This is a genomic window from Catellatospora vulcania (genome assembly GCF_009720385.1).
GTDB lineage: Bacteria > Actinomycetota > Actinomycetes > Mycobacteriales > Micromonosporaceae > Catellatospora > Catellatospora vulcania.
This window is the reverse complement of record NZ_WARX01000001.1, coordinates 575,009-631,530: the sequence shown is the minus strand read 5'-3', so window position 1 is coordinate 631,530 and position 56,522 is coordinate 575,009. Positions and strand designations below refer to the sequence as shown.

At 72.2% G+C, this 56,522-nt stretch carries 51 protein-coding genes (2 of these 51 running past the window's edge); 28 read left to right on the top strand and 23 right to left on the bottom strand.

Annotated features, from left to right (window positions below; all coding sequences use genetic code 11):
- Positions 1–816, bottom strand: the 5' portion of a protein-coding gene (locus F6W97_RS22065; protein WP_155372318.1) for an 8-amino-7-oxononanoate synthase. Its footprint begins 321 nt before the window's first position; only the first 816 of its 1,137 coding nucleotides appear in the window; its start codon is at positions 814–816; its stop codon lies beyond the left edge, outside the window.
- A gap of 73 nt (positions 817–889) precedes the next feature.
- Here F6W97_RS22065 and bioB point away from each other — a divergent pair, with 73 nt between their 5' ends.
- Together bioB and bsaP are read left to right on the top strand one after the other, a co-directional pair.
- The gene (bioB, locus tag F6W97_RS22060) at positions 890–1,897 is read left to right on the top strand and encodes a biotin synthase BioB (RefSeq protein WP_155372317.1); all 1,008 of its coding nucleotides are present in this window, start codon (positions 890–892) and stop codon (positions 1,895–1,897) included.
- Positions 1,894–2,094: a biotin synthase auxiliary protein BsaP gene (bsaP, locus tag F6W97_RS22055; RefSeq protein WP_330164981.1), complete on the top strand. Its 201-nt coding sequence runs from the start codon at positions 1,894–1,896 to the stop codon at positions 2,092–2,094. Before bioB ends, bsaP begins: the two co-directional genes overlap by 4 nt.
- Positions 2,095–2,211: 117 nt before the next feature.
- On the opposite strand, the gene F6W97_RS22050 is transcribed toward bsaP, so the two are convergent.
- The 9 genes from F6W97_RS22050 to F6W97_RS22005 all read right to left on the bottom strand — a co-directional run bounded on the left by F6W97_RS22050 (position 2,212) and on the right by F6W97_RS22005 (position 13,477).
- On the bottom strand, positions 2,212–3,153 hold the full coding sequence (locus tag F6W97_RS22050) for a polysaccharide deacetylase family protein (protein ID WP_230686869.1): 942 nt from the start codon (positions 3,151–3,153) through the stop codon (positions 2,212–2,214).
- A 168-nt stretch (positions 3,154–3,321) separates the two neighbouring features.
- The gene (locus F6W97_RS22045; RefSeq protein WP_230686868.1) at positions 3,322–4,734 is read right to left on the bottom strand and encodes a nitric oxide synthase oxygenase; all 1,413 of its coding nucleotides are present in this window, start codon (positions 4,732–4,734) and stop codon (positions 3,322–3,324) included.
- A gap of 132 nt (positions 4,735–4,866) precedes the next feature.
- On the bottom strand, positions 4,867–5,817 hold the full coding sequence (locus F6W97_RS22040) for a GNAT family N-acetyltransferase (RefSeq protein WP_330164980.1): 951 nt from the start codon (positions 5,815–5,817) through the stop codon (positions 4,867–4,869).
- A gap of 251 nt (positions 5,818–6,068) precedes the next feature.
- A complete protein-coding gene (locus F6W97_RS22035; RefSeq protein WP_155372313.1) occupies positions 6,069–6,860 on the bottom strand; it encodes an ACT domain-containing protein in 792 nt (263 codons plus the stop codon).
- 566 nt (positions 6,861–7,426) lie between these two features.
- Positions 7,427–8,449, bottom strand: a complete 1,023-nt coding sequence (locus tag F6W97_RS22030) for a LacI family DNA-binding transcriptional regulator (protein ID WP_120318735.1) — start codon at positions 8,447–8,449, stop codon at positions 7,427–7,429.
- A gap of 63 nt (positions 8,450–8,512) precedes the next feature.
- A complete protein-coding gene (locus F6W97_RS22025) occupies positions 8,513–9,931 on the bottom strand; it encodes a GH1 family beta-glucosidase (RefSeq protein WP_155372312.1) in 1,419 nt (472 codons plus the stop codon).
- The gene (locus F6W97_RS22020; RefSeq protein WP_155372311.1) at positions 9,928–10,842 is read right to left on the bottom strand and encodes a carbohydrate ABC transporter permease; all 915 of its coding nucleotides are present in this window, start codon (positions 10,840–10,842) and stop codon (positions 9,928–9,930) included. Before F6W97_RS22020 ends, F6W97_RS22025 begins: the two co-directional genes overlap by 4 nt.
- Positions 10,839–11,870: a carbohydrate ABC transporter permease gene (locus F6W97_RS22015; protein WP_155373042.1), complete on the bottom strand. Its 1,032-nt coding sequence runs from the start codon at positions 11,868–11,870 to the stop codon at positions 10,839–10,841. The genes F6W97_RS22020 and F6W97_RS22015 overlap by 4 nt, the downstream gene beginning before the upstream one ends.
- A 302-nt stretch (positions 11,871–12,172) precedes the next feature.
- Positions 12,173–13,477, bottom strand: coding sequence for an ABC transporter substrate-binding protein (locus tag F6W97_RS22005; RefSeq protein ID WP_155372310.1), 1,305 nt, complete (start codon positions 13,475–13,477; stop codon positions 12,173–12,175).
- Between the two features lie 283 nt (positions 13,478–13,760).
- On the opposite strand from F6W97_RS22005, the gene F6W97_RS22000 reads away from it, so the two are divergent.
- From F6W97_RS22000 to F6W97_RS21955, 10 genes are all read left to right on the top strand, one after another.
- Complete coding sequence (locus F6W97_RS22000) at positions 13,761–14,831, top strand: potassium channel family protein (protein ID WP_155372309.1); 1,071 nt, start codon at positions 13,761–13,763, stop codon at positions 14,829–14,831.
- A 211-nt stretch (positions 14,832–15,042) separates the two neighbouring features.
- Entirely contained in the window at positions 15,043–15,738 is a 696-nt protein-coding gene (locus F6W97_RS21995; protein WP_230686974.1) for a pyrimidine reductase family protein, read from the top strand.
- A gap of 185 nt (positions 15,739–15,923) precedes the next feature.
- Positions 15,924–16,418 (top strand): SigE family RNA polymerase sigma factor, encoded by a 495-nt coding sequence (locus F6W97_RS21990; protein WP_155372308.1) that lies wholly within the window; start codon positions 15,924–15,926, stop codon positions 16,416–16,418.
- Positions 16,415–17,491, top strand: coding sequence for a hypothetical protein (locus tag F6W97_RS21985; RefSeq protein ID WP_155372307.1), 1,077 nt, complete (start codon positions 16,415–16,417; stop codon positions 17,489–17,491). The genes F6W97_RS21990 and F6W97_RS21985 overlap by 4 nt, the downstream gene beginning before the upstream one ends.
- 289 nt (positions 17,492–17,780) lie before the next feature.
- The gene (locus F6W97_RS21980; RefSeq protein ID WP_407924597.1) at positions 17,781–19,532 is read left to right on the top strand and encodes an ATP-binding protein; all 1,752 of its coding nucleotides are present in this window, start codon (positions 17,781–17,783) and stop codon (positions 19,530–19,532) included.
- 15 nt (positions 19,533–19,547) lie between these two features.
- The gene (locus F6W97_RS21975) at positions 19,548–20,711 is read left to right on the top strand and encodes an exonuclease SbcCD subunit D (protein ID WP_155372305.1); all 1,164 of its coding nucleotides are present in this window, start codon (positions 19,548–19,550) and stop codon (positions 20,709–20,711) included.
- A 73-nt stretch (positions 20,712–20,784) separates the two neighbouring features.
- Positions 20,785–23,262 carry an AAA family ATPase gene (locus F6W97_RS21970; RefSeq protein ID WP_155372304.1) on the top strand — a complete coding sequence of 826 codons (2,478 nt, stop codon included), beginning with the start codon at positions 20,785–20,787 and terminating at the stop codon, positions 23,260–23,262.
- A 23-nt stretch (positions 23,263–23,285) separates the two neighbouring features.
- Positions 23,286–24,245: a DNA double-strand break repair nuclease NurA gene (locus F6W97_RS21965; RefSeq protein WP_155372303.1), complete on the top strand. Its 960-nt coding sequence runs from the start codon at positions 23,286–23,288 to the stop codon at positions 24,243–24,245.
- Positions 24,246–24,345: 100 nt separating this feature from the next.
- The gene (locus tag F6W97_RS21960; protein WP_155372302.1) at positions 24,346–25,287 is read left to right on the top strand and encodes a lytic polysaccharide monooxygenase auxiliary activity family 9 protein; all 942 of its coding nucleotides are present in this window, start codon (positions 24,346–24,348) and stop codon (positions 25,285–25,287) included.
- A 19-nt stretch (positions 25,288–25,306) separates the two neighbouring features.
- On the top strand, positions 25,307–26,206 hold the full coding sequence (locus tag F6W97_RS21955; protein WP_155372301.1) for a DNA-3-methyladenine glycosylase family protein: 900 nt from the start codon (positions 25,307–25,309) through the stop codon (positions 26,204–26,206).
- A 216-nt stretch (positions 26,207–26,422) separates the two neighbouring features.
- Here F6W97_RS21955 and F6W97_RS21950 read toward each other — a convergent pair whose 3' ends face one another.
- Positions 26,423–28,159 carry an MOSC and FAD-binding oxidoreductase domain-containing protein gene (locus F6W97_RS21950; RefSeq protein WP_155372300.1) on the bottom strand — a complete coding sequence of 579 codons (1,737 nt, stop codon included), beginning with the start codon at positions 28,157–28,159 and terminating at the stop codon, positions 26,423–26,425.
- A 130-nt stretch (positions 28,160–28,289) separates the two neighbouring features.
- Here F6W97_RS21950 and F6W97_RS21945 point away from each other — a divergent pair, with 130 nt between their 5' ends.
- The 3 genes from F6W97_RS21945 to F6W97_RS21935 all read left to right on the top strand — a co-directional run bounded on the left by F6W97_RS21945 (position 28,290) and on the right by F6W97_RS21935 (position 30,389).
- Positions 28,290–28,916 carry a CG0192-related protein gene (locus F6W97_RS21945; protein ID WP_155372299.1) on the top strand — a complete coding sequence of 209 codons (627 nt, stop codon included), beginning with the start codon at positions 28,290–28,292 and terminating at the stop codon, positions 28,914–28,916.
- Positions 28,917–28,984: 68 nt separating this feature from the next.
- Positions 28,985–29,578, top strand: a complete 594-nt coding sequence (locus F6W97_RS21940) for a hypothetical protein (protein ID WP_155372298.1) — start codon at positions 28,985–28,987, stop codon at positions 29,576–29,578.
- 136 nt (positions 29,579–29,714) lie between these two features.
- Entirely contained in the window at positions 29,715–30,389 is a 675-nt protein-coding gene (locus F6W97_RS21935) for a hypothetical protein (RefSeq protein ID WP_155372297.1), read from the top strand.
- Positions 30,390–30,493: 104 nt separating this feature from the next.
- Here F6W97_RS21935 and F6W97_RS21930 read toward each other — a convergent pair whose 3' ends face one another.
- On the bottom strand, positions 30,494–32,125 hold the full coding sequence (locus tag F6W97_RS21930) for a pectate lyase family protein (RefSeq protein ID WP_155372296.1): 1,632 nt from the start codon (positions 32,123–32,125) through the stop codon (positions 30,494–30,496).
- An 11-nt stretch (positions 32,126–32,136) separates the two neighbouring features.
- Positions 32,137–33,807, bottom strand: coding sequence for a pectate lyase family protein (locus tag F6W97_RS21925; RefSeq protein WP_155372295.1), 1,671 nt, complete (start codon positions 33,805–33,807; stop codon positions 32,137–32,139).
- Between the two features lie 262 nt (positions 33,808–34,069).
- Here F6W97_RS21925 and F6W97_RS21920 point away from each other — a divergent pair, with 262 nt between their 5' ends.
- From F6W97_RS21920 to F6W97_RS21905, 4 genes are all read left to right on the top strand, one after another.
- Positions 34,070–34,798 (top strand): SDR family oxidoreductase, encoded by a 729-nt coding sequence (locus F6W97_RS21920; protein WP_155372294.1) that lies wholly within the window; start codon positions 34,070–34,072, stop codon positions 34,796–34,798.
- 179 nt (positions 34,799–34,977) lie between these two features.
- A complete protein-coding gene (locus F6W97_RS21915) occupies positions 34,978–35,406 on the top strand; it encodes a hypothetical protein (RefSeq protein WP_155372293.1) in 429 nt (142 codons plus the stop codon).
- Between the two features lie 184 nt (positions 35,407–35,590).
- Positions 35,591–36,655, top strand: a complete 1,065-nt coding sequence (locus F6W97_RS21910; RefSeq protein ID WP_155372292.1) for an ATP-dependent DNA ligase — start codon at positions 35,591–35,593, stop codon at positions 36,653–36,655.
- A gap of 38 nt (positions 36,656–36,693) precedes the next feature.
- On the top strand, positions 36,694–38,229 hold the full coding sequence (locus F6W97_RS21905; RefSeq protein ID WP_155372291.1) for an alpha/beta hydrolase: 1,536 nt from the start codon (positions 36,694–36,696) through the stop codon (positions 38,227–38,229).
- 61 nt (positions 38,230–38,290) lie between these two features.
- On the opposite strand, the gene ligD is transcribed toward F6W97_RS21905, so the two are convergent.
- On the bottom strand, positions 38,291–39,316 hold the full coding sequence (gene ligD / locus F6W97_RS21900; RefSeq protein WP_155372290.1) for a non-homologous end-joining DNA ligase: 1,026 nt from the start codon (positions 39,314–39,316) through the stop codon (positions 38,291–38,293).
- A gap of 29 nt (positions 39,317–39,345) precedes the next feature.
- Between ligD and msrB the strand changes: the two genes are divergently transcribed.
- From msrB to F6W97_RS21885, 3 genes are all read left to right on the top strand, one after another.
- Positions 39,346–39,768 carry a peptide-methionine (R)-S-oxide reductase MsrB gene (msrB, locus tag F6W97_RS21895; protein ID WP_155372289.1) on the top strand — a complete coding sequence of 141 codons (423 nt, stop codon included), beginning with the start codon at positions 39,346–39,348 and terminating at the stop codon, positions 39,766–39,768.
- Positions 39,769–40,250: 482 nt separating this feature from the next.
- On the top strand, positions 40,251–41,684 hold the full coding sequence (locus tag F6W97_RS40850) for a SigE family RNA polymerase sigma factor (protein ID WP_230686867.1): 1,434 nt from the start codon (positions 40,251–40,253) through the stop codon (positions 41,682–41,684).
- Between the two features lie 84 nt (positions 41,685–41,768).
- Positions 41,769–42,248, top strand: a complete 480-nt coding sequence (locus tag F6W97_RS21885; RefSeq protein WP_155372288.1) for a DUF4231 domain-containing protein — start codon at positions 41,769–41,771, stop codon at positions 42,246–42,248.
- Here F6W97_RS21885 and F6W97_RS21880 read toward each other — a convergent pair.
- Together F6W97_RS21880 and F6W97_RS21875 are read right to left on the bottom strand one after the other, a co-directional pair.
- On the bottom strand, positions 42,241–42,594 hold the full coding sequence (locus F6W97_RS21880) for a hypothetical protein (RefSeq protein ID WP_155372287.1): 354 nt from the start codon (positions 42,592–42,594) through the stop codon (positions 42,241–42,243). The genes F6W97_RS21885 and F6W97_RS21880 overlap by 8 nt on opposite strands.
- 48 nt (positions 42,595–42,642) lie before the next feature.
- A complete protein-coding gene (locus tag F6W97_RS21875) occupies positions 42,643–44,007 on the bottom strand; it encodes a bifunctional transcriptional activator/DNA repair enzyme AdaA (RefSeq protein ID WP_155372286.1) in 1,365 nt (454 codons plus the stop codon).
- Positions 44,008–44,128: 121 nt separating this feature from the next.
- Between F6W97_RS21875 and F6W97_RS21870 the strand changes: the two genes are divergently transcribed.
- Positions 44,129–44,926, top strand: coding sequence for an isocitrate lyase/PEP mutase family protein (locus F6W97_RS21870; protein WP_155372285.1), 798 nt, complete (start codon positions 44,129–44,131; stop codon positions 44,924–44,926).
- A gap of 1 nt (position 44,927) precedes the next feature.
- Here the strand turns inward: F6W97_RS21870 and F6W97_RS21865 are convergent, their stop codons facing one another.
- Both F6W97_RS21865 and F6W97_RS21860 read right to left on the bottom strand, forming a co-directional pair.
- Positions 44,928–46,151: an ArsB/NhaD family transporter gene (locus F6W97_RS21865; RefSeq protein ID WP_155372284.1), complete on the bottom strand. Its 1,224-nt coding sequence runs from the start codon at positions 46,149–46,151 to the stop codon at positions 44,928–44,930.
- A gap of 1 nt (position 46,152) precedes the next feature.
- Positions 46,153–46,518, bottom strand: coding sequence for an ArsC/Spx/MgsR family protein (locus F6W97_RS21860; protein WP_230686973.1), 366 nt, complete (start codon positions 46,516–46,518; stop codon positions 46,153–46,155).
- A gap of 111 nt (positions 46,519–46,629) precedes the next feature.
- On the opposite strand from F6W97_RS21860, the gene F6W97_RS21855 reads away from it, so the two are divergent.
- The 4 genes from F6W97_RS21855 to F6W97_RS21840 all read left to right on the top strand — a co-directional run bounded on the left by F6W97_RS21855 (position 46,630) and on the right by F6W97_RS21840 (position 51,147).
- A complete protein-coding gene (locus tag F6W97_RS21855; protein ID WP_155372282.1) occupies positions 46,630–48,108 on the top strand; it encodes a SigE family RNA polymerase sigma factor in 1,479 nt (492 codons plus the stop codon).
- 112 nt (positions 48,109–48,220) lie between these two features.
- Positions 48,221–49,663, top strand: coding sequence for a SigE family RNA polymerase sigma factor (locus tag F6W97_RS40845; RefSeq protein WP_230686866.1), 1,443 nt, complete (start codon positions 48,221–48,223; stop codon positions 49,661–49,663).
- A 71-nt stretch (positions 49,664–49,734) separates the two neighbouring features.
- Complete coding sequence (locus tag F6W97_RS21845) at positions 49,735–50,163, top strand: hypothetical protein (protein WP_155372281.1); 429 nt, start codon at positions 49,735–49,737, stop codon at positions 50,161–50,163.
- 210 nt (positions 50,164–50,373) lie between these two features.
- The gene (locus tag F6W97_RS21840) at positions 50,374–51,147 is read left to right on the top strand and encodes a class I SAM-dependent methyltransferase (RefSeq protein WP_196279261.1); all 774 of its coding nucleotides are present in this window, start codon (positions 50,374–50,376) and stop codon (positions 51,145–51,147) included.
- 12 nt (positions 51,148–51,159) lie between these two features.
- Here F6W97_RS21840 and F6W97_RS21835 read toward each other — a convergent pair whose 3' ends face one another.
- The 5 genes from F6W97_RS21835 to F6W97_RS21815 all read right to left on the bottom strand — a co-directional run bounded on the left by F6W97_RS21835 (position 51,160) and on the right by F6W97_RS21815 (position 54,585).
- Positions 51,160–51,423 (bottom strand): hypothetical protein, encoded by a 264-nt coding sequence (locus F6W97_RS21835; RefSeq protein WP_155372279.1) that lies wholly within the window; start codon positions 51,421–51,423, stop codon positions 51,160–51,162.
- Positions 51,424–51,683: 260 nt separating this feature from the next.
- Positions 51,684–53,060, bottom strand: a complete 1,377-nt coding sequence (locus tag F6W97_RS21830) for a DEAD/DEAH box helicase (protein ID WP_230686865.1) — start codon at positions 53,058–53,060, stop codon at positions 51,684–51,686.
- A 212-nt stretch (positions 53,061–53,272) separates the two neighbouring features.
- Positions 53,273–53,476, bottom strand: a complete 204-nt coding sequence (locus tag F6W97_RS21825) for a cold-shock protein (RefSeq protein ID WP_120318694.1) — start codon at positions 53,474–53,476, stop codon at positions 53,273–53,275.
- 214 nt (positions 53,477–53,690) lie between these two features.
- The gene (locus F6W97_RS21820) at positions 53,691–53,963 is read right to left on the bottom strand and encodes a hypothetical protein (RefSeq protein WP_155372277.1); all 273 of its coding nucleotides are present in this window, start codon (positions 53,961–53,963) and stop codon (positions 53,691–53,693) included.
- A 49-nt stretch (positions 53,964–54,012) separates the two neighbouring features.
- Complete coding sequence (locus F6W97_RS21815) at positions 54,013–54,585, bottom strand: dihydrofolate reductase family protein (RefSeq protein ID WP_155372276.1); 573 nt, start codon at positions 54,583–54,585, stop codon at positions 54,013–54,015.
- Between the two features lie 138 nt (positions 54,586–54,723).
- On the opposite strand from F6W97_RS21815, the gene F6W97_RS21810 reads away from it, so the two are divergent.
- Positions 54,724–56,522: the 5' portion of an FtsX-like permease family protein gene (locus F6W97_RS21810; protein WP_196279260.1), read on the top strand. It continues 958 nt past the right edge of the window; 1,799 of the gene's 2,757 nt are visible here — the first part of the coding sequence; its start codon is at positions 54,724–54,726; the stop codon falls past the right edge of the window.

The following is a 56,522-nucleotide window of genomic DNA, read 5'->3' as shown; positions in this document are numbered from 1 at the left end:
GGCCACCCCGGCGGCGATCGCGGGCGGCAGCGCCGTGTCGAAGATGAAGGTGCGGCCGGTGTCGACCAGGTGCCGGATCAGCGCGGCGGGCCCGGCTACCACCCCGCCCGCGCCGCCCAGCGACTTGGACAGGGTCGCCGTGACGATCACGTCGGGCTCGCCGGCGATCCCGGCCGCGACCACTCCGCCGGACCCGGACGGGCCGACCACGCCGAGCCCGTGCGCGTCGTCGACCAGCAGCAGCGCACCGTGCGCGCGGGCCGCCGCGTGCAGCTCGGCCAGCGGGGCGAGGTCGCCGTCGACGGAGAACACCGACTCGGTCAGCACCACCACGGGCCGCCCGGGATGCGCCGCGAGCAGCCGGGCCGCGTCGGCGACGTCACCGTGGGCGTACGTCACGGTCTGCGCCCCGGCCAGCCGGCACCCGTCGATCAGCGAGGCGTGGTTGTGGGCATCGGAGACCAGCAGCGTGTTCGGCCCGCACAGGGCCCGGATCGCGCCCAGGTTGGCCAGGTAGCCGCTGGAGTAGACCAGCGCCTGCTCGGCGCCCAGCCAGGAGGCGAGCGCGGTCTCCAGCGCGGTGTGCACGTCGGTGCTGCCGCGCACCAGGCGCGAGCCGGTCGCGCCGAGGCCGTACTCGTCCAGGGCGGCTGCCGCGGCGGCCCGCACCCGCGGGTGGCGGGACAGCCCGAGGTAGTCGTTGCCGGCGAGGTCGACGAGCGCGTCGCCACCGGCGCGCGGACGCAGTTCCCGGCGCAACCCGGCGCGTTCGCGCAGGTCGGCCTTACGCCGTAGCGTCGTCAGCCAGTCACCCATGTGCCAACCCATCCATGTCTGGAGTTACTCGGCCTTTGGCCGACCCGAACAGGCCGCGTTGTAGGGTACGCCCATGTCGACCAGCTCAGTATCGGTACTCGACCGCGCCCGCACCCGTGTCCTCGCCGAGGGACAAGGCCTCGACGAGGCCGACATCCTCGAAGTGCTCCGGCTGCCCGACGAGGACATCCCCGCCGCGCTCCAGTTGGCCCACGAGGTCCGCATGCGCTGGTGCGGCCCCGAGGTCGAGGTCGAGGGCATCGTCTCGCTGAAGACCGGCGGCTGCCCCGAGGACTGCCACTTCTGCTCGCAGTCGGGGCTGTTCTCCTCGCCCGTGCGCTCCGTGTGGCTGGACATCCCGTCGCTGGTGAAGGCCGCCCAGCAGACCGCGGCCACCGGCGCGAGCGAGTTCTGCATCGTCGCCGCGGTGCGCGGCCCGGACGCCAAGCTCATGCAGCAGATGCGCGACGGCGTGAAGGCGATCAAGGAGGCCGTCGACATCAACGTCGCGGCGAGCCTGGGCATGCTGAGCCAGGAGCAGGTCGACGACCTGGTGGACATGGGCGTGCACCGCTACAACCACAACCTGGAGACCTGCCGGTCGTACTTCCCGAACGTGGTCACCACGCACTCGTGGGAGGAGCGCTGGGGCACCCTGAAGATGGTGCGCGACTCCGGCATGGAGGTCTGCTGCGGCGGCATCATCGGCCTCGGCGAGACCCTGGAGCAGCGTGCCGAGTTCGCGGCGCAGCTCGCCGAGCTGGAGCCGGACGAGGTGCCGCTGAACTTCCTCAACCCCCGGCCGGGCACCCCGCTGGGCGACCAGCCGTTGATGGACCCCAAGGACGCGCTGCGGGCCATCGCCGCGTTCCGGCTCGCGCTGCCGCGCACCATCCTGCGGTACGCGGGCGGCCGCGAGCTGACCCTGGGCGACCTGGGCACCCGCGAGGGCCTGCTCGGCGGCATCAACGCGGTGATCGTCGGCAACTACCTGACCACCCTGGGGCGTCCCGCGACCTCGGACCTTGAGCTGCTGGCCGAGCTCAAGATGCCGGTCAAGGCGCTGTCCGCGACGCTGTGAGGCCGGCCGTGGAGACGACGTACTGCGACCGCTGCGGCGAGCCCGCCGGAGCGGGATCCCATGACGGCTGCCACGCAGCCCGCGAGCTGGAGCCGCCGCGCTACTGCGCACACTGCCGCCGCCGCATGAAGGTCCAGGTCGTACCCGCAGGCTGGACGGCAAGCTGCGTGGAACACGGCACCCTGAGCGACCACTGAACACCGGACGCTCTGGCCGCAACTCTTAAAGAGTCGCGGCCAGAGCGGCTTCCGGATGGCGCGGCTCTTTAAGAGTTGCGCCAGGCTGGCCGGCGGCCGGCGCCGGCGGTTGGCGGGTCAGGGCAGTGGGGTGGCCGGGGCTGGGGATGGTGGGGCGTCGGGTAGGGCGATGAGGGTGTAGCGGGCCTTCAGCCAGGGCAGCAGCGTGCGGTACGCCATGATGGTGTCGGGTTTGCCGTTGTCGTGCGACAGGATGATCGAGCCGGGGCGCACGTCCCGCTCCACCGCCGCGATGACGTGGTTCACCATCGCCGTGCCCTTGCCGTACTTGGCGCTCTCCCAGTCCCTCGGGTCCACGTGCCAGTAGATCGACTTCATGCCCAGCTCGCCGGCGATCCTCACCAGCTTGGTGGTGAAGTTGCCGCCCGGGGCGCGGAAGTAGGCGACCCGCGCGCCGGGGGCGGCCCGCAGGATCATCTTGTTGGTGTTCTCCAGGTCCTTGCGGATGTACGCGTCATCCCGCTTGGCCAGGTCGAACAGGTGCTGCCAGGAGTGGTTGCACAGGGTGTGACCCTCGGCCGCGATCCGGGCGATCATCGCCGGGTTGTCCCTGGCCCGGAACCCGACGACGCAGAAGGTGGCCTTCACGCCGCACTGCTTCAGGGCGTCGAGGATCTTGGGCGTGTTGATCGGGTCAGGTCCGTCGTCGAAGGTCAGCGCGACCGCGGCTGTGCCGGTCGCCACCACCGAACCGCCAGGCCCGGTGCCACTCGCGGCGGGCCTGGTCTGCGCGATCTTGCCGGTGCAGCTGATCGGCTTGGCCGACGTCGCCGGCGGCCTCGGCTTGGCCGGGCTGGGCGTCGGCTGGACCGGCGTGACCGTCGGCGCCGCTGAGCTGCTCGGCGCAGCGAAGCTCGGCGTCGGGGCCACCGTCGGCGTCACCGCGGGGGCGGGTGTCGGCGTGGGGGTGGGGCCACCGGCCGCGGTTTCCGAGGGGGAGGCGCAGGCCGCGAGCGCGATCATTACGAGCACAGCGGTAACCGCGATGCGTCGTTGCATGCGAACTCCTGGGGGGACGGGGGTTCAGCGTCCACCGACCATAGTCCAATCCACGCCGAGATCGCAGCCTCCACCAAGATCGATATCTGGGCACCCTGCGGATCCTGTGCACTTCGTGCCGCCGGAATCACACGAAGTGCACGAGATCCGACTGGGGTGCGGGGCTCCTCAGCCGAGCAGGCGGCGCAGTCCGCGCTTGCGGACCGGCACCGGCTCGGCGGTGATCGGCGCGGACGCCGGCCCGGCCGGGATCGGCACGGTCGCCTCCGGATCGGCGGCGTACCCCGGATGCGGGTCGACGTCCGGGCCGAAGTCCTGGTCAGCGGGCAGCGGCTCCGGCTCCAGGCCCGGCATGGGCCCGGTCTGACCGGTGATCGGGCAGACCGCGGTCGCCGGGCCCGCGGGGGTGCGCCGCTCCGGCGAGGTGCGCTGGGCCGGCACCGACACCTGCGCCGTCGCGGTCAGCGACAGCTGCTGCGCGGACCGGTCGAGGTAGAAGTTCGGCCGCTGGTCGGCCTCGGTGTAGTAGCGGTGGAACACCGGGGTGAGCCCGCCCGAGATCGGCGGCACGATCCAGGTCCAGTCCGCCGGGGTGTCGCGGCCCGCCCGGCGCTCGCGCTCGACGTGGGTCAGAAACAGGCGCGACTCGCTGTGGTGGTCGGTGACGCGGACCCCGGCGCGCTCGAAGGACCACAGCACGGCCCGGTTCAGCTCCAGCAGCGCCCGGTCCCGCCATAGCGTGGACTCGCTGCTGGTGTCCAGGCCCATCCGGGCCGCGACCACCGGGATCTGGTTGTACCGGTGCGCGTCGGCGAGGTTGCGGGCGCCGATCTCGGTGCCCATGTACCAGCCGGAGAACGGCGCGAGGGGGTAGTCCACCCCGCCGATCGACAGCCGCATGTTGGCGATCGCGGGCACCGCGTGCCAGCGCAGGCCCAGCTCGGCGAACCAGCCGTACTCCGGGTGGGCCAGCGGCACCTCCAGCACCGCCGACTCGGGCAGGTCGTACAGGTGGGGCTCGCCGTCGCCGGTCTGCAGCACCAGCGGCAGCAGGTCGAACGCGCTGCCCTTGCCGGTCCAGCCGAGCCGGCTGACCGCCGAGGTGAACTGCTCGTACTGCGGGTCGCCGGTCATGCCGTCGCCGTTGCGGTAGCCGGCATACCGGATGAGCTGGTCGTTCCACAGGCGGGTGACGGGACGGCCGGGCACCGCCTGCCCGAAGATCGAGATGACGGCCCGCAGCTTGCCCCGGTTGGGCCCCTCGCCGGTGGCCATGTGCAGGTGGCTGACGACGTCGTCGAAGATCTTGTCGGGCGTACGGTGCTGCCGCCGGTCGAGCACCGTCAGGCTGCGCCAGTACACCCGGCCGATGCACCGGCTGGCGTTGCGCCACGCCATCCGGGCGCCGTGGACCAGCTCGGCGTGGGTGTGCGTGTACGTCCCCAGCGCGGCGATCTGTTCGCGCACCACGGCCAGCCGGGGCTCGACCGGGCCGAGCTTGGGCAGCTCGGCGTAGCAGGCACGCAGGAACTCCTCGGCCTCGGCGAAGTCGACCGGACGGTCCGGGTCCCAGTCGGTCAACGGTGCGTCACGGTATCCCGCGGGAGGTGTGTGAGGGGCGGTCATGAGTGAAATAGTTGACCGGCCGTCAACATAGCCATCGCACAATGTGTGCGACCGCCTACCAACGGTCGTTCCGGGTCACTCCCCTGGTCACACCGGTGCGCGCAGCTCCGACACGGCGATGGTGGCGCTGATGAGGGTGCCGTCGCGGTCCGTCCGGGCCGGGTGCGGCAGCCGCTTCATGGTCCGCAGCATCGCGTCGTTGTCGCAGTGCGTGTGAAGCGTGACCGACCGGAAGCCGGACGGGCCCGCCAGCGTCAGCAGCCGCCGCAGCAGCGCCGTGCCGATGCCCCGCCGCTGCCAGCCGTCCTCGACCAGCAGCGCGACCTCGGCGGTCTCGCCCTCGCCGATCAGGTTGGCCACGGCCACGACGCGGCTGCCCGCGGTGCCCGGCACCGTCGTCTCGGCGACCAGCGTGCACCCGCGGGCCGGGGTCAGCAGGCGGGCCAGGCGCCCACGGCTCGGGCCACGGGTGCCGGCGAGGTAGCGCATGAACAGGCTCCGGTCGCCGCAGCGCCCATGCATGTCGTCGACGGCCGACACGTCCGCCGAACCGGCCGGGCGGAAGGCGACCTCGGTGCCGTCGGGCAGCAGCGCGACCGCGCTGGCCAGCCGCTTGGTCAGCGCCGCACGGGCGACCTCGACCAGTGCCTGCGCACGGGCGAACTCGGCCGGGGTGAAGGCCGGGGCCAGCCTGGTCACGACCAGCACGCCGGAGTCGGTGAACGGGTCGGCCAGCCGCATCGTGGTGTCGGCGTGACCGGTCACCGTCGCGCCGCCCTGCTCGCGCCGGACCAGGCTGCCGCCGAGCAGGCCGGACAGCGCGCCGTGCAGACCGTCGGGGTCGGCGGCGAGCCGCGCGGCCAGGCCGAGCGCCTGCGTCGGCGGGTCGATCAGCCCGTACGCGTCGGTGCGGCTGACCCAGGCGTCGCGGCCGCGGCCGCGTTCGATGGCGGCGACCAGCTCGTCCTCCGACAGCGCGTCGGGCGCGTCCACCAGGAAGTCGTCGACGGCGCCGGCCTCGGTGGTGTGCACCTGCACCGCGAGTATGTTGACCGATCGCAGGGCGAGGCTCGCCGTCAGCACCGCCAGGAACCCAGGACGATCGTCAACGGTCGCCCTCACTCGCCACAACGCCATGACCTGCTCCGTTTCCTGCCGGCGACGTTCCTCCATGATGAGGGCCGCCACCGACAGGATTCAGCGTGCGCTTGCCGTGTTTCGCCTCGGTTACGCGACCTTGTCAAGATCTCACTATGCCCGAGGTCACACGGTGGACGAGTTTAAGCAGGTCAAACGGCTGATGCGGGCTCCTCCGAGGTGCGCTGCGCCTCCCGTGGGGCGGGCGCCTTCACCGCGTCCAGCCGGTCGCCGACGATCGCCGCGGCGGCTCGGACCAGCTGCGCCACCCGGTCGACCTCGGTCGCGTGGAACGCCGCCACCGGCAGCTCCGCGTCGGCCGACCGCGCCACCACGAGCACCAGACCCGCCCGGCCGAACGGCGCGAGCGCATACCGGGTGCCGTCGGCTCCGGTGATCGCTCGGGCCCGCAGCGGCGTGACCTCGGGCAGCTGGAGCTGCTCCGGCGCGCGCCAGCTCGCGTACACCACCGGGGGCGCCGGACGCTTGCGCACCGCGCCCAGCACGGCCATATCGTCGGCGCCGTGGCGCACGTCGATGCCCACGGACCCGCGGGCCGCCCAGTCGGCCGGCACCCGCAGCGCCATCGCCCAGTCCGCCGCCAGCAGTGCCGGCACCGTGTCCACCAGGGTGGCCAGGCCCTCGTTCGGGTTGGACGCGACCTGCGTGAGCAGCTCGGCGTCGAACGCCCCGGCGACCGGCGCGCCGATCGCCCGCCAGATCCCGTCGACCCGCACACCCGGCATCGCGCCGAGACCGGCACGCAGGCGCTCCACGCCGGCCCCGCCGGGCCACACCACGGTGAAGTCGTCGATAGCCCTGCCACCGAGCCGCTCCAGCACGACCACCTGAACGATGTCCGCGCCGGCGACGCCCAGAGTCCGGGCCACCTGCCCCAGCGAGCCGGGACGATCGGGCAGGGCGACTCTGACCCTCAGCAGCATGGCGGCTCCTCTCCACGACGGCACGCGGGCTGGTGCCGGAACTCTGTCCGAGCTTGCCCTATTACCGTTTCGTACGCATTGCGGCGCCGTATCCGCGGGAAACAAACTCCACCGCATACCCGCAGGTCAGCGCCATCTTCACCGGTCCGACGCCGCCATTGCCGCCACCCGGGACCCACCCATGATCGCTGATCACGGGCAAATGGTGCGGTAACACCACACCATCACCCGGTAAACAACGATCATGTTGAATGCATCACACCGCCCGACATCGGGCGGACCCATATCCTCTCCACCCGCCCCGACCCCCGTCAACGCGTGTCCACCCAGCGGACGACGAATGAATTCTCCCCCACCGAGGGTCACGCCCACCAAGGGTCACGCCCACCGAGGGTCACGCCCACAACGCGTTCGGCCGCCGGCGTCACGCGGCACCAAGGAGGTAAGCGAAGCGAAGCCGACGACTGCCGCGTGACGCCGGCTGAGAGGCCGAACGCCGCGCCCGCCGGAGGCGGGCGCCAGCAGCACAGCCGAACGCCGCGCCCGCCGGAGGCGGGCGCCAGCAATCAAGCCGAGTTGCGGTGGACCAGGTGGGTGTCCAGGAGGACGTGCGTGGGCTGGTCCTCGCCGCGGATGCGGCTGAGCAGCAGCCGGACCATGTGCCGGCCCATGTCCTCGACCGGCTGGTAGACGGTGGTGAGCGGCGGGTCGGTCTGCCGGGCCACGGGCGAGTCCTCGAACCCGATCACGGCGACGTCCTCGGGGATGCGGCGGCCGTTGTCGCGCAGGGCGCGCACCGCCCCGGCGGCCATCAGGTCGGAGGCGACGAAGACGGCGTCGAGGTCGGGGCGGCGGGCCAGCAGGCGGCGCATCGCGTCGACGCCGCTGTACTCGCTGAAGTCGCCGAATTCGATGAGCGGCTCGACCGCCGCGTTCTGCACGGCGGCGCGGTAGCCGACCAGGCGGTCGACGCCGACGCCGAGGTCCTGGGGGCCGGCGATGGTGGCCACCCGCTTGCGGCCCGACGCCAGCAGGTATTCGACGGCGGCGCGGGCCCCGTTGACGTTGTCCATGTCGACGTACGAGATCTGCGGGTCGACGTTGACGGGGCGGCCGCCGAGCACGGTGGGCAGGCCGCGCTGGCGCAGCAGCTGCGGCAGCGGGTCGGACTCGTGCAGCATGACCAGCAGCACGCCGTCGACGTGCTGGCTGGTGAGGTGGTTCTCGATGCGCTGGCGCTCGCCCTGGGTCTGCGCCATGGCCAGCCACAGCTGCAGGGAGGTGTCGGCCAGCGCGGAGCTGATGCCGCGCACGATGCCGGCGAAGAACGGCTCGGTGAAGACGCGCTCCTGCGACTCCGACACGACCAGCGCGACTGAGTCGGTGCGCTGGGTGACCAGGGCTCGGGCGGCGCGGTTGGGCACGTAGCCCAGCTCCTTGATCGCCTCCTGGACGGCCGAGCGGGCCTCCGGGCTGACCTGGGGCGAGCCGTTGACGACACGCGACACGGTGCCCCGGCCCACGCCGGCGAGCGCGGCCACCTCATCCAGTGTGGGCCGCCCCGCAGACCTGGTGCGCTGCGTCGTCATCGATGCTCCTCGTTCTGGGCAGGTCCGGGGCCGGCCGGTGGCCGGCCCCGGGTTGCTGTGCCGTCAGGCGGCGAGCCCGCCGCGCCGGATCACGTCCGCGTACCAGTGTGCACTGGTCTTGGGCGTGCGAACCTGGGTGTCATAGTCGACATGGACGATGCCGAACCGCCGCGAGTAGCCCCAGGCCCACTCGAAGTTGTCCAGCAGCGACCACGCGAAGTATCCACGCAAGGGCACCCCGGACGCCATCGCCTCATGGCACGCCTTCAGATGGGCGTCCAGGTAGGCGACCCGGTCCGGATCCGGCACCGAGCCGTCGGGGGCGACCTGGTCGTCGTACGCCGCGCCGTTCTCGGTGATGTACATCGGGATCGGCCCGTAGTTCTCGTGCGTGCTCTTGAGCAGGTCGACGAGCCCGTCGGGGTCGACCTCCCAGCCCATCTCGGTCACCGGGAGCTCCCGGGTCAGGAAGCGGACCTGCCCGCTGCCCGGCCACGCCGACGGTGCCCGCCAGTGCGACTGCGGCGCGCCGTCGTCGGACGGCCCGGCCACGACCTGCCGGGTGTAGTAGTTGACGCCGAGCATGTCCAGCGGCTGGTTGATGGTCGCCAGGTCGCCGTCGCGCACGAAGGACCAGTCGGTCAGCTCGGCCGTGTCGGCGAGCAGGTCGGCCGGGTACTCGCCGCGGAACACCGGGTCCAGGAAGATCCGGTTGCCGACGCCGTCGATGCGGCGTACCGCGTCGAGGTCCTCGGGGGCGTCCGTGGCCGCCTGCAGCGAGTGCAGGTTCAGCGTGATGCCCATCTGCCGGTCCGGCACCGCGGCCCGGATCGCCTGCACCGCCAGGCCGTGGCCCAGGTTCAGGTGGTGGGCGGCGGCCAGGGCCTTCGCGCCGTCGGTCACGCCGGGCGCGTGCACGCCCGAGCCGTAGCCGAGGAACGCGCTGCACCAGGGCTCGTTGTGCGTGGTCCAGAACTTCACCCGGTCACCGAGCGCGTCGTGGACGTGGCCCGCGTACTCGGCGAACCGGTAGGCGGTGTCCCGCTCCGGCCAGCCGCCGGCGTCCTCGAGCTCCTGCGGCAGGTCCCAGTGGTAGAGCGTCAGCCAGGGCTCGATGCCCTTGCTGAGCAGGTCGTCCACCAGGCCGCGGTAGAAGTCGAGGCCCTTCTGATTGGCCGGCCCGCGGCCGCCGGGCTGCACCCGGGGCCACGCGACGGAGAAGCGGTAGGACTGGAGCCCTAGCTCGGCCATGAGGGCGACGTCGTCGGCCCTGCGGTGGTAGTGGTCGCAGGCGACGTCGCCGGAGTCCGCGTTGAGCACCTTGCCGGGGGTGCGGCTGAAGGTGTCCCAGATGGACGGGGTGCGCCCGTCCTCGAACGCGCCGCCCTCGATCTGGTAGGAGGCGGTGGCCGCACCCCAGAGGAAGTCCTGGGGGAAGGACACGGTCGGCGTGGCGAGCTGAGGGTGTTGCTGAGTGGTCACGCTTTTACTGCACCTTCCATGATGCCGCCGATGATCTGACGACCGAAGATAATGAAGATCACGAGCAACGGCACGACACTGAGCAGCGTACCCGCGAACACCTGGGAGTAATCGTTGTAGTAGCCCTGCGAAAGGCGCTGCAGGGACAGCTGAACGGTCGGGTTCTCGGGGTCGCCCAGCGCGATCTGCGGCCAGAGGAACGAGTTCCACTGCTCCATGAAGGTGAACAGGCCCAGCACCGCGATGGCGGGACGCAGTCCCGGCAGCACGACGTTCCAGTAGGTGCGGAAGACGCTGCAGCCGTCCATGCGGGCGGCCTCGATGAGCTCGTCCGGCACGGCCTGGCTCGCGTACTGGCGCATCATGAACACGCCGAAGCCGCTGACCAGGAACGGCAGGATGATCGAGGGCAGCTTGTTGTGCAGGTCCCACTCGTACATCATCTGGTAGAGCGGCACGATGCCCAGCTGCGTCGGCACCATCATCGTGATCAGGATCGCCAGCATCAGGCCGTTGCGGCCCTTGAACCGCAGCTTGGCGAAGGCGAAGCCGGCCAGCGACGAGAAGAACACCACGAACACGGTGACGACCGTCGCGACGATCGCGGAGTTGACCAGGCCTGTCATGAACGCCGCGCTGTCGTTGCCGAGCAGCCGGTCGATGTTGCCGCCGATCTGCCCGCCCGGGGTCACCGGGGGCGGGGTCTGCCCGATCGCGTCGTTGGTGCGGGTCGCGATGACGAACATGTAGTACAGCGGGAACATCGACAGCGCCACCGCGGCCAGCAGGGTGACGTAGGTGAGCGGGCTGGCCTGCCAGAGCCGCTCGGCGGCCCCGCCGCCCTTGCGGCGACGGCGGCGGTCAGGGGTGGGGGCGGCCGCACCGCCGGTCCGGACAGCGGTGGCGGTCATAGCTTCACGGCCTTCCTCTGCTTGGCCTTCCCGTCGGCCGACCGGAGACTCCGGGTGAACAGGAAGTTGATGACGCTGAATATCATGATCAGGATGAAGAGCAGCCAGGCGACCGTCGCGGCGCGCCCCAGCTCGAACTTCATGTAGAACTGCTCCATCAGGAACATGGTCACCGTCTGCGACTGGCGGTCGGAGCCGCCGAGCAGCGGGTTGCCACCGCCGGTGAACAGCAGCGGCTCACCGTAGAGCTGCAGGCCGCCGATCGTCGAGATGATGGTCACGAAGATGATGGTGGGCCGCAGCATGGGCACCGTCATGGTCCAGAACTGCCGCCAGGCCGACGCGCCGTCGATCGACGCCGACTCGTAGATGTCGCGCGGAATGGACTGCATCGCGGCCAGGAAGATCAGTGCGTTGTAGCCGGTCCAGCGCCAGTCCACCATCGAGGAGATGGCGACCCACGACGACCAGCTGTGCGCGGACCACTCGATCGGATCGACCCCGAACAGGCCGAGGACCCAGTTGATGAGACCGAAGTCGCGGTTGTAGAGCTGGGTGAAGACGATGGAGACCGCGGCCACCGAGGTGATGTTCGGGATCAGCACGCCCATCCGCAGCAGCGTGCGGCCGCGCAGGCGCTTGTTGAGCGCGTTGGCCAGGATCAGCGCGAGGATCAGCTGCGGGATCGTGGACATGAGGAACATCGCGATCGTGTTGACGACCGAGTTCCAGAAGTCCTCGTCGCCGAGGAACATCGTGAAGTTGTCGAACCCGACGAATTTCGCGGTCTCGACGGTGGAGCCGAGGTCCCAGTCGTAGAGCGACATCCGCAGCGTGTAGATCAGTGGCCAGAGGCCGAAGACGCCGAACAACACGAAGAACGGCGCGATGTAGAGGTACGGGGAGTACTTGACGTCGAGCCGCCCGAGCACTCCCCTGCTCCGCTGCGGTTGTTCCGTGGGCGGCTTCGACCCACCCCTGCGCTGCCCTGGCGCGACCTCAGGTCGCGTGGAGGATTGCACTGTCATGACCACTCCTGTGCTTGCCGGCCGGCGGAGTCCGCGGTCGCCGTCCGTACGGTGGCCCCCGCGGCGAGCGGGACGGCGCCGATGCGACGGACTGCGGTAGCGGGCGACCCAGATGGTTGCGACTGCCATGGCCGGGGTGGGGGGGGGGGGGGGGGGGCCCGCCCCCCCCGCGGGGGGGGGGGGGGGGGGGGGCGGGGGAGTTGGGGGAGGGGGAGGGGGGGGGCCCCCCTGGGGGGGGGGCCGGCCTGGGGGGGGGGGCGGGGCGTGCACCCCCCGCCCACCCCGGCTTCATCGGGCGTTACTTACTGGGCGGCCTTCTTGCCGTCGGTGACGGCGGCGGTCCAGGCGTCGGCGGACGACTTGGTGCCCTGCTCCACCGTGCGGAGCGCGTTCTCGACCGCGGTGCGCACCGGGGCGTTCTTCGCGCCCAGGTAGACCGGCTTGAGGTCCAGCGCGCCCTTGGCGAAGATGTCACCGGTCGGGGCGTTGCTGAAGTACTCGTTCACGGCCGCCTTGACGGCCGGGTCGCCCAGCGCCTGCGGCGACGAGGGCAGGTTGCCCTTCGACTTGAACGAGGCGGTCTGGCCGGCCGGGTTGGTCAGGAACTTGACCAGCTCAGCAGCCTCCTTGGCGTGCTTGGACTGCTTCGGCACGGCGAGGAACGAGCCGCCCCAGTTGCCGCCGCCACCGGGCGCGGCAGCGATGTCCCACTTGCCCTTGCCGTCGGCGCCGTTCTGCTCGGTGATGTAACCGGTCATCCACGCCGGGCAGGCGATGGTGGCGAACTGCGCCTTCTTGAAGCCGTTGTTCCACTCCTGGGTCCAGGCCTGCAGCTTGGCCGACAGGCCCGCGTCCAGGATCTTGACCGCGAGGTCGTACGAGTCCTTGACGGCCGGGTTGGTGTCGATGACCATCGCACCCGACTTGTCGAAGTAGGTGTGACCCGCGCCCTGACCGGCCTTCTGCATCAGGATCGTGTTGTACGTGTTGGTGACCGCATCGATGAAGCCGGCGTCCTTGACCTTGCTCTTGAAGGTCTGGCCGGTCTTGATGTAGTCGTCCCAGGTCGGCCACAGGGCCGAGACCGCGGCACGGTCGGTCGGCAGGCCGGCCTTCTTGAACAGGTCGGTGCGGTAGCACATGGCCATCGAGCCCACGTCGGTGCCGAGGCCCAGGATCTTGCCGTCGGCCGTGGTGCCCTGCTGGAACTTCCACGGGATGAAGTTGCCCGCGAGGTCCTTGGCGCCGTACTCACCGAGGTCGGTGAACAGGTTGGCCTTGTCCAGGTAGGAGATGATCACGCCCTCTTCGAGCGCGACGATGTCACCCGCGCCGGCGCCGGCGGCGAGCCGCTGGGTCAGCTGCTGGTTGTGCGCGTCCAGCTGGGAGCCGGTGCCACGCTCAACGATCTTGATGTTGGGGTGCTCCGCCATGTACTGCTTGTAAAGCTCTTCGTAACCGAAGTTGCCGAAGACATCCACATTCAGGGTGATCGGCTCGTTGCTCGTGGAGCTGGTGGGCTCCTCCGAGCACGCCGCTGCGCCGAGCGTGACGGCGGCAGCGAGTGCGATCGCCGCGAAGGAACGGCGCCGCAGGTTCGTGCTCATCCTGACCCCTCTCAGGTCGTCGATGTGCGGTGGGGGGTGATGCGTAGGGATCGCGTGCCCCGTGTGGCGTGGACCACATGGTCGGGAGCGCTCCCATGAGATTGCCGTGAGGTTACGTGGGTGTCAAGGGAGGTGATGGGAGCGTTCCCATTCTGTTACCTACGTCACTGCATGATCGACAGAGCGTGGCCAGCGACGACGCCGGGGTTGTTGGCCGTTCGACGGTTATTAATTCGTTCGTACGGTCAGGGTTGGGCGGCTGTTCGTCGGATACTCTCCGAGCATGGCCGGGCCGAAGTGGAAGAGCGCCGCCGCTATCGAGCGCGGACAGATCAAGCTGCCCGAGCGCGAGATCGAGCCGGTCCGCCAGATCACCCGCCGGGTCCTGTACGGCCTGGGCATCCTGGCCGCCGTCGTGTGCGTGGTGATGGCCGACAGCACCGGGTACAAGGACGGCTCCGACGGCGAGATGAGCTGGCTGGACGCGCTCTACTACGCCACGGTGACGCTGTCGACCACCGGCTACGGCGACATCGTGCCGGTCAGCCCCACCGCCCGGCTGGTGAACGTACTGGTGATCACGCCGCTGCGGATCGCCTTCCTGGCCATCCTCGTCGGCACCGCGTTCCAGGTGCTCACCAAGAACTACCGCGATCAGGTGCGGCGCGACCGCTGGAGGAAGACCTTGCGAGGGCACACCGTCGTCATCGGATACGGCACCAAGGGCGCCAATGCGATCCGCCAGCTGCAGGCCTCCGGCACCTCGGCGGATCAGGTGGTGGTCGTCGACAGCCGGCAGGAGTACGTCGACGAGGCCAACCGCGACGGGTTCGCCGCCGTGCTCGGCGACGCCACCCGGGCGGTGGTGCTGCGCCAGGCGTCGGTGCACACCGCCAAACGCGTCATCGTGGCCACCAACCGCGACGACACCGCGGTGCTGGCCACCCTCACCGTCCGCCAGCTCAACCCGAAGTGCCTGGTCGCGGTCGCGATCAGGGAGGCCGAGAACGAGCCGCTGCTGCTGCGCTCCGGCGCCGACGCGGTGATCACCTCGTCCGCGGCGGCCGGCCGGCTGCTCGGCGTCGCCGCCAAGTCACCGCTGGTCAGCGAGGTCTTCTCGGACCTGCTGGTGCACGGCGACGGCCTGGAGCTGGTCGAACGCCCGGTGCGGCCGGAGGAGATCGGCCGGCCGACCCGTGACTGCCCCGAGCCGGTGGTGGCCGTGCTGCGCGACGGCAAGGCGCTGCCCTGGCAGGAGGTCGCCACGCTGCAGGCCGGTGACTGCCTGGTCGTGGTCGGCTGCCGGCCCCGCAAGCGCAACGGCGAGGTCACCTCGGTCATCGGCACGCCCTGACCCCGCCCGCCGCGGCCGGCCGCCCGGCCGGGGTCGGCGCACCGGCCGTGCCCGGGCCGCCGCGCGGATAAAGTGGTCACATGATCTGCCAGGCGTGCCGGGAGCGCCGCCACCGCGAGTGCCGGGGCCGGTCCTGGTGCGACTGCCAGCACCGGCCGCCGCAGCCCACTCCCCCGGCCACCGGGGCGGCGGGCGAGTGATCGCCGGTTGCCTGGCCGCACTGGACGACGAAGACCTGGTGCGGCTCCACCCCCGCGCGCAGACCCCGTGGCTGCGGGTGAACTTCGTATCCAGCCTGGACGGCGCGGTCGCCGTGGACGGGCTGTCCGCCGGGCTCTCCGGCGACGACGACAAGCGCGTGTTCCGGCTGCTGCGCAAACTCTGCGACGGGCTGCTCGTCGGCGCGGGCACGCTGCGCGACGAGCGCTACCGGCCGCTCACCCTGGACGCCGCCCGCCGGGCCTGGCGGGGCGAGCACGGGCTGCCCGCGTACCCCCGGCTGGTCGTGGTCTCGGCCACGCTGCGGCTGGACCCCGCCGCGCCCGCGCTGGCCGACGCCCCCGTACGCCCCCTGATCCTCACCGGCCCCGCCGCCGACCCGGCCGCCCGCCGCGCGCTGTCCGCGGTCGCCGACGTCGCCGACATCCCCGACCTGGCCACCGGCCTGCGCCTGCTCCACGACCAGGGCCTCACCCAGCTCCTCTGCGAGGGCGGCCCCCGCCTGCTCGGCTCCCTCACCGAGCAGGACCTCGTCGACGACCTCTGCCTCACCCTCTCCCCGCTGCTCGCCGGCCCCGGCTCCGGCCGCATCACCGCCGGCCCGCCCCACCCGCCCCGCCCGATGACCACCACCCACGTCCTCACCACCGACGAGGGCTTCCTCCTCACCCGCCACGTCCGTAAGTAAGGAAGGGCACCTTCACATCGCTATAGGTAGCGGAAGGGCACCTTCTTAACCCTCCACACGCCTTGACCTGCGCGTAGACGACGGGGTCGGGTAGGTTCTCGGGACCTGCGGGCAGCTCCGGGGCAGCAGGCAACCCGTTCGGTCGGCCGAGTGGTAGTACCGGCGACCGACACCCTGGAGGACCGGTGACGCACAGCGACACCTTCGCGGAGTTCGTGGCGACCCGCTCGCCACGGCTGCTCCGCACCGCCTACCTGCTCACCCACGACTGGGGACAGGCGGAGGACCTGCTGCAGACGAGCCTGGTCAAAGCCTGGAGCGCGTGGCGGCGCATCGACGCCGATCCCGAGCCGTACGTGCGCCGCATCCTCGTCAACACGTACGCCACCTGGTGGCGGCGGCGCTGGCGGGGCGAGCAGCCCACCGAGGTGCTGCCCGAACCCGCCGGCAGCGACCCGCACCTGGGCGTCGACGCCCGCGACGAGGTGTGGCGGGCGCTGGGCAGGCTGCCCCGCCGCCAGCGGGCCGTGCTGGTGCTGCGCTACTTCGAGGATCTCAGCGAGGCGCAGATCGCCGAGGTGATGGGGGTGTCCGTCGGCACCGTGAAGAGCCAGGCCGCCAAGGCGCTGGCCCGGCTGCGACTGGACGAGTCGCTCACGATCGAGGGGGCCTTCGCATGATCGACCTGAAGGAGCTGCTGGACGACCGCTCCGCGCCGCCCACCGGTCTCAGCCAGCACCTGCGGCTGGACGAGGTGCAGGGCCGGATCGCCACGCGCCGCCGCCGCCGGATGACCGTCGGTGGCGCGCTCGCCGCGGTGGTCGCGCTGGTCCTCATCGGGTACGGCGTGACGCCCGCCCTGCGCAGCGCCCCCGAACCCGCGGTCACCCCGAGCCCGCTACCGCGCCTTGTCGAGGGCTTCCCGGAGTACGCCGTCGGCGCCCATGTGGTGGCCGCCGCGAAGTCCGCGCCGGGCACGACGTCGGTGACCATCACCTGGACCCCGACGACGACGGACCTGCGCCTCTTCTTCCGCTGCGGCACCGGGGCGGCGGACGGCGCGCTGGAATACGAGATGACGGTCAACGGCCACCCCAACCACGGCGGCACCTGCGGCGGCAACGGCAGCAGCAGCGTCTCGTGGCCGGACCACCAGGCAACGGCCGCGGAATTCGGCGTGCGCACCGGTACGCCGGCCACCCTCACGATGACCGCGACGGGCATGGTCGTCTGGCGCGACCAGGAGCAGAGGAACGAGCACTTCCCGGTGCCGCCGACCGCGTGGCTGAGCGTCGCCGTCGGCGAGCACCTGGCGTACGCCGACTACCCGCTGCCCGCCCGGCCCGCCACCCTGCGCCCGGTCGTCGACTTCGAGGGCGTGTTCGTCATGGGCGGGGTAGACCAGGCGCCCGAGGAGGAGCACCTGTGGCTGCGCAGCGACCCCGCCGACCCGCTGCGCCCGATGAGCGTCACCATCGTCTGGCAGGACCGCTACGACCTGCGTCTGCGCTCACAGACCCCCGGCACTCTCGGCATCTCGCTCGACGGCGTCGAGGTGGAATCGCCGACCTGGTGGAACTACGAGACCGGCGAGGCCGGCGTCTACTGGCAGACCGCGACCTACCGCCCCCTGCCGGACGTCGTCGGCTTCACCCCGCCCACCCTCGGCTCCCGGGTAACCCTGACCGTCACCCCACGCAACGTCACCGGCACCTGGGTAGTCGAAGTCATCCCCGGCAAGGACCGACCCTGACCGCCTCGCGGCCATCGGCCCGGCCGACGGCCACACCGAGATCGCCTGATCGCGTCACGCTCGCCTGACCGCGCGCCACGGTCGCCGCTTCCGGCCATGATCGCTGCTTCGTGTCAGAAAGTAGGGCTGGACCTCGCTTTCCGACACGAAACAGCGATCATGACCGGCGTGGCCGGGAGCGGGTGAGCGGGGCGGCGGGGTGTCGGGGTGGTGACACGGGGAGGGGGCTGGTCACTGTCGGGGCGCGAGAGAGGTGGGTTTGTCGTTGGTGACCGCTAGGGTTCTGCGGGTGAGCGAGGAGCAGCCGGGAACCCCGGTCGGGCGGGTGCTGGGCACCGAGGACGCGAGTCCGCTGACCTTCTGGGTCGCGGTCGCCGAAGGGTCATACCTGCAGCTGGACGATGTGGTGGTGACCCAGCGGCCACTGCCCGACATCGGCATGGTCACCATCGCCGGAGTGGTGACCAGCGTGCGGGCCCGCCACGAGGGCGCGAGCTTCGACTCCGACGTGTTCGCCATCGCCGAGGGCATGCTGCCCGCGCAGGTGCAGGAGGCGGCCGAGGTCACGGTGACCCGGGTCGAGCCCGAGGTGTACGTGCCGCCGCTGCCCGGCGCGGTCGCGTTCCGGGCCCAGGGGGCTTCCCGCGACAGTGCGCTGTCGTTCGACCGCATGCACCGCCGCCTGCCGATCGGCACCGGCCGCGACGGCCAGCCGGTCTACCTCAACGCCGACTTCCTCGACGGCAGCCGGGGCGCGCACGTGTCCATCTCGGGCATCTCGGGCGTCGCGACGAAGACCAGCTTCGCGACCTTCCTGCTCTACTCCGTGTTCCGCTCCGGCGTGTTCGGTGGCGACGCGGTCAACACCAAGGCGCTCATCTTCAACGTCAAGGGCGAGGACCTGCTGTTCCTCGACCACCAGAACACCCGCCTGGACGAGCGCACCCGCGCGCAGTACCACAAGCTCGGCCTGGAGGCCGCGCCGTTCCCGCAGGTGAGCGTGTTCGCCCCGGCACGGGCCGGGGACCCCACGGGCAGCCCCGACGTGGCCAGCCGGCTCACCGGCGTGGACCCGTTCTACTGGACGCTGGCGCAGTTCTGCACCGACCGGCTGCTGCCGTACGTGTTCGCCGACGCCGACGACGAACGTCAGCAGTACACGATGGTGGTGCACTCGGTCACCGCGCAGCTGGCCAAGAACGCGGTGCCCACCGACGGCGGCATCACCCTCGACGGCTTCCGGATCAACAGCTACGAGCAGCTCGTCGACTACCTGGTCGAGCAGCTCAACGACGAGGACACCCGGGGCGCCTGGTCGGGCAGCTCGGTCGGCATCGGCACGATCAACGCGTTCGCCCGGCGGCTGATCAACAGCAAGCGCGACCTGGCCCGGCTGATCCGCGGCGACCTGCCCGAACGCCGCGCGCACAGCATCTCCACCGCCGAGAGCGCCCAGGTCACCGTCGTCGACCTGCACAACCTGCCGGACCGGGCGCAGCGCTTCGTGGTCGGTGTGACGCTGAAGACCGAGTTCGAGCGCAAGGAGAAGGCCGGCAGCCCCAAGCCGCTGCTGTTCGTGGTGCTCGACGAGCTGAACAAGTACGCCCCGCGCGACGGCTCCAGCCCGATCAAGGACGTGCTGCTCGACATCGCCGAGCGCGGCCGCTCGCTGGGCGTGGTGCTGATCGGCGCGCAGCAGACCGCCTCGGAAGTGGAGCGGCGCATCGTCGCCAACTCGGCGATCCGGGTCGTCGGCCGGCTGGACCCGGCCGAGGCGGGCCGGCCGGAGTACGGCTTCCTGCCGCCCGCGCAGCGCCAGCGGGTGCTGCTGGCCAAGCCCGGCACCATGTTCGTGGGCCAGCCGGAGATCCCGGTGCCGCTGGCCGTGGAGTTCCCGTTCCCGGCCTGGGCGACCCGGCCGAGCGAGGCCGGCCCCGCGCCGCGGGCGACGCTGGCCAGCATGGTCAGCGCCACCGACCCGTTCGCGGTGGTCGGCTCGGGCGCGCGCAACGGCATGGCCGACGACGAGATCCCCTTCTAAGGCGAGGACTGGCGAATGCGGATTCTGCACACCTCCGACTGGCATGTCGGCAAGGTGCTCAAGGGCCGCTCCCGCACCGGGGAGCAGATCGCCGCGCTGCACGCGGTGGTCCAGATCGCCCAGGCCGAGCAGCCCGACCTGATCATCGTCGCCGGTGACCTGTTCGACGTGGCCGCGCCGTCGCCGGAGGCCACGAAGATCGTGACCCGGGCGCTGAGCGCGCTGCGCGCCACCGGGGCGCAGGTGCTGGCCATCGCGGGCAACCACGACAACGGCGCGGCGCTGGACGCGCTGCGCTCCTGGGCCGACGCGGCGGGCATCATCCTGCGCGGCCGGATCAGCGAGAACCCGGCCGACCACATCGTCTCCGGCACCACCCGGGGCGGTGAGGAGTGGCGCTGTGTCGCGCTGCCGTTCCTGTCCCAGCGGTATGCCGTACGCGCGCTGGAGATGTTCGACCTCACCGAGGCGGAGGCGCAGGCGACGTACGCCGACCACCTGGCGCGGCTGATGTCGCGGCTGGCGGAGCAGGCGTTCGCCGACCCGAAGACGGTCAACCTGCTCACCGCGCACCTGACCGTGGTCGGCGGCACCATGGGCGGCGGCGAGCGCGACGCGCACTGCATCCTCGGCTATGCCGTGCCGTCGTCGGTGTTCCCGAGCAACGCGCACTACGTGGCGCTGGGCCACCTGCACCGGGCGCAGCTGCTGCCGGGGGCCTGCCCGGTCCGCTACAGCGGCTCCCCGATCGCGGTCGACTTCGGCGAGCAGGAGAACCGCCCCAGCGTGACCATGGTCGAGGTGACCGCGCAGACGTCGGCGCAGGCCCGCACCGTGGAGCTGCCCAGCGTCACCCCGCTGCGCACGCTGCGCGGCACGCTCGAGGAGCTGACCGCACAGGCCGAGACGCAGGGCGAGGACGAGGCCTGGCTGCGGGTGTACGTCGCCGAGCCGCCCCGCGCCGGGCTGCGTGAGCAGGTGCAGGAGCTGTATCCGCGGGCGCTGGAGATCCGGGTGGACCCGTCGGTGCTGCCCGACGCGGCGACCCGCAACGCCCGGCCACAACGCTCGGGGCGCAGCGCGCCGGAGCTGTTCTCGGACTACCTGACCCACCGCGGGCACGAGGACGCCGCGACCAAGAGCCTGTTCGAGCGCCTTTACACGGAGGTGGCCGGATGAGCGGGCGGCTTGCGCGCCGGGGCGCGGCTCCCGCCGGGCGACGGGGCGCGGGAACGACGAGGAGGGTCCGGGCATGAGGCCGCTGCGACTGGACCTGCGCGGCTTCACCGTCTTCCGGGAGCCGACCACGGTCGACCTGACCGACTGCGACTTCTTCGCGCTGGTCGGCCCGACCGGCTCGGGCAAGTCGACGCTGCTCGACGCGATCTGCTTCGCGCTGTACGGCACCGCCCCGCGCTGGGGCGGCGGCCGCAGCGTCGCGCACGCGCTCGCCCCGTCGGCATCCGAGGCCGCGGTGCGGCTCATCTTCGAGGCCGCCGGCACCCGGTACGCGGCGACGCGGGTGGTGCGCCGCGACGGCAAGGGCCGGGTGGCGACCCGGGCTGCGGGACTGCAGGCGCTGACCCCGGGCTTCGACGCGTCCAGCCTGGACGGCGAAGACCTGCTGGACGAGCTGGGTGAGGCGCTCGCGGGCACCCCCAGCGAGCTGGACCACGCGATCGCGGACGTGGTGGGGCTGCCGTACGACCAGTTCATCAAGTGTGTGGTGCTGCCGCAGGGCGAGTTCGCGGCGTTCCTGCACGCCCGGCCCGCGGAGCGGCAGGAGATCCTGGTCCGCCTGCTGGGCCTGGACGTGTACGAGAAGATCCGGGAGAAGGCCGCCACGCTGGTCGGCGAGGCCAACGCGAAACTCGCCGCGACCGAGCCAGTGCTCAACGAACTCACCGCGGCCGCCTCCGACGAGGCCCTCGAAGCCGCCGAGCGGCGCGTCGAGCAGGCCCGCAAGCTGGCCGCCGACGTCGACGCCGCGCTGCCGGAGCTGTTCGAGGCGCAGCGCCGGGTCGAGCAGGTCGGCGCGGAGGCGACCGCCGCCGAGCAGCGGCTGCGCGTGCTGACCTCGGTCGTCGCGCCCGCCGGGGTGACCACGCTGGCCGAGACGGCCCGCACCGCGGCGGCCGCCGCGCAGGACGCCGCGATCGCGGTCGGCGCCGCCGAGGAGTCGGAGGAGAAGGTCCGCGCCCAGCTGGAGGCGGCCGCCGACCCGACGGTGCTGCGCGGCCTGCTGGAGGCGCACGCCGAATCGTCGCGCCTGCGCACCCAGCTCGCCGAGCTGGACGCCGCCGCGTCGCAGGCCCAGCAGCTGCACGACTCCGCGCTCGGCGCGCAGCAGACCGCCGTCGCCCGCCAGAGCCAGGCCGAGCGGGCGCTGGCCGAGGCGCAGCAGGCCCTGCAGGCGGCGCAGACCTCCGACCGAGCCGCCTGGCTGCGCCGGGACCTGAAGGCCGGGCACGACTGCCCCGTCTGCACCCAGCACGTCGCGATCGTGCCGGCCATGCCCGACCAGCCCGCGATGACCGCCGCCAAGAAGGTCGTGGAGCAGGCCGAGCAGTCCGTGACCACCGCCCGCGCCGGGCGTGAGCAGCTCGACCGCAAGGTCAACGAGGCGAGCGTGCGGCACGCGAAGGCGTCCGCGCAGCGCGAGCAGCTCGGGGTGCGTGCCGCCGAGGTGGCCCGGGTGCTGCACGGGGCCGCACCGGTGCCGAAGCTGCGTGAGCAGCTGACCGCGTCCGAGGCGCTGCGGCGCGAACTGAGCATGGCGACGGCAGCGCTGCGTACCGCACGCGAGACCCAGCGGCGGGCTGCTGCGGTCGCGCAGCAGGCCCAGGACCGGCTCACCGCCGGCTGGCGCTCGTTCGACACGGCCCGCGACACCGTCGCCGTGCTGGCCCCGCCCGCCGCGGACCGCGACGACCTGGCGGCCGCCTGGCGTGCCCTCGACGGCTGGGCCCGGGAGCAGTCCTCGGCAGCCCAGGCCGCCCGCGACGGCGAACGGGCCCGCCTGGTCCAGGCCCGCGAGCACACGGCAGCCCTGGTGAATCGGCTCGACGAGCTGTTCGCCGCCGCCGACCTGCCCCGCCCCGGGGCCGGGGAGCACCTGCGGGCCGCCACGGTGACCGTGGAGCGCATGGCCGCCGCCCGGGACCTGCTGCTGGAGCGGCGCGCCCAGGCCGAGGCGCTGCGCGCGCAGCGGGCCGTGATCGAGACCGACCGGCAGGTGGCCACGGCGCTGGCCACGCACCTGCGGGCCAACAACTTCGAGGCCTGGCTGCTGCAGGAGGCGCTCGACGCGCTGGTCGACGGGGCGTCGGCGATCCTGCGCGAGCTGTCCTCGGGGCAGTACGACCTGATCCACGAGGACCGCGAGTTCTTCGTGGTCGACCACCACGACGCGGGGCTGCGGCGCACCGTGCGCACGCTGTCCGGCGGCGAGACGTTCCAGGCCTCGCTGGCGCTCGCGCTCGCACTCGCCGACCAGCTCGGCGGCCTGTCGCCGACGGCGAGCCTGGAGTCCATCATGCTCGACGAGGGCTTCGGCACATTGGACGCGTCCACTCTGGACACGGTGGCCGCCACGCTGGAAAACCTCGCCGCCACCGGCGATCGCATGGTCGGCGTGGTGACGCACGTCCAGGCCCTGGCCGAGCGCATCCCGGTCCGTTTCGAGATCAGCAAGGACGCCCGCACGGCCCGCGTGGAGCGGGTCGGATAGACGAGAGCTGGTAGACAGATCTCATGAAGTTCCATGTGGACGCCTGGGATCCCGGCTTCGGCGCCAGCCTCGACGGCGCGGACCGGGGGCCCGCCGAGGCCAGCAGCGCCAAGCTCGACGCCGAGATCGAGCTGCCGGCGGCGGACTGGCGACCCCTGGAGACCCCGCCGGGCGTACGCGCACCCGACGTGGTGCTGCTCGTCGACGGTGTGCGCCGCACCGACGCCCGGCTCTGGATCGAGGACCACGACGGGGTCACCCGCCCCGGTCTGGCCTGCTCCTACGCCGCCGGGGTGGTGCGCTGCGAGCGCTCGTCCGGGGCCAGCGTCACCGGCGTGAAGGTCGAGCGCAGGCTCTTCACCTCCGCGGAACGTCCGTCCGACGTGGACGCCGGACGAGCCGCCCACTACCAGGCGCAGTCCGTCATCGGCGCGGACGAGGCCGACCTGTCCAACCGGGTGCAGGCGGCGCTCACCGAGTTGGAGATCAAGGTATCCCAGCAGCTGCGCGAGGACGGTGACCTGCTGATCGTCGACGGGCCGCTGCGCAGCCGCGACGCTCTGCCGCGCACCCTGGGCTACATCAAGACCCAGCAGAAGCAGTACCTCCCGGACCGGCTGATCAGCGTCGTCGCCGCGCTGCGCCCCGCCGAGCGCACCCCGGTCTTCCGGATCACGGGCGCGTTCGAGCGGTTGACCTGGTACATGCGCCTGCCCCACGGCGGCAGTTCCCCCTGGGCGGGCATCGTGCGGGTGGAGTGCTCGGCCGAGGTGCCCGAGCACCAGGCCGTCTCGCTGGCCGAGCTGTCGACGGCGACGATCCCCCGCTTCGCCTCCCTGCCCTACAAGGACCCCCGCGCCCCGCAGAACCTGGTGCCCATCGCCGGACTGGAGAAGAAGCTGCGCCACCTGCTCGGCGACGGCAAACTGCTGCACCGTTCGCTGGCGCTGGCCGCCCAGCGCGGCTCGTCCGCCGCCGTGTAACGGTCTGGGCGCAGCCCATTGATCGTCATGGACGTGGGGCGTAAATTCATCTCTTAGTTAAGTTTCCTTATTGGAACACTTCCACAGAGAGGTGGAACGCATGCGCGCCGCAACCCGCGCTGCCCTCGCCACGACCCTGCTGGCCCTCGCCCCGACCCTCGCCGTCGTCGCCCTGACCGGGCCCGCGTCGAGCCACGGCACCATGACCACGCCGGCCAGCCGGGTCTACACGTGTTACCTGGAAGGCCCCGAGTCTCCCGACACCAACGCCTGCAAGGCCGTCGTCGCGCTCGGCGGCACCCAGCCGCTCTACGACTGGAACGAGGTGAACGTCGCCAACGCCGCCGGGCAGCACCGCAGCATCATCCCCGACGGCAAGCTGTGCAGCGCCAACCGCACCAAGTACGCCGGGCTCGACCTGGGCCGCAGCGACTGGCCGACGACCACGCTGCCGGCGTCCGGGGCGTACACCTTCCGGATCCGCGCCACCGCCCCCCACCTGGGCACCTGGCAGCTCTACATCACCCGGCCCGGGTACAACCCGGCCACCCCGCTGCGCTGGGCCGACCTGGAGGCCAGCCCGTTCCTGACCGTCACCAACCCGGCGGTCGCCGACGGCTACTACAACCTGGCCGGGACCATCCCGTCCGGGCACCCCGGCCGCCACCTGATCTACATGATCTGGCAGCGCTCGGACAGCCCGGAGGCGTTCTACTCGTGCGCCGACGTGGTGCTCGGCAACACCGTCCCGTCGCCGTCGGTGTCGCCCAGCGCGCCGCCGTCGCCGAGCGCGTCGCCCAGCGCCCCACCCAGTGCCTCGCCGTCGCCGAGCAGGTCGCCCAGCGCGTCCCCGCCGGCCTCGCCGAGCAGCAGCCCGTCACCCAGCCCGACCGGCTCGTACCCGGCGTGGGCGCCCGGCGTCAGCTACGCCACCGGCGCCCGGGTGACCTACCAGGGCGTCGTGTACTCCTGCCGCCAGGCGCACACCTCGCTGTCCGGCTGGGAGCCCGCCACCACCCCCGCACTGTGGCTGGCCGGCTGAGCGTGGCAGATTCGATGCCGTGACCGAGCGACACGAGCTGCCTGAGCGATACGACATCGCCGGCACGCTCACGCAGCTCAGCCTCGGCCGCCACGATCCCTGCTCACGCTGGGTCGACGGCGTCTACTGGCTGGCTGCCCGGACACCCGAGGGTCCGGGCAGCCTGGCACTGCGCTCCGCGGGCGGGTTCCTGCAGGTCGAGGCGTATGGCGCGGGCGCGGGATGGCTCGCCGAACGGGCCGACGCCATAGCCGGGCTGCGCGACGACGTCACCGGGTTCGCCGAACTGTCCCGGGCGCACCCGCTGGTCGCCCGGCTCGCCCGCGAACACGCCGGGCTGCGCCTGCCGGCGACCCGCCTGGCCTTTCCCCGGCTGCTGCGCGCGGTGTGCGAGCAGAAGGTCACCGGCACCGAGGCGTACCGCGCGTACGCGGCGATCGTCCGGAAGTTCGGCGCCAAGGCCCCCGGGCCGGTCGAGAACCTCTGGCTGCCGCCCGAGCCGGAGGTCATCGCGACCACGCCCTACTACGAGTTCCATCCGCTGGGCCTGGAGCAGCGCCGCGCCGACACGCTGCGCCGGGTCGCCGCGCAGGCCGGCCGTCTGGAACGCCGCCCCGACAGCGCGGCCCTCACGGCGCACCTGCTGACCATCCGCGGCATCGGCCCGTGGACCGCCGCCGAGACCGCCGCCGTGGTGTTCGGCGACCCCGACGCGGTCAGCGTCGGCGACTTCCACCTGCCGAACTTCGTCTGCTACGCGCTCGCCGGGGAGCCCCGCGGCACCGACGCCCGGATGCTGGAGCTGCTCGCCCCGTTCGCCGGCCAGCGCGGCCGCGTCTGCCACCTCATCGAAGCCTCCGGCCTCGGCGCGCCCAAATACGGCCCCCGCATGCCGATCCGCAGCTTCAAGACGTTCTGACCGAGCGAGCTTGCATGATCGCTGTTTCGTGCCATGATCTGCGCTCAGACCGCAGCTTCTGACACCAGACACCGATCTTCCGCACCGCACCGACCTACGGCACCGCACCGATCTGCGGCACCGCACAGACCTACGGCACCGCGCCGATCTACGGCCCCGCGCCGATCTACGGCACCGCGCCGATCTACGGCAGCCCGGCGGTGCGGCTTCCGGAGGTCACAGGTCGAGGGCCAGCTCGGTGGTCGGCTCGGAGCAGCAGATCAGCAGGTTGCCGTCGCCGGGTTCCTCGACGGGTTCGGGCGAGTAGGCCACCTGGCCCGACAGCAGGCCGCTGACGCAGGTGTGGCACACCCCGGTCCGGCAGGACCAGCGCACCGGCACGTCACAGGCTTCGGCGAAGTCGAGCAAGCTGGCGTACGCCGGGCTCCACGGCACCGTCAGCCCGCTGCGGACGAACGACACCGCCGGACCCGGTCCGGGCGCGCCGTCCGGCTCGTGCGGCGGCCGGGCGGGTGCGGCGGCGATGCCGGGTGTCAGGCCCGCCTCCGCGCCGAACAGCTCGCTGTGCACCCGCCCGGGATCCAGCCCCAGCCCGCCGAGCTCGGCGGCGATCTCCCGCATGAAGTCCGTGGGCCCGCACAGGTAGGCGGCCGTCTCCGGCGGCAGCGCCAGGCCCCGTAGCACGTCGGCGGTGATCCGCCCGGCCGTCGTGTAGTCCCGGTCCTGCGGGGCGGGCCGGCTGTAGCAGATCAGCGCGTGCGCGTGCGGCAGCCGGCCGAGCAGCTCACGGCTCTCCGCCGCGAACACGTGCTGGCTGCCGTCCCGCGCGCCGTGCACCCACCACACCGCGCGGTCCGGCTGCGACGCGGCCACGGCATGCAGCATGGCCAGCACGGGCGTGGCCCCGATGCCCGCCGACAGCAGCAGCACCGGCCCGTCGCCGCCGTCGAGGGTGAACGTGCCCCGGGGCGCAGCGGCCTCGATCGTCAGCCCCGGCCGGGCGTTGGCGCGCAGATACGCCCCGGCAGCGCCGTGCGGCTCCTGCTTCACGCTGATCCGGTACACCGCGTCGCCGGGCGTGCCGGACAGCGAATAACTGCGGATGAGCGGCCCGGACGGGCCGGGCAGCCGCAGCGTCAGGAACTGCCCCGGCAGCGCCGCGGGCAGCGGGGACCCGTCGGCGGCGGCCAGATGCAGCGAGAACACGTCCCGCGCCTCCTCGTCGAGCGCGGTGATCGTCAACGGCCGGAACCCGGCCCACGCGGGCGGGGCGGCGGCCGTCTCCAGCCCCGCGTTGCCCGCCTGCCCGTCGGCCTGGTCCAGCAGCCCGCGCATCGAGGTCTGCCAGCCCGGACTGAGCGCGGGTATCCGCAGTGCCCGCGCGGCGTCGTCGCGGGAGTGGCCCGGCAGGTACAGCAGCGCGTCCAGCTCGGCCACCGTCATCGCCTCGGGCCCGGTCGACAGCTTCACGAACTCGTCACCGGCCCGCACCAGGCCCTCGGTGAGCACCCGCAGGTAGAAGCCGGGCCGGTGGTGGGCGACCATCAGCGCCGCCATCCGCGGCTCGTTCATCCGCAGCCCCACCCGGTAGCAGGTGACCCGCGGCTGCGTCACCTCCACCACCGCCTCGCCGATCCGGTAGCGGTCGCCGATGCACACCTCGTCGTCGGGCAGCCCGTCGACGGTGAAGTTCTCGCCGAACTGGCCGGGCACCAGGTCGTCGCGGCCCAGCACCCGCTGCCAGTAGCGGTAGGAGTCCTGCTGGTACACCAGCACGGCGCGCTGCTCGCCGCCGTGCCCGCCGAGGTCGCCCTGGCCGTCGCCGTCGAGGTTGAGGCGGCGCAGCAGCACCGGGCCGTCCACGGGCTGTTTCCATACCCCGGTGTGCACGGTGCGCCCGCGCCAGTCGACGTCCTTGGGCAGGCCGACGCTCACCGTCAACAAGGTGGCCACCAGTCGAAACTACGCGCCGCGGGCACCGCTGACCGGCTCTTTTCCGATCCCCCACGGCGTCGGCGGCGATCACTGCCACCCGCGCCGCCGCCCGGACGGCCGCACCGCGGACGCGTCTACCATGCCGGACATGGCACTTCTGTACCGCGCGGACATCCGACCGACCAAGTTCGAACTGATCGACTCGTGGCTGCCCGGCCGTTCCTGGTACCAGGGACCGGCGGAGCCCGGCGTGCGGCGGGTGGCCGCCTGCCGCTTCGACGACCCCGACGGCGAGGTCGGCGTCGAGACGCTCCTGGTCCAGGCCGGCGACGGCCCGGTGCTGCACGTCCCGCTGACCTACCGGGGCGCGCCGCTGCCCGGCGGCGAGCCGTGGCTCGTCGGCACCACGGAGCACTCCGTGCTCGGCACACGCTGGGTGTACGACGCCACCGGCGACCCGGTATACCTGCAGACCCTGGCCACCGCGATCCTGACCGGCGGCGGCGAGGCCGACGAGTTCGTCGACGTCGACGGCCGCCAGGAGAGACGCGCCCCGGCCATGTCGCTGCGCGGCAGCGGCGCCCCCGGCGCCGCCGTTCCGGTCGTCGGCGCGATCGAGCAGGCCGCCGACGCCGACCCGGCCCGCATCGTCACCCGCACCGTCGAGCTGACCGTGCACCGGATGCTGGGCTCCGCCGACGGCACGGGGCTGGTGCTCACCGGCGTGTGGGACGGTGGCTCGCCGACGATCCTGGCCGAGGCCACGCTCCGCTGACCTCGGAGTCGCGGATTCACCGTACGCGGGCGGTGGCGCACCTCGCCCACGTGCGGTATCCACAAGGGATGACCGCGCCGGAGAACAAGCCATCCACAGGTCGCTGGGGCGCAACCCATTGGGCCCTGCTGGGAGTCGCGCTGGCCGCCCTCATCGGCGTGGCCGTGGCGCTGCTCAACCAGCCGTTACCCGGCCGGTCCCCCGATGTCGCCACCGGCTCCACGCCGCCGCCACCGGCCGCCACCGGTTCCGCGCTGCCGCCACCGGCCACCCCGTCCGCACCGCCGTCCGCACCACCGTCACCGGTCGGCTTCCAGTTGACCAGCGACGCCTCCGTGCCGCGGTGCGCGGACCTCACCGGGCGGGGCAGCAAGCCGCCGGGCCGGGAGGTCGGCCTGTTCATCCAGCGACCGGGCGACCCGAAGTACTACTGGGAAAAGCTGCTGAAGTTCGACGGGGACACGTGGCGGGCCGAGCGGGTGGTGATCGGCACGACCGGCGACTCCGGCAAGGACTTCACCGTGGTCCTCGTGCCGATGTCGGTGCAGGCCGTGGTGGAGTTCCGCAAGCACGACGGCACCGCATACGCCGTCGAGAACCCGCCCGTAGCCCCCATCACCACCTTCCGCGTAACCCGCACCACCACCCCCGGCCCCTGCTGACCAGCCCCGCCCCCGCGCGGCGTTGATCATGAACTTATGGCACGGCTCGACGGTGTGTCATGTCCACAAGTTCATGATCGACCAACTGACAGCGGGTGGGACGGAAGCGGCAGTCCGGTGGTAGCGTGCCGCGATCATGTATCGGCTTTCTGTACGCCTCCGCGGTATCGCCGTCGCCGCCCTGCTGGCCGTCGCGGCGACCCCGCTTTCCGCCTGCGACGATCCCGCCAGGGACGCCGTGCCGGCCTCGCTCGCCGGATCGGCCGCACCGGCCACGGGGACGCCCACCCCCGCCGCGAGCAGCTCGGCGAGTACCGCACCGAGCACCGCCCCCAGCCCCGTCGCGACGTCCTCGCCCCGCCCGAAGACCTCGCCCGCGCGGCCGGCGACGACCGCGGCCAAGCCGCCCACGACCTGTAAGCCGAAAGTGACTGTCGTGTACGGCTCGAACTCGGCGGTGTACGTCCGTGTCGTCGATGACACCATGTGGCGCAGCGCGGTCTGCCGCGACCGGACCATCCCGGTGTGGCGGGTCAACTACCACGCGAACCCGGACCGCACCGGCACCAAGGAGCTGGCCAAGCGCTACCTGCTCAGCCACGCCTCGCCGAGCATGCAGTTCAAGGGTGACGGGATCTTCGGCGGCTGGTGCTACAGCTACCACGTGGTCGCCTTCGTCTCCAGCGTCCCGAGCACGCTGCCCGCCTCGGCCATGGACTGGGACGGCTCGTACGACTACTGGCGGCGGCGCGGCGGCGAGCGCATGTACCAGGAGGACTCGAACGTCGGCTGCCCCGCCGGCAACCCGTGACCGACCGACCCACCCACCCGATCGATCATGAAGTTATGGCAGGGACACGCCGTCGAACCTTGCCATAAGTTCATGATCAACGCGGAGGGGTGGGCCGGTGGCCGTCAGAGGCGGCCCACGCCTGCGCCGGCGGTGACCGTTGCGGGGACGGTGGACGGGGATGCCACGGTGTAGGGGTAGTGGGCGCCGGGGTCGGCTACGGTGCCGGAGACCTCGCAGGGGCCGGAGCCGGTGAAGATGTTGTTGCGCTGGACGAGGCGGCCGGGGCCGCTGTCGGCGTAGCCGCTCGCGGAGAAGCACGGGAAGGGGACGTCCTGGAAGTAGTTGCCTTCCAGGAGCACGCCGCCGTCCTGGGTGGACGCGACGCCGTACAGCTCGTTGGCCAGGAAGTAGTTGTTGTAGACGTGCACCGGGTCGCCCCAGCGCACGCGCGGGTGGCGCTGGCGGCTGTGGTCGAAGAAGTTGTGGTGGATGGTCACCTTGAGGTGGCCGACGTCCTCGCTGGAGCTGCCGTCGGAGTGGCCGATCAGCATCGACTTGTCGGTGTGGTCGAAGTGGTTCCAGGACACGGTGACGTACTCCGCGCCGCGGACGATGTCGATGGAGCCGTCGACGGGCGCCACGAAGCGGTTGTGGTCGATCCACACGTGGTGCGAGTTCTGGCCCACGTTGACCGCGTCGTCCTCGGCGTTCAGGAAGGTCAGGTTCCGCACGATCACGTTGTACGAGCGGTAGAAGTCGAACCCGCCCCCGCTGATCACGGCGTTGGAGCCGAGCCCGACGATCGTCTTGTTCGGGCGTACCCCCCGCTTGCTGTCGATGGTGATCGTGCCCTGCACCTGGATGACCATCGGACCGATGGTGTCGATCGCGGCCAGCAGTTCGGCCGTCGTGTCGACCACGACCGTCGGGCCGCCGACGCCGCCGTAGGTGCCGTTCTGGCCCAGTGCGTCGACGCTCGCGAAGCCGTCGGCCTGGTTCGGCGGCACCGGCCCGGGGCTGGTGCTCGGCGACGGGCTCGGCGGCCGTGACGGCGACGCGCTCGGACTCGGGCTGCCACTCGGACTCGGTGAGGCGCTGGGCGACGCGCTGGGTGACGGCTGCGAGCTGGGGCTCGGGCTCGGCGGGGTGCCGGGGCCGCCGTCGACGGTCACGTCGTCGAAGAACGCGCTCGCGTACGACGCCGTCAGCCCGACCCGGCCGGCGGCGAACGTGCCGTCGGTCGCGCTGACCAGCGTCGCGCCGTTGACCGCGCCCGACAGCTGGGACCCGCTCACCCGCAGCGCGAGCGTGTACCAGGTGCCGGTCGTGACCGCGACCGGCGCGCTGGCCAGGGTCGTCACGCCGCCACCGGAGACGCGGCGCAGCTGCGCCGTGCCGCCGCCGGTCAGCACCAGGGCGTAGAAGTTGGTCGTGCTCTGGGCGCGGGCGACGACCCCCGCGGCCCGGGTGCTGTTGCCGAACGCCGTCGGCTGCACCCGGGCCTGCACCGTGTAGTCGGTCCACACGGTCGAGCCCGCCTGAGCCTTCGCGTCCGCGCCGGTGCCGGACTGGCGGTAGGCCTGGCCGGAGACCGACCAGCTGCCGCCCGAGGTCGACCAGCCGCTCGCGTTGCCGTCGGCGAAGTCGTCGCTGAACAGGGTGGCCGCGTCGGCCCGGCTGACCGCGACGGCGCTGAACGCCACCGTCGCGGCGAGCACGGCCGTGGCGACCCAGGCCCGATGCGCTGTCCTCATGGCGTACCCCCTCAGATCTTTCCGACGCCCGCGCCCGCCGGGACGACGGTCGGCACGGTCGCCGGGTCGTCCACGGTGTACGGGTAGAAGGTCGCCGGGTCGGTGACGGTGCCGCGCACCTCGATGGGGTGGTTGCACTCGACGAGGATGTTGTTGCGCTCGACCATCCGGCCCAGCGGCCCGCTGAACTCGACCCGGCCGGGGTTGTTCACGCTGAAGAAGTAGTTGCCCTCCACGAACAGGCCGGACTCGTTGGTCGACGCGATGCCGTAGCTGTTGTCGAAGTAGTAGTTGTTGTAGACGTGCACCAGCGGCGAGAAACGCACCCGCGGGTTGCGCTGGTCGGAGCGGTCGAAGAAGTTGTGGTGGTAGGTCACCCGCAGCCGGCCGGTGTCCTGCGCGCCGTTGGCGTCGTCGTGGCCGACCAGGGTCGTCTTGTCGTGGTCGTGGAACCTGTTCCAGGACACGGTGAGCAGGTCGGAGCCGCGTTTGATGTCGAGCGCGCCGTCGCCGCCGTCGGACAGGTCGTTGTGGTCGATCCAGATGTGGTGCGAGAACATCTGCACGTTGATCAGGTCGTCGGTGGCGCCGCTGATCGACAGGTTCCGGATGATGATGTTGTGTACGGCGTTCGCGGGCGGTGAGGTCACCGCGTCGCTGATCGGCACGCCGATGTTCAGGCCCCCGCCGACCAGGCGCGCGGTCGAGCCGAGGCCGACGATCGTCTTGTCCGAGCTGACGTTGTGCATGCCGTCGGTGGTGCCGGTCGGCAGCGTGATCGTGCCGGACACCTGGATCGTGTACGGCCCCGTGCGGGCGATGTAGTCCAGGAACTCCTCGGTGGTGTCCACGGTGACGGTCGGCCCGCCGGCTCCGCCCGTGGTGGTGGCCTGGCCGTAGCCGGCGACGGTCGCGAACCCGTCCGGCTGCCCCGGCCCCGGCGGGTTCGGCGGCGGCCCGCTGGGACTCGGGCTGGCACTGGGACTCGGGCTGGCACTCGGGCTGGGGCTGCCGCTCGGCCGTGGGCTCGCGCTCGGGCTGCCGCTCGCACTGGTGCTCGGGCTCGGCGACGGTCCGGCCGCGTCGGCGACCAGCACGTCGTCGAAGTTCGCGGCCGCGTTGTAGGTGGCCACCCCGATCTGCCCGGTGGCGAACTGGCCGTCCGTCGCGGACACGGCGGCCCCGCCGTTGACGGTGCCCTGCAGGCTGCTGCCGGTGACCTTGAGACTCAGCGTGTACCAGGCACCGGTGGTGACGGTCACCGCCGCGCTGGCCAGGGTCGTCGACGACCCGCCGACGAGCTTCTTCAGCTCGACCGTGTTGTTGGTACGCAGGGCCAGGTAGTAGTAGTTGGTGTTGGACTGCGCACGGGCCAGCAGCGCGGCAAACCGGTTCGCGCCGTTGACCGCGGTCAGCTTCACCCGCGCAGTGACCGTGTAGTTCGTCCAAGCCGTCGAACCCGCGCGGGCGCGGGCGTCGGAACTGGTGCCCGCCTGCCGCAGCACGGAGGTGCCGTCGGTGGTGACGGACCAGGTCCCGCCGGACGTGGTCCAGCCGGACGAGTTGCCGTCGTTGAAGTCGTCTTGGAACAGCGTTGCGGCGTTGGCGGTGCCCGCGTAAAGCATCGCCGCCGCCACCGTGGCCGCCACCGCGGCGGTGGCGAGCCGGGAACGTACCTTCATGCGCCTTCCCTTCCGCGAGATCGGGTCGTCGAGAGATCGAAACATCGACGAAACTCGACGTAAGAATCGAGCATAGGAAAGCGCTTTCCATGCATGCAAGGCAATCGATGTGCAGGTTTGTTGCAGCCCACCGCCCGCCCCGCCGCGTTGATCATGAACTTATGGGCAGGTTCGACGGCGTGTCGTGAGCCTGAGTTCATGATCACCGCGGCGGGAGGCGGCCGGTTGACCTCAAGTGCGGTGGAGGTGGTGGGATCTCGGAATGATCTTCGAGGGACTGCGAATGGCGATCACCGGCGCGGGGCGGGACACCGGCAGGTTGCTTGCGACCGACTTCGCCGCCCGGGGCGCGCACGTGTATCTGTCCGCCCGGGACATCGACGCCGCCACCGCCACGGCCGACCTGATCAACCGGGCCGGGCCGGGCAGCGCCGAGGCGTTCCGGTGCGACCTCGCCGACCCCGACGCCGTACGCGGATTCGCCGCGGCGCTCGCCGAGCGGACCGGCCGCCTCGACGTGCTCGTCAACAACGCGGCCGCGTACGCGCAGGGGCCAGGTCTGCAGGACGCCTCCGACGACGTCATCGTGTCCATGATCAGCGGTGCGGCGACCGGGACCACATTGCTGGTCAAGCACCTGCTGCCGCTGTTGCGGGCATCGGCGCGGCCGGACATCGTCAACCTGATCTCCGGCTGCGGCGAGACCGGCCACCACCGCTCGACCGCCCATCCGGCGTTCTACGCGGCCAAACACGCGCAGGCTGGGCTCGCCGGCATCCTGTCGCACCGGCTGCGCCCCGAGGGCATCCGGGTGATCTCGCTGTACCCGCCGGACTTCGTGCAGGACGGGCCGCGGGCCGCCGACGCCATGCTCACGGCGCGGTCGGTCGCCGACTGTGTGCTGTTCGCGGTCGGCCAGCCGCGGGACTGTTTCATCCGCGAGTTCCGCTTCGAGCAGGAGCAGACCAGCCTCGGCCCGAGCGCGGCCTGACGCGGGGACGGCACGACACGACGCGATCGTCCGGCCGCCTCTCGGCCTGCCCCCGACGCGATCGACCGGCGGGCTCTCGACCTGCCCCGATCCACCGGCCCGGCAGGTCGAACGAGGTCAGCGGTTCGCCCGCCCCTGGCGGGCCGCGGATGTCGGGAGGAACTGTTAGCTTGCCGCGCGTGGATGAATGGATCACGACCGCCGGGCGGCTGCTGGCCGAGCCCTACCCGGAGACCATGACGCAGCGGGCCGACGGGTTCGCCGAGCCCGGCCTGCACGTCGCCTACCTGATGGTCAGCCGCGACTTCTGGGACGGGGACGGGCGCGAGGCGATGGAGCCGACCCTTGAGGAGTACGAGGCGGTCTGCGATCGGCTGGTCGCAGCGCCGGCCGAGCGCTGGGGCGAGCCCGAGCGGATCGATCTGAGCGAGGTCCTGGCAGGGTCTTTACGCGGGGAGGAGCAGCCGCCGCTGACCGGCTACCTGTGCGGCGTCGCCGGGGGCCCCGCTCCGCTGTGGCGCCGCGACGACCGGCACGTCAGCGTGGTCGTCGCATGGGCGGACAAGGAGCTGCCAATGATCGTCACCCTCGCCGTCGGCCAGAACTGACCCCTGCCCCATACCGCCGACTCAGCGGCGCACGCCCGCTCTGGCCCCGCGGCGATCATGAAGTTGTGGACGCGACACGCCGCCGAGCCGTGCCATAAGTTCATGATCAACGGGAAAGGTGAGAAGGGGCTGGGAAAACGGGGGGATTGGCGCGGGGTGGGCGGTTTGCTGGTTGACTGGTGGCATGGATCTGCCGGTGAACCCCCCTGTGGAACCGATGCTGGCCAAGCCGGTGTCGAAGATTCCCGATGAACCGGGTATGACGTTCGAGCCCAAGTGGGACGGCTACCGCTGCATCATCTTCCGTGACGGCGACGAGGTGGAACTGGCCAGCCGCGGCGGCAAGACGCTGACGCGGTACTTCCCCGAGGTCGTGAACCTGGCGCTCAAGCAGTTCCCGGCCCGGTCGGTGATCGACTGCGAGCTGGTCTGCATCCGCCGCGACGCCGACCGCATCCCCCGCCTCGACTTCGACATGCTCAACCAGCGCATCCACCCGGCGGCCTCCCGGGTGAACAAGCTGTCCGTGGAGACCCCCGCCGACATCATCGCGTTCGACCTGCTGGCCCTGGACGACCGGTCGCTGATGGACCAGCCGTACGCCCAGCGCCGGGCACTGCTGGCGCGGACCCTGGCCCACGTCGAGGCGCCGGTGCATCTGACCCCGGTCACCACCGACCCCGACACCGCCCGCGAGTGGTTCACCGCGTTCGAGGGGGCCGGGCTCGACGGGCTCATCGCGAAACCGGCCGACATGCCCTACTCCCCTGGCAAGCGGCTCATGTTCAAGATCAAGCACGCGCGCACCGCGGACGTGGTGGTGGCCGGGTTCCGGTACCACACCTCCGGGCCGGTGGTCGGGTCGCTGCTGCTCGGCCTGTACGACGAGCACGGCGTCCTGCACCACGTCGGCGCGAGTTCGGCGTTCACCGCGGCACGCCGGGCCGAGCTGCTGGACGAGCTGGAGCCCTACCGCAACCCCGGCGAGCACACGTGGGGGACGGCGACGGAGGGTCAGCGCGTGCCGGGTGCGCCCAGCCGATGGAGTGGGGGGAAGGACCTTGGCTTCGAACCGCTGCGCCCCGAACTCGTGGTCGAGGTCGGCTACGACGCGATGGAGGGCGACCGCTTCCGGCACACCGCCCAGTTCAAGCGCTGGCGCCCCGACCGCGACCCCCGGTCCTGCACCTATGACCAGCTCGACCGTCCTATCAGCCTCAACGTCGACGAGGTACTGGGTACCCCGTAGGCTCGGGCGGATCCGTTCCGGGGGGAGTGAACACGCTCGTGCGACTCAGGCTTGACAAGAAAGTGGTGCGCGCCGTCGTCGCACTGGCGGCCTCGGCACTGACCACCACCGGGTGCGTGCTCCCACTGCCCGACTTCGGCCGCCGCCCCGAGGCCGCCGCCGTCAGCCCCGAACCGGGCTGGCGGCTGTGCCCGGAGATCGCCGCCGACCTGCTCGGCAAGGCTCCGTCCGGGTACACCTTCGAATGCAAGATCGTGAAGGTGCCGCAGAACTGGAACAAGCCCGACGACGGCCAGACCTTCGACATCGAGGTCATGCGCGCCCGCGCCACCGACCAGCGCGACCGCATCGGCGCGCTCATGGTCAACCCGGGCGGGCCGGGCGCATCCGGCGTGGACCTCGCGGCGTACCTGACGCTGGGCCTGCCCGCCGAGATCACCCGGCGCTTCGACATCGTCGGCTTCGACCCGCGCGGCGTCGGCCGGTCCACCCCGGTCGACTGCTACACCGACGCCGACCTCGACGCCACCTTCGCCAGCGAGCCCGACCCGGTGACGCAGGAGGAGTTCGACGAGGTCCTGGCGCTGACCAAAAAGATGGCCGACGGCTGCAAGGCCAAGTACGGCGACCGGCTGGGCCTGTTCGCCACCGAGCAGGCCGCCCGGGACATGGAGGCCATCCGGCTGGCCCTCAACGAGGGCAAGATGAACTACCTCGGCTACTCCTACGGCACCCTGCTCGGCGCGGTGTACGCGCAGCTGTACCCGAAGGAGATCCGGGCCATGGTGCTCGACGGCGCGGTCGACCCGCTGCAGTCGTCGATCCAGTCCTCGGAGAGCCAGGCGATGGGCTTCGAGCGCGCCTTCGACAACTTCTCCGCCTGGTGCGCGAAGAACAAGACCCAGTGCCCGATCGACGGCGACGCCCGCGCGGTCGTCGAGAAGCTCATGCAGGAGGCCGACACCAACCCCGTCGGCAACCCCGACGGCCGCAAGGCCACCGCCGGCTGGATCTTCTGGGGCGTGGTGTCCTCGCTCTACACCCAGGCCCGCTGGCCCGACCTGGGCCAGGCCCTGGCGGACCTGCAGGACGGCAAGTCCGAGGCGATCTTCGCGCTGGCCGACTCGTACGCCGACCGCGACGCCAACGGCGAGTACACCAACCTGTTCGACGCCAACGCCGCGGTGAACTGCGCCGACGACGGCAAGCCGGCTTCGGTGGAGGAGATCCGCAAGCTGCAGTCGGAGTGGCGGCAGAAGTACCCGCTGTTCGGCGCGCCGCTGGCGGTGGGCATGCTGACCTGCTCGGTCTGGCCCGCCCAGCGCGATCCCTACCCGACCGGCAAGGCCGACGGGGCGCCGCCGATCCTGGTGGTGGGCACCAAGGGCGACCCGGCCACGCCGTACGAGCAGACCCAGAAGCTCGCCGACATGCTCGGTGTGGGCGTCGTGCTCACCTGGGACGGCGAAGGCCACACCGCCTACCCGGAGACGCGCTGCATCAACAAGCACGTCAACGACTTCCTGATCAACCTGGTGGTGCCGCCGCCGGGCACGGTGTGCCCGCCGCAGTGAGCCCGTCCTACGGAGATGCCCCGCCACCTGCACAGGTGGCGGGGCATCTCCGTGGTTGCGGCTACTCGGCGTGGTCGGTGCGGGCGCGGCTGGGCTGCACCCGCATCGGCTCGCCCGGCATCTTCGGATAGTCCGGCGGGTACGGCATCTCGCCGAGCTTGCGGTCGCGCTCGTCGCGGTCCCACCACTCCAGCAGCGTGCTCAGGTCGTGGTGCACGTCGTCCAGGCCCGCGTACAGGTCGCCGACCTCGGCCAGCCGTGGCGGCACGGTGCGCAGGTCGAAGTCGTTCGGCTCGACCTGGGTCAGCTCGTCCCAGGTCACCGGGGTGCTCACGGTGGCGCGGGGGTTGGCGCGCAGCGAGTACGGCGCGGCGATGGTGCGGTCGCGGGCCATCTGGTTGTAGTCGATGAAGACCTGCTCGCCGCGCTCCTCCTTCCACCACGCCGTGGTGATCAGCTTGGGGTCGCGCCGCTCCAGTTCCCGGGCGAACGCGATCGCGGCCCGGCGCGCCTCGATGAACGGCCAGTCCGGCTTGATCCGCACGTAGATGTGGATGCCCCGGCCGCCGGAGGTCTTCGGGTAGCCGACCAGGCCCGCGTCTTCGAGCACCCCGCGGGCCAGGCCCGCGACCTTCACCGCGTCGGCGAAGTCGGTGCCGGGCTGCGGGTCGAGGTCGATGCGCAGCTCGTCGGGGTTCTCGGTGGCGGGCGCGCGGACCGGCCAGGGGTGGTACACGATGGTGTTCATCTGCGCCGCCCAGAGCAGGGCGGCGGGCTCCTTCGGGCACAGCTCGTCGGCCTTGCGCCCGCTCGGGAACTTGATCTCCGCAGTGGTGATCCACTCGGGCACGCCCCGGGCCGGCACCCGCTTCTGGAAGAACATCTCCCCGCCGACGCCGTCCGGGAAGCGCTGCAGCATGGTGGGCCGGTCCCGCATGTACCGCAGCATGGGCTCGGACACGGCCAGGTAGTACTCGAAGACGTCCTGCTTCGTGAAGCCGCGGTCCGGGAAGCAGATCTTCTCCGGGCTGCTGAGTCTTACGGAACGGTTACCGACCTCGTACTCGAGCGCTGGGGCCTTGGGCATGGCCCGACGCTACCGCGTACGGTCGAGGCATGGAGCAGAACGTCAGCCAGCTGAGCGAGGAAGAGTGGCGCGTGCGCCTCAACCCTGCGGAGTTCCGCGTGCTGCGCCAAGCGGGCACGGAAGCCCCGTGGAGCGGCAAGTACGTGGAGACCAAGACCCCGGGCACCTACCGTTGCCGGGCCTGCAACGCGGCGCTGTTCGACAGCGTGACCAAGTTCGACAGCCACTGCGGGTGGCCGTCGTTCGACGAGGCACTGCCGGGGACCATCCGCTACATCGAGGACCGGTCGATGGGCATGCTGCGCGTCGAGGTGCGCTGCGCCAACTGCGACTCGCACCTGGGGCACCGGTTCGACGGCGAGGGCTTCACCGCCAAGGACGCCCGCTACTGCATCAACAGCATCTGCCTGGACCTGGAGCCCGAGAATTCATCGGGTACGGCAGACAGTTGATCGCCGCAGCGAGGCCGCCGGTGAACCAGTCCCCCGGATCGGGTAGTACCGGCCCGGTAACGCCACCGGGAACTGTCCCGCCGCGACCGGGCGAGCTTTGTTGATCATGCGGGCGGCGCAGGCGTTCACCAGCACCGACCCGAGGCTCGCCGCCAGCAACAGGTCACGCCGCTCGCTGCGCCCGGCCCATACCGCCAGCGCCGCCGCCAGCAGGCCGCACCAGAAGACAGGCACCAGCTAGCGGACCATTCCCACCGCGGCGGCGCGTTCGGCATCGGCGGCAGCCCGCGCCGCGGCCCGGCGTTCACGTCGCGTGGTTCTCGGCATGACCGGTAGTGTCCGCGACGCTGTCAACATCGTGCGACTGTCGGGCGTCTGCTGTCGGACGTGCCACACAGGGTTTCGGCGAATCGGCGGCAGGGGCAACCAGCCTCCCGGTCCACCCGGTACAGGTTCCTGACGACGGCGACGGGAGCGCGGGGATGGCCGAGACGGCGGAGTTCGACGAGTTCGTGGCGACGCGGTCGCGGCACCTGCTGCGCGTGGCGTACCTGCTCACCGGGGACCACGGGCTGGCCGAGGACCTGCTGCAGACCGCGCTGGCCCGCTCGTGGTCGGCGTGGCGGCGGCTGGACGGCAACCCGGAACCCTACGTGCGGCAGGTGCTGCTGAACACGTACAACTCCTGGTGGCGGCGGCGCTGGAACGGCGAGCGCCCCACCGAGATGCTGCCGGAGCGGGCCAGGCCCGCCCCGCAGTCGTCCGTCGACGAACGCGACGAGGTGTGGCGGGCGCTGTCGCGGCTGTCCCGCCAGCAGCGCACGGTGCTGGTGCTGCGCTACTTCGAGGATCTCAGCGAGGCCGAGATCGCGCAGACGCTGCACATCTCCCCCGGTGCGGTGAAGAGCCACGCCTCGAAGGGCCTGGCCCGGCTGCGTCTCGACCCCAGCCTGCGGGACCTGCCAGTCGGCGAAGACGCTCCCGTCGGCAACGAGCGCCTGGCCGCGGTGCACGAACGGATCGCACAGCGCCGCCGCAACCGGATCGCGGCGGTCGCCGCGGTGTGCGTCGTGGTGCTGGCGGCCATCACCGGCTACGCCGTCGCGCCGTATCTGCGCAGCCATTCCCTGCCCGAACCGGCGACCTCGGAGCTGCCGGGGCCCCGCTTTCTCGACGGCCGCCGGGTCCTCGCCTCGACCACGGGCGAGCTGACCCGCGCGCAGGGCGTCACGCTGACCTGGACTCCGGAGCCGGGCCAGGATCTGGACATCTTCGTCGAGTGCTTCCACGACCTGCCCGGATCGTCGGTGGGCGTGTCGGTGTTCGTGAACGGTGCGCACTACCGCTCCGCGTCGTGCAACGACGTCCGCCGGGTGGACCTGCGGGTCGAATGGTTCGACCTGCTCACCGAAGCCGGCCGCCCGGCGGTGGTGTCCACCCAGGTCAGTGGAGTCTGCCGGAACCGGCAGATCAGGCGCGGAGAGATGTTCCAACAGGACTGCGCGCCCGCGCCGATGCCGGAGGGGGGCACGCTCGTGTTGGGTGTCGGCGAACCCGTGCCCTTCGCCGGGTATCCGCTGCCCGCCGCGCCGAAGCAACTGCTCCCGCTGGAGCCGCTGTACGAGCCGCTGCGCGATGCCGTCCTGCTGAAGCCCGGCACGCAGAGCACCACCCTGGCCTGGCTCGGGTCGCTCTCGGTGCAGGCACGTGCGCAGACACCAGGCCGCCTGCACATCCTCGTCGACGGCAAGCGGGTGCAGACGCTCGACTTCTGGGACTACGAGCAGGACGACGCCTCCGCCAACCAACCCGCCTCCGCCTTCCCCCGGGGCACCATGGTCACCATCACGGTCGAGCCCGAGCAACTGGCCGGGGACTGGTTCGTGGTCGTGCATTCCATCGGCCCGCCCCTGTAGCCGGGCCGCTGTCAGGAATCTCCATCACGTCTGGTCCCCGGACCTGTTGCGTGCCACCATCATCGGGACTTTGGGGAGGACGCGATGGCGGACGGCACGGCGCAGCGCAGCTGGTGGCAGGGGCTCACCTCACCCGGTGGCACGCAGCTGCCGATGAGCGTGCAGGAGCGGCTGCGCTGGTACGCGAAGCAGGTGAGCCGTCAGCGCATCACGAATTACACCCTGGAGGGGGTGACCGTCGTGATCGCCGCGAGCATCCCCGCCGCCGCCGCGCTCGGCGCGTCGACCGCCGTCACCGCGGTGCTCGGTGCCGCGGTCGCGGTGCTGGCCGGGCTGCGGCAGCTGGTCCGGCCGGGCGAGAGCTGGATCCGGGCCAGCGCGACGCTGGTCGCGATGCAGCGCGAGGCCGTGGTGTGGAGCGCGGGCGCGGTCCCCTACGACGGCGAGCGCGCCGACACGCTGCTGGTCGAGAACGTGGAGAGCCTGGTCGCCGCGGAGACGTCGCAGTGGGCCGAGCAGCGCACGGTGCGCCGCTCGGAGCCGGAGCAGCAGCCGGTCAGCTGACGTACCAGTCGAACAGCTCCCAGCCGGGCGGCGTGGCCATCACCAGCAGCATCAGTGCGGTGGCCACCCCGGCCGCGGCCAGCAGCCGGCGGGTGAACGGGTCCGCCCGAACCTGCGGTGAACTCCACGCGCGCCAGGCGAAGACCAGCAGGACCGCAGCGGGTACGAAGCCGAACATGGTCACCAGCACGGCGGGCCAGGACCAGCCGGGCGGGGACTGCTCGGGGAAGTACGCCGCGTCGGTGAGCAGGTAGGCGGCGGCCCCGTAGAGGTAGGCCAGCACCAGGGCCAGCAGCGCCGCGCTGAGCATCCCGGCGGCGCCGCGACTGATCGACGTCTCTCGCATCGGCGCACGATATCGCGGGCCGCGCCGCCCGCCAAGGCACCGTTCCGGTCAGCCGGCCAGGTGCCCGAAGGCGTACGCCCGCCAGGGCCGCCAGCTGTCGGCGGGCACGCCGGGCCGCCCGGTCCCGGGCCAGGCGTCGGGGTCGCCGAGGGCGCGCATGGCGATGAGTTCCACCGTGGACTCGTCCAGTCCGGGCAGTTCCCGCAGGTTCTGCCGGGCCGCCGCCCAGTCCGCGCCGACACCCAGGTCCAGCCCGCCCGAAGCCACCGCGTCGACGAGCGCCGAGAACGCCTTCTCCACCGCGGGCGCGACCTCCAGCGCCGCCGGATCGCCCGCCGCCAGTGCGGACACGTCGGGGAACACGCGGCTCAGGCCCCCGTCGGGGTCGTCGACCGGTTCGCCGAACGCCATGACGAGCCGCGCCGCCGCCTCTCGCCCCAGCACGGCCCGCACCGCCAGCTCGACGCCGTCCACGGCGCGCGCTACCCGCCGCCCCGGCACGGCCGCGACCAGTGGCGCGAGCAGCGGGTCGGCGGCCAGGGCGGCGTCCACGGCGACCGGGTCGGCGTCGAGGTCGAGCAGCCACCGGCACCGGTTGACGGCACTGCCGAGGTCACGCAGGTCGGCCAGGGTCAGCCGGCATTCGACGTGCCCGGCGGCCGGGCGAAGCGCCACGATGCCGGTGCCGTGCGGCAGCCGCAGGGTCCGCCGCAGCGCCCCGTCGAGCCACTGCTCGACACCGGGCAGCGTATCGGCGGCGAGCTGCGCGAACAGCTCGTCGGCGGCGAGCGGGGCCCGGTACGCCAGGCGGACCGTGACGGTGCCGGGCGCGGCCTGTGCCCGCGCGCCGCGGCCGACCCGTTCGCGCAGCTCGCCGGGGGTCAGGCCGAACACCTCGCGGACCGTGTCGTTGAAGGTGCGGATGCTGCCGAAGCCCGCCGCGAAGGCGACGTCGCCCATCGGCAGGGTGCTGGTCTCGAGCAGGGTGCGGGCGGACTGGGCACGCCGGGCGCGGGCCACCGCCAGCGGGCCCGCGCCGAGTTCGGCGAGCACGTGCCGCTGCACCTGCCGGGTGCTGTAGCCGAGGCGACCGGCCAGGCCGGGCACGCCCTCCCGGTCGACGACCCCGTCGGCGATCAGCCGGACGGCGCGGCCCACCAGGTCGGCGCGCGCGTTCCACTGCGGCGAGCCGGGGCTGGCGTCGGGGCGGCACCGTTTGCAGGCCCGGAATCCGGCCTGCTGGGCGGCGGCGGCGCTGGGCAGGAAGGTCATGTGCCGCACCTGCGGCGGCGGCACCGGGCAACTGGGCCGGCAGTAGATGCGGGTGCTGGTCACCGCGGTGAAGAACCAGCCGTCGAAGCGGGCGTCGCGGGAGTGCACCGCGCGTACGCAGCGTTCGAAGTCCTCGTGCATGACTTCACCGTAACCAGGGCGGGGACCCGGGCACTCGCGAGAAAACGACATCGTGGTGGCAGGGCGCGCTGACGTCGTTTTCCTGCCAGCCGCGGTCGGGGGCCCGTGGTGGACTGGGCCCATGACGATCGACAAGTACGACGCCTTCCGCGCCCTGCACTCCCCCGGCAACCCGCTGCTGCTGGCCAACGCCTGGGACGTGGCCAGCGCCCGGCTCGCCGCGCAGGCGGGCTCGGCGGCGGTCGCGACGACCAGCGCCGGGGTGGCCTGGAGCCTCGGCGCGGCGGACGGCGGCGTGCTGGACCGCGACCGCGCGGTCGACCTGGTCGCCCGGGTCGCGGGCGCGGTGGCCGTGCCGGTGACCGCCGACATCGAGGGCGGATTCGCCGACGACGCGGCCGGGGTCGCCGAGACGGTCCGGCGGGTGGTCGCAACGGGCGCGGCCGGGGTCAACCTGGAGGACAGCGACCGGGTGGGCCCCGCGCCGCTGCTGCCGGTGGACGAGGCCGCCCGGCGTATCGCCGCCGCCCGCGAGGCCGCCGGGCCGGGACTGTTCATCAACGCCCGGGTCGACACGTTCCTGCGCGGCGGCGGCGTCGCGGACGCGCTCACCCGGGCGCGGGCGTATGTCGCGGCAGGCGCGGACGGCGTCTTCGTGCCCGGCACGGCCGACCCCGCCGTCATCGCCGAGCTGGTCGCCGGGGTGGGCGCGCCGCTGAACGTGCTGGCCGGGCCGGGCTCCCCGACCGTCGCCGAGTTGGCCGCGCTCGGCGTGGCCCGGGTGAGCCTCGGCTCGTCGGTGGCCGAGGCGGCGTACGCGGTGATGCGCCGGGCGACCGAGGAGCTGCTGGCCAAGGGCACCTACGACACGCTGGCCGGGGCCCTGAGCTACGGCGAGCTGAACAGCCTGCTGGCCTGAGTCACCGCACCAGCAGCAGGACCGCGGTCCCGGCGGCCAGCGCGGCGGCCCCGGTGACCGCCCCGGTCAGCGCGAACCTGCCCCAGTCGATGCGCACCCCGGCGGCCTGGCAGCGCTGCGCCCACAGCAGCGTGGCCAACGAGGCCCACGCGGTGACCAGCGGGGCGACGTTCGCCCCGAGCAGCAGACCGAGCAACTGGTCACGGTGTCCGGCGGCCACCACCGCCTCGCCCGCCACGTACGCGGGCAGGTTGTTGACGACGTTGGCGAGCAGCCCGCTGGTGACGGCGGCCCGGACCACGCCGCCCGCACCCGGGTCCGCCCCGATCATGGCGCCCATCAGGTCGGCCAGGCCGAGCCGCCCGACCGCCTCGACGGTCAGGAACAGGCCGGTGACCAGGACCAGCAGCCGCCACGGCAGCAGGCTCCAGCGCAGCGCGGCCCGCTCCCAGCGGGCGTACGCGGCGACGAGCAGAAGCGCGCAGACCGCCGACACCAGCTCCAGCCGCTCGCCCCACAGCACGCCCGCGAGGAACACCGTGCACGCGGCCGCCGCGGCCAGCAGCAGGCGGCGGTCGCGTGGCCGCACCGGCGCGGGCGGGGTGTAGCGGGCGGGGTTGCCGCGCCAGTAGAAGATCCACAGGCAGGCGCCGACCGCGACCAGCACGGCGGCCTGCGGCAGGGCCATCGCTCCGGCGAACCCGCCGACGGACAGCCCGATCCGGTCGGCGGCCAGCAGGTTCGTCAGGTTCGACACCGGCAGCAGCAGGCTCGCGCCGTTGGCCAGCCAGATCGTCGTCATCGCCAACGGCAGCGGGGGCACGCCGGCCCGCGCCGCCGTGGCCAGCATGACCGGGGTGAGCAGTACCGCCGTCGTGTCGAGGTTGAGCAGGGCCGTGGTCGCCGCGGCGAAGGCGAAGCACAGCGCGAACAGGGCGACGTTGCGGCCGCGTGCCCAGCCGGTCAGCCGGGTGGCGATCACGTCGAACAGCTCGGCCCGCGCGGCGAGTTCCGCCAGCACGATCACCGTGCCCAGGAAGATCAGGATGGGCAGGATCCGGCGGCCGGTCGCCACCGCCCCGGCGGGCGGCACCAGCCGGGTCGCCACCGCGAGCAGCCCCGTGCCGAGCAGCGCGAACGCGAGCAGGTCGAGCCCACTGAACCTGGTCCGGGCGCGCGTGGGCCCGGTCCCGACGGCCTCCGCCGGGACGATCGCCTGCGCCATGTCAGTCGGTGGTCGGCGTGGACAGCGCCTGGGCCAGGGCTTCGGGGGTACGCCCCACGATCGCGGTGCCGTCGTCGAGCAGGAGGATCGGGCGCTGGATGAGCTGCGGAAACGCGACCATCGCGGCGATCCAGCGCGGGCGGGCGGCCTCGTCGCGGTCCCACCCGGCCAGGCCCAGCTCGGCGGCGACCGGCTCGCCCAGCCGGCAGATCTCCCACGGCGACGCGCCCAGCCGGTCCAGCACGTCGGCGAGCTCGGCCGCGGTCGGCGGCGCGTCCAGGTACGGCCGCAGCGTCACCGGCACCTGGTTGAGCTCGAACGTCTCCCGGGCGGCAGCGCACTTCGAGCACGACGGGTTGTTCCACATCTCCACGCCGTTATCCTCACCCATCCCGGGATCTGCCCGAACGGCGGTTCAACCTGATCGGCCCGCCAAGCGGTCACAGTTGCCGACCGGGACGATCAGGAGGCGACGGGGATGGCCGAGACGGCGACGTTCGACGAGTTCGTGGTGACGCGGTCGCGGCACCTGCTGCGGGTGGCGTACCTGCTCACCGGTGATCACGGCTTGGCCGAGGATCTGCTGCAGACGGCGCTGGCCCGGTCCTGGCCGGCCTGGCGGCGCATCGACGGCGATCCGGAGCCCTACGTGCGCCGGGTGCTGGCCAACACGTACAACTCGTGGTGGCGACGCCGCTGGCACGGCGAGCGCCCCACCGAGACGCTGCCCGAACGGGCCGCGCCCCTGCCGCACACCGCCGTCGACGACCGCGACCAGCTCCGCCGCGCCCTGGCCAGGCTCCCGCGGCAGCAGAAGGTCGTCCTGGTGCTGCGCTACTTCGAGGACCTCAGCGAGGCCGACATCGCGCGGACCCTGGGCATCTCCGCCGGTTCGGTGAAGACGCACGCGTCCAAGGGGCTGGCCAAGCTGCGGCTGGACCCGACGCTGCGGGAGCTGCCGCAGCCCGACGACGACGGGCCGGTCGGCAACGAGCGGCTGGCCGCGGTGCGCAGCCGCATCGCGCAGGGCCGCCGCCGCAGCATCGCCGGGATCGCGGCGGCCTGCCTGCTCGCGCTGGCGCTGATCGCCGCGTACGCGCTGCTGCCGCACCTGCGCACCCGCGCGATGCCGGAGCCCGCGTTCCCGGTCGAGGTGCCGCAGTTCGCGCAGAGCGGCCGGGTGTTCGCCGACGTCGACTACTACCGGCTGACCGCGTCCGCCCAGCACGACTACACGCCCCACCTCGACCCGGCGCTCACCTGGACGCCGAGCGGCCGCCCGGAGGCGCTGTTCCTCACCTGCCGCCACCTGGGAGAGCTCAACACGCTGATCGCCTACGTCCAGGTGAACGGGCGGACGGCCGGCAGGGGCATGGACCTCTGCAACGGCGAGGGCGACATGGGCGTCGACGGTTTCTTCGCCATGCTGGATCCGGCCGCGCTTGGCCTGATCACGGGCAAGCCGGCCGTCGTGACGCTGGACCTCGAATTCGGCCAGCACGGCGACGATCCGCTGCCCGCGGGGACGGTCGCGGTCGCGATCGGCGAGGTCGCCCCGTACGCGGACCTTCCGTGGCCGGGCACGGCGGCGTCCCACGGGCCGCTGGACCGCACCCTGCACAGCGGCGTCGACCCGGCGACGGTCACCACGCTGGAGTCCTCGGGCGCGCACAGCACCACGCTCACCTGGACCGGGCCGCTCACCGTGTGGGCGAACACGCAGACACCCGGCCGGCTGCGCATCCTCGTCGACGGCGCGCTGCTGACCAATCTGGACTTCGGCACGCCCTTCATGCGGCTGGAAGGCGGCAGCGGCGTCGCGCTCGATCCCGCGTTCCCCTACGACAACGGCTTCCGCTTCGCACCACGCCCCGGCGCGACGATCACCATCACGGTCGAGCCCGAACGCCTGGTCGGCGACTGGTACGTGGCGATCTACCCGCAGCAGAGCAGCTGACCCGGCCCGGCCCGTAACCTACGGGCGAGATTTTCTCGCGACACCACCCCACCGACGCCGCCGTCCAACCGGTACGTATTGCTGACGGCGGCGATCAGGAGGCTTGCGGAGCATGGCCGGCACGGCAGAGTTCGACGAGTTCGTCATGGCGCGGTCGCGGCACCTGCTGCGCGTCGCGTATCTGCTCACCGGCGAGCACGCGCTGGCCGAGGACCTGCTGCAGACCGCGCTGGTCAAGTCGTGGTCGGCCTGGAAGCGCATCCACGGCGACCCGGAACCGTACGTGCGGCAGGTGCTGCTCAACACCTACCGGTCCTGGTGGCGACGCCGGTGGAACGGCGAACGTCCCGCCGAGTCGCTGCCCGAGCAGCCGATGGCCGCGCCGCAGGCCGCCGTCGACGAGCGCGACGAGGTGTGGCGGGCGCTGGGCCGGCTGTCCCGCCAGCAGCGGGTCGTGCTGGTGCTGCGTTACTTTGAGGACCTCACCGAGGCGGAGATCGCCAAGGCGCTGGACATCTCCCCGGGTTCCGTGAAGAGCTACGCCGCCAAGGGCCTGGCCCGGCTGCGGCTCGACCCCGACCTGCAGGCCCTTCCCGCGATCGACGAGGACGCCCCGGCCGGCAACGAGCGCCTCGCGGGCGTACGCCGGCGCATCGTGCAGCAGCGACGCAGCCGGCTCGCCTCCGCCGCGGCGGCGCTGGCCGTGCTCGTGGCCGGTGTCGCCGGGTACGCCATCGGACCCGGCCGCGAACCGGACGGCCTGGCCGGGGTGTCCGAATACCACCAGGGTTACCACCTCACAGCGCGCGCGCAGGCCGGCTTCGCCGCCGGGAGCGGCCGGCTGACCTTCACCCCGTCCACTCTCGACCTGGCATTCTTCCCCGCCTGCACGCACTCCGGGTACGAGCTGACGCTGGCGATCAAAGTGTGGGTCGGCGGCCACGAACTCGGCGCGGTGGACTGCGAGACGGACGGGCTGTCCTTCGACAGCAGGCTCACGCCCGCCGCGGACACCCTGCGCGCCGCCGGTGTCGAGGTCGGCAAACCGGTCACGGTCACCTTCGACCTGGACGTGGCGTACAGCTACCCCGCAACCCCGGACACCCCGCTGCCGGAACCGTCGACCGTGGCGCCCTCGGACGGCGTGCTCGCCCTGCTCGTCGGCGAGGCGGTCGGGTTCGACCAGGTCGAGCTGCCCGAGCGGCCGGCGACGCTGCCTCCGCTGGACCGGCCCGCGTACGCGACGGGTACCAGCGTGCTGTTCACCGCCGACGGCCCGCGCACCGCCACGCTGGACTGGCGCAGCGGCGGGGTGCGCATCATGGCCCGGTCGCAGACGCCCGGCGTGCTGCGGCTGCGCATCAACGGCGTGCTCGTGGACGTCAAGACCTGGTGGGATTACGAGCAGCAGACGTGGCAGTCGGAGTTCTTCCCGTCCTCCGACGACGCCAAGGCGCGCGGGCTGACCGCCGCGTATCCGGACCTGCTCGCCATCACCGTGGAGGCCGAGCACCTGACCGGTGACTGGTGGCTGGCGGTGATGCCCGCGAACTGACCGCTGGACGGCTGCCCCGCGCGGCGGAGATCGGCTGACGGCCGTCCGGGCGGGCGGGTTAGGGTCGGGCTGTGGCGGAGCAGTCGGAGTGGCGCGCACAGCGCGATCATGCGGTGGCGCAGCATGCCCTGGCCGATCAGCGCCGGCGGGCGGCGGAGACGGCGCAGGCGATGGAGCTGGTGACCCGGTTCGCCCGTGAGGCCGCCGCACGCGGCCTGCGCACGACAGCGCTGACGGCCTTCGCGTACGACGGCGGCGGCCGCTACCGCACCAACCTGCGCGGCTGGTACGTGCACCGCAACCGCACCCTCGCGATCACCGAGGACGGCCGCTACTACGTGCTCGGCGTGCCTTCGTCCCTGCGAGCCCGCCTGGTCGGCGCGGACGTCCCGCCCGCCGACCCGCCGCTGATCGTCGGCCGGGGCGCCCGCGACGGCGAGTCGATGCCACTGGCGACGCTGCTGCAGCGCCGGCTCGACGCGGGCGACGACTGGCCCTAGCCGGCCGACGTACCCCGCACGGCGGGCGCCTGCGGCCCGAGCAACTCGATGCCGATCTGCACGGCGCGGGCCGCGGCTTCCACCAGCGCGCCCCAGCCAGAGTCCGCCGGGTGGACCAGGCGCCCGGAGCGGGTTCCGACGGCCGATCGAGGTCGTCCGATCATTTCCCCCGGGTGTCGCCGCGGCCGCGATGGCACTACGCTCTCGCGAATGAGTGACGCGCGCGCCCAGGGCCTCATGTTCGGCGAGATCGCCGAGGAGTTCGACCGGATCCGTCCCGGATACCCGGAAGGCCTCGTCGACGACGTGCTCGCGTACAGCGGGATCGGGGTGCAGGCGCTGGAGGTGGGCGCGGGCACCGGCAAGGCGTCCACCGCGTTCGCGGCGCGCGGCCTGCAGATCACCGCGGTCGAACCGGACCCGAAGATGGCCGCGCTGCTGTCCGAGCGGCTGGCCGGGCATTCCTCGGTGCGCATCGTGGTCGCGCTGTGGGAGCAGTACGAGCCCGACCTCGCCTTCGACCTGCTGTTCTGCGCGCAGGCGTGGCAGTGGACCGACGGCTCGCAGCGCTGGCGGCGGGCCGCGGCGGCGCTGACCCCCGGTGGCACGATCGCGCTGTTCTGGAACTTCGACCGGATCGCCGACGACGACCTGCGTGCCCTGGTCCGCGAGGTGCACGCCGGTTACGCCCCGCACGCGATGATCGACGAGGAGCCCTCCGACGGCGCCGACCTGTCGGCGTACTGGCCGGGACCGGACCTGGCCGCGCTGCCGGAGTTCGGCGACCTGACCGAGCGGCTCTACACGTGGGAGCGCACGCTGTCGGCCGACGACTACGTGTCCTACCTGTCGACCCAGCCGACCTACCGGATCCTGCCCGAGGCGACCCGCGAGGCGCTGTTCACGGCGCTGCTGCAGCGGCTGCCGGAGAAGGTGACGCTGGCCGTGGAGACCCTGCTCTACCTGGGCCGCCGCACCGCCTGAGCTAGGTCGCCGTCAGGCGACCCGGCGGCGCATCGAGTAGGTGACGGCGTGCAGCCGGTAGGGCTCGGTGTGCAGGAACACCGAACCCCGGTCGTACGCCTGCCAGCCCGACTCGCCGGCCCGGTTCAGGTGGCGCAGGTCGTCGAAGCGCTCGTCGGTGCCCCACCGCTCGACGCCGTCCGGGCCGTGGAAGACCGCGTCCCAGTCCATGAAGCGGTCCGCGCCCAGGGTGCCTGCGGACCGGTATTCGAGCCGTGCGTACTGCCAGCGCGTCATGCGGCCATTGTGCCGCAGGGGTCGGCGGCCTGTCCAAACGCGACCACGCTGCGTCGCCACACCGACAACGACACGCAACCGACCCACCCCTCACCCCCGCACACGCGCCCGCGTCCCACCGCGCCCTGTCGTGTCCCGCCGCGTCGGCCGGCTGGTCATACAACGACGCCGGCCTATCTGATCGAGTTCGATCTACGAAAACTCGATCAGATAGGCCGGCGTCTATGACACAGCGGCTCCGTCGCCGCGAGCGGGTCCGGTCAGCGTGACCGGCGGCCACGCCGCGAGCGGGTGGAGCGGCGGGCGGGCTCGTCCGTGCCGGATGCGGCCGCGGCCGGAGCCGGGGTCGGCAGCACGGCCGGGGTGCCCGACGGGGTGCGTGCCCCGGTGATCCGGGACAGCTCCTGGTCGTGCGGGCGGATCGCGGTGGTCCGGGCGGCGACGCCCGCGGCGGCGAGCAGCCGCGCGGTCTCCCGCCGCTCCTCGGCCACCACCAGGGTGACGACCGTGCCGGTGCGCCCGGCGCGGGCGGTCCGGCCGCCGCGGTGCAGGTAGTCCTTGGCGTCGTTCGGCGGGTCGTAGTTGACGACCAGGTCGAGGTCGTCGATGTGGATGCCCCGCGCCGCCAGGTCGGTGGCGATCAGCGCGTTGACCTGGCCCGACTTGAACTGGTCGAGGATGCGGGTGCGCTGCGGCTGCGACTTGCCGCCGTGCAGCGCCGCCGCGGTGACGCCGCTGGCCAGCAGTCGCCTGGCGACCCGGTCCGCGCGGTGCTTGGTCTTCACGAACATGATCACCCGGCCGTCGCGGGCCCCGATGTGCGCCGTGGCCGTGTCCTTGTCGGCGGCGTCGACGTGCAGCAGGTGGTGCTCCATGGTGGTGACCGCGCCGGCCGGCGGGTCCACCGAGTGCCGGGCCGGGTTGTTCAGGAAGCGCCGGACCAGCCGGTCGACGTCGCCGTCGAGGGTGGCCGAGAACAGCATCCGCTGGCCGCCCGGCGCGGTGGCCGTCAGCAGCGAGGTGACCTGGGGCAGGAAGCCCATGTCGGCCATCTGGTCGGCCTCGTCGAGCACCGTGATGTCGACCTGGTCGAGCTTGCAGTCGCCACGGTTGAGCAGGTCGTTGAGGCGGCCCGGGGTGGCGATGACGATCTCCGCGCCGGTACGCAGCTGATCGCCCTGGCGGCCCAGGGACAGCCCGCCGACGACGGTCACGGTGCGCAGGTTCAGCGCGGTGGCGTACGGGGTCAGCGCTGCGGCGACCTGGGCGGCGAGTTCCCGGGTGGGGACCAGCACCAGGGCCAGCGGCTGACGGGAGCGGGCGCGGCGGCCCGCCAGGCGGGTCAGCATCGGCAGCCCGAAGGCGAGCGTCTTGCCCGAGCCGGTGCGGGCGCGGCCGAGCACGTCGCGCCCGGCGACGGCGTCGGCGATGGTGCGCGCCTGGATCGGCGACGGCACGGTGAGGCCCTGCTTGGCGAGCACGCCGGAGAGCAGGGGGTGGAGCGGCAGTTCGGTGAAGCTCGTCGCCACCGGGCCGGTGAACTCCGGCTCCGCCGCGACCGGCGTCGGGGTGGGGATCGCCTTGGCGACGGCCTGCTGGCCGGTCTGCGTGGGGCGGCGACGGGGACGACGGCGCACGGGGTGAGCCGACGAATTGTGTACTGCGGTGGTCAAATTGGAGCCTTTCGCTGTCGGCACGCCGCGCGAAGGCTCTCGACCCGGTGATGCCGGGGAGAGTCGACAGGTAACGAACCGAAAATGGTGGGGTACTGCATCCGGTTCCGCGACGTTCGCGCCGCGGAACCGGACAAAGAGCATGTCACGCCACGCTCAGGGGCGTGGCGAGGGGGTCAGACGAGGCGTACGGCCTCGGCCTGCGGGCCCTTCGGGCCCTGCACGATCTCGAACTCGACGCGCTCGTTCTCGCGCAGCTCACGGAAACCGTCGAGCTGGATGACCGAGTGGTGGACGAAGACGTCCGCGCCACCGCCGTCAACGGTGATGAAGCCGAAACCCTTGTCGGCGTTGAACCACTTCACGACACCAGAAGCCATTGTTGTTCTCCTCTTACGGATGGGCCACGCTCGCTGCGAGGCCCGGATGGGCCGTCTCGAGCAGCGGTAAACCAACGGCGATCCGGAAGGAGAACCGATCCCGGTGTACTGAAACCAGGCAGGTGAAGCAACCACAAACAAGAAACTGTCTCTCCACCATACACGTCAGATCACTTCCGGGCGGGTGTCCCCGGTCCGCACCGGTGTGTCCTGGCTAACCCAGCTCCATCGCGACGAGCAGGAATACGGCCAGCCCGATGATCATCCCGAGGCCCATGGCCAGCGGCAGGCCCGCCCCGAAGAAGGTGGCGACGAAGGTGGCCAGGCTGCCCGGGACGGCGAAGAAGCCCACCGCCTGCGCGGGTTTGCGACGCGCATACGACAGGGCGCCCTTCAGCACGAACTTCGCCACGATGCCCACGAAGGCCAGGATGGCCAGCGCGGCCAAGCCGAGCAGCACCCAGAGCAGGACCTCACCGGCAGACATGCGACCGAAGGTAGCCGCTGCGCCGCGCCGGGGCCAGTGACCGGCGTTGTTATTTCACGACTCGGTACCGCAGATGCGTGACGTGCGGCGACGGCTCGACGGCGAGCTGTTCGAGTGCGATGTGGTCGGTCCCGAGGTGCTCGAAAAGCCTACGGCCGCCGCCCATCAGCACCGGCGCGACCTGCAGGTGGATCTCGTCGAGCAGGCCGGCGCGCAGCACCTGCTGGACGACGTCCGCCCCCATCAGTGTCACCGCCCGCTCGCCCGCCACCGCGACGGCCAGGTCCAGCGCGGCGAACAGGCCGGTGTGCACGAAGGTGAACGTGCCGCTGCGTTCGGACCGGTCCGGCGCCGGGTGGTGGGTCAGCACGAAACAGGGCACCGGGTACGGCGTGTCACCCCAGACGCCCACCCCGACGTCGAACGTGCGCCGGCCCAGCAGCACCGCCCCGGTCAGCGCGAACTGCCGCCGGACCGCCGCGGCGTCCACCTCGCTCGCCTCGTCGAAGATCCACTGGTGCAGCCGTTCGCCGCCGCGTCCCATCGGGCGCGTGACGTCCACGTCCGGCCCGGCCATGTAGCCGTCGAGCGACATCGTCACGTGCGCGATCACCTGTGCCATCGCCGTCCTCGCCGTAGAGAGCCGTGAATGCGGCCTCCATGCTGCCACGATCCACAGCGGACATCACAGCTGCGTCACGAGTGCCGGATCGCCTTGCATTGTGACAATGCAAGGGTTGACAGTGGTCGGGTGCTTGCCATGATCTGGTCGCAACTGCGCCACCGCGCCTGGCGCACGGGCGCCCTGTTCACCGCCGTTCTGCTGGCCACCACCGGGTTCACCGTGCTGACCGGCACCGTCAACACGGCCCGCCTGCAGATCGTCGGGGACGTCGACGCCAACCTGCGCGGGGCATACGACATCCTGGTCCGCCCGAAGGGCGCCCGCACCGCGATCGAGCAGCAGCGCGGCCTGGTCGGCCCGAACCACCTGTCGGGCACCTTCGGCGGCATCACCCAGGCGCAGTACCGGGCGATCCAGGCGATCCGCGGGATCGAGGTGGCCGCGCCGATCGCGAACCTCGGCTCCGTCGCGGTGCTCCGCCACGTCCCCGTCGACCTCACGGACCTGGTGGACCGGGCGAAGTCCCGGCAGCTGATCCGGCTCGACTCGGCCTTCCTGGCCGACCGCGGGCTCTCGTCCTACCGCAAGGCCCCCAGCTACGTGTACGTCACCACCCGTCCGCTGCTCACGCCGCAGAACATGCAGCAGGACGGGGGCACCCTGCGCTACCCGGACGGCTCCAGCCGCCCCGACGATCCCCGCTGCCCGCTCGCACCGCTGGAGGTGCAGGAAGACGGCACGAAGCAGCCCATCTGCACCACCTCCGTGGCCCAGCCGGGCGACGGCGACGCCGGCGAGGGCGCGCCCGGGTTCGCCATCGTGCGGCTGCTGCCCGACGGCCGATTCGAGCCGCTCGGCACCACTGTCGGCCCGCAGCAGTGGCTGGTCGTGCCCGTCGTCTGGTGGACCGTGCTCGGCGCCGCCGCCGTCGACCCGGCGGCGGAGGCACGGCTCGTCGGCCTCGACGAAGCGCTCGTCTCCGGGCGCTACCTGACCGGCACGGACGCCGCCCGGCCCGCCGAGGTGGGCAAGAACGTGCCGGTGCTGGTGGCCGATCAGTCCTACGTGGACGAGAGCCTGCGGCTCGCCTTCTCGACGGTGCCCGACGCGACGGTGGCCGGCCTGCCCGGCACCCGTGGCGACGTGCTGCGGACCCGGCTGGCCGCGAGCACGGTGACCGCACGGGGCGAGCGGTTGCTCGATGCGGTGGCGCTGCGCGGCGACGTGTCCCGGTTCCACGGGGAGGCCCTCGTGGCCTTCAACATGCTCCTGCAGGGCGGGCTGCCCGAGTACCGGACCGGACCGGACGGCTCGCTGAACCCGGTCGCGGGCGCGCCCGACCCGACCCGGTGGACCGGCTTCTACCAGGTGTCGGGCGGCAGGTTCCCGGTGTTCCTGAACGACACCACGTTCCGGTCGCTGAACTCGGTGATGCGCCAGGAGGCGACCATCGCGGCCGACCCGGTGGGCGTCTTCGATCCCGGCCGCCTGCACGGCAACTCCGCGCTGGGGCGGGTGCCGCTGGAGACGTACCAGGCGCCGGAGGCCGCGGGTGCGGACGCCGCGAGCCGGGAACTGCTGCGCGACCGCCCGCTGCGGCCGTCCGGCGCTCCGCAGGGTTATCTGGTCTCCCCTCCGCTGCTGCTCACCTCGCTCGCCGCGCTGCCGGGCATCCTCGGCCGGGACGCGGCCGAAAAGTCGATCTCCGCAGTGCGGGTACGGGTCTCCGACGTGCACACCCTCGACGAGGTCACCCGCGAGCGCATCCGCCGCACCGCGGAGGAGATCGGCGCGGCGACCGGTCTCGACGTCGACATCACCGTCGGCTCCTCCCTGGAGCCGCAGACGGTCGTGCTGCCCGCGGGCAAACTCGGCCGCCCTGAGCTGCGGCTGGCGGAGCTGTGGTCGCGCAAGGGCGTGGCCGTCGCCATCAT

What these genes read in the sequence shown, in the direction of transcription:
- F6W97_RS21930 (WP_155372296.1), bottom strand. Translation starts at nt 32,125, where the DNA reads ATGAGGACAGCGCATCGGGCCTGGGTCGCCACGGCCGTGCTCGCCGCG.
- F6W97_RS21880 (WP_155372287.1), bottom strand. Translation starts at nt 42,594, where the DNA reads ATGCGAGAGACGTCGATCAGTCGCGGCGCCGCCGGGATGCTCAGCGCG.
- F6W97_RS21825 (WP_120318694.1), bottom strand. Translation starts at nt 53,476, where the DNA reads ATGGCTTCTGGTGTCGTGAAGTGGTTCAACGCCGACAAGGGTTTCGGC.
- F6W97_RS21840 (WP_196279261.1), top strand. Translation starts at nt 50,374, where the DNA reads ATGAGTGACGCGCGCGCCCAGGGCCTCATGTTCGGCGAGATCGCCGAG.
- F6W97_RS21860 (WP_230686973.1), bottom strand. Translation starts at nt 46,518, where the DNA reads ATGTGGAACAACCCGTCGTGCTCGAAGTGCGCTGCCGCCCGGGAGACG.
- F6W97_RS21945 (WP_155372299.1), top strand. Translation starts at nt 28,290, where the DNA reads ATGGCACTTCTGTACCGCGCGGACATCCGACCGACCAAGTTCGAACTG.
- F6W97_RS21935 (WP_155372297.1), top strand. Translation starts at nt 29,715, where the DNA reads ATGTATCGGCTTTCTGTACGCCTCCGCGGTATCGCCGTCGCCGCCCTG.
- F6W97_RS22050 (WP_230686869.1), bottom strand. Translation starts at nt 3,153, where the DNA reads ATGCAACGACGCATCGCGGTTACCGCTGTGCTCGTAATGATCGCGCTC.
- F6W97_RS21835 (WP_155372279.1), bottom strand. Translation starts at nt 51,423, where the DNA reads ATGACGCGCTGGCAGTACGCACGGCTCGAATACCGGTCCGCAGGCACC.
- F6W97_RS21965 (WP_155372303.1), top strand. Translation starts at nt 23,286, where the DNA reads ATGAAGTTCCATGTGGACGCCTGGGATCCCGGCTTCGGCGCCAGCCTC.
- ligD (WP_155372290.1), bottom strand. Translation starts at nt 39,316, where the DNA reads ATGCCCAAGGCCCCAGCGCTCGAGTACGAGGTCGGTAACCGTTCCGTA.
- F6W97_RS21960 (WP_155372302.1), top strand. Translation starts at nt 24,346, where the DNA reads ATGCGCGCCGCAACCCGCGCTGCCCTCGCCACGACCCTGCTGGCCCTC.
- F6W97_RS22035 (WP_155372313.1), bottom strand. Translation starts at nt 6,860, where the DNA reads ATGCTGCTGAGGGTCAGAGTCGCCCTGCCCGATCGTCCCGGCTCGCTG.
- F6W97_RS21920 (WP_155372294.1), top strand. Translation starts at nt 34,070, where the DNA reads ATGATCTTCGAGGGACTGCGAATGGCGATCACCGGCGCGGGGCGGGAC.
- F6W97_RS21985 (WP_155372307.1), top strand. Translation starts at nt 16,415, where the DNA reads ATGATCGACCTGAAGGAGCTGCTGGACGACCGCTCCGCGCCGCCCACC.
- F6W97_RS22005 (WP_155372310.1), bottom strand. Translation starts at nt 13,477, where the DNA reads ATGAGCACGAACCTGCGGCGCCGTTCCTTCGCGGCGATCGCACTCGCT.
- F6W97_RS21820 (WP_155372277.1), bottom strand. Translation starts at nt 53,963, where the DNA reads ATGTCTGCCGGTGAGGTCCTGCTCTGGGTGCTGCTCGGCTTGGCCGCG.
- F6W97_RS21925 (WP_155372295.1), bottom strand. Translation starts at nt 33,807, where the DNA reads ATGAAGGTACGTTCCCGGCTCGCCACCGCCGCGGTGGCGGCCACGGTG.
- F6W97_RS22000 (WP_155372309.1), top strand. Translation starts at nt 13,761, where the DNA reads ATGGCCGGGCCGAAGTGGAAGAGCGCCGCCGCTATCGAGCGCGGACAG.
- F6W97_RS21865 (WP_155372284.1), bottom strand. Translation starts at nt 46,151, where the DNA reads ATGGCGCAGGCGATCGTCCCGGCGGAGGCCGTCGGGACCGGGCCCACG.
- F6W97_RS22020 (WP_155372311.1), bottom strand. Translation starts at nt 10,842, where the DNA reads ATGACCGCCACCGCTGTCCGGACCGGCGGTGCGGCCGCCCCCACCCCT.
- msrB (WP_155372289.1), top strand. Translation starts at nt 39,346, where the DNA reads ATGGAGCAGAACGTCAGCCAGCTGAGCGAGGAAGAGTGGCGCGTGCGC.
- F6W97_RS21975 (WP_155372305.1), top strand. Translation starts at nt 19,548, where the DNA reads ATGCGGATTCTGCACACCTCCGACTGGCATGTCGGCAAGGTGCTCAAG.
- F6W97_RS40850 (WP_230686867.1), top strand. Translation starts at nt 40,251, where the DNA reads ATGGCCGAGACGGCGGAGTTCGACGAGTTCGTGGCGACGCGGTCGCGG.
- F6W97_RS22015 (WP_155373042.1), bottom strand. Translation starts at nt 11,870, where the DNA reads ATGACAGTGCAATCCTCCACGCGACCTGAGGTCGCGCCAGGGCAGCGC.
- F6W97_RS21940 (WP_155372298.1), top strand. Translation starts at nt 28,985, where the DNA reads ATGACCGCGCCGGAGAACAAGCCATCCACAGGTCGCTGGGGCGCAACC.
- F6W97_RS21910 (WP_155372292.1), top strand. Translation starts at nt 35,591, where the DNA reads ATGGATCTGCCGGTGAACCCCCCTGTGGAACCGATGCTGGCCAAGCCG.
- F6W97_RS21815 (WP_155372276.1), bottom strand. Translation starts at nt 54,585, where the DNA reads ATGGCACAGGTGATCGCGCACGTGACGATGTCGCTCGACGGCTACATG.
- F6W97_RS21885 (WP_155372288.1), top strand. Translation starts at nt 41,769, where the DNA reads ATGGCGGACGGCACGGCGCAGCGCAGCTGGTGGCAGGGGCTCACCTCA.
- F6W97_RS21870 (WP_155372285.1), top strand. Translation starts at nt 44,129, where the DNA reads ATGACGATCGACAAGTACGACGCCTTCCGCGCCCTGCACTCCCCCGGC.
- F6W97_RS21875 (WP_155372286.1), bottom strand. Translation starts at nt 44,007, where the DNA reads ATGCACGAGGACTTCGAACGCTGCGTACGCGCGGTGCACTCCCGCGAC.
- F6W97_RS22030 (WP_120318735.1), bottom strand. Translation starts at nt 8,449, where the DNA reads ATGACGACGCAGCGCACCAGGTCTGCGGGGCGGCCCACACTGGATGAG.
- F6W97_RS21970 (WP_155372304.1), top strand. Translation starts at nt 20,785, where the DNA reads ATGAGGCCGCTGCGACTGGACCTGCGCGGCTTCACCGTCTTCCGGGAG.
- F6W97_RS40845 (WP_230686866.1), top strand. Translation starts at nt 48,221, where the DNA reads ATGGCCGGCACGGCAGAGTTCGACGAGTTCGTCATGGCGCGGTCGCGG.
- bioB (WP_155372317.1), top strand. Translation starts at nt 890, where the DNA reads ATGTCGACCAGCTCAGTATCGGTACTCGACCGCGCCCGCACCCGTGTC.
- F6W97_RS21855 (WP_155372282.1), top strand. Translation starts at nt 46,630, where the DNA reads ATGGCCGAGACGGCGACGTTCGACGAGTTCGTGGTGACGCGGTCGCGG.